This is a genomic window from Brevundimonas sp. BR2-1 (assembly GCF_037626195.1).
GTDB lineage: Bacteria > Pseudomonadota > Alphaproteobacteria > Caulobacterales > Caulobacteraceae > Brevundimonas.
Window position 1 is genome coordinate 53,396 of sequence record NZ_JARKMV010000002.1, and the last position, 55,842, is coordinate 109,237.

52 protein-coding genes and 1 tRNA gene (2 of these 53 only partly in view) are annotated in these 55,842 nt (G+C 67.5%); 30 read left to right on the forward strand and 23 right to left on the reverse strand.

Annotated elements, in window-relative coordinates:
* Positions 1-68 carry the final stretch of a hypothetical protein gene (locus tag BrevBR_RS09900; protein WP_332641533.1) on the forward strand. The gene continues 142 nt to the left of window position 1, outside the view, so the window shows 68 of its 210 coding nt (coding positions 143-210); its start codon lies off the left edge, out of view; it ends in the stop codon at positions 66-68.
* Positions 69-76: 8 nt separating this feature from the next.
* Here BrevBR_RS09900 and BrevBR_RS09905 read toward each other — a convergent pair whose 3' ends face one another.
* The gene (locus tag BrevBR_RS09905; RefSeq protein ID WP_340000821.1) at positions 77-706 is read right to left on the reverse strand and encodes a hypothetical protein; all 630 of its coding nucleotides are present in this window, start codon (positions 704-706) and stop codon (positions 77-79) included.
* Positions 707-797: 91 nt separating this feature from the next.
* Positions 798-2,207: a cysteine--tRNA ligase gene (cysS, locus tag BrevBR_RS09910; RefSeq protein WP_340000822.1), complete on the reverse strand. Its 1,410-nt coding sequence runs from the start codon at positions 2,205-2,207 to the stop codon at positions 798-800.
* A 92-nt stretch (positions 2,208-2,299) separates the two neighbouring features.
* On the opposite strand from cysS, the gene folE reads away from it, so the two are divergent.
* A complete protein-coding gene (gene folE, locus BrevBR_RS09915; protein ID WP_340000823.1) occupies positions 2,300-2,920 on the forward strand; it encodes a GTP cyclohydrolase I FolE in 621 nt (206 codons plus the stop codon).
* A gap of 170 nt (positions 2,921-3,090) precedes the next feature.
* Positions 3,091-3,531, forward strand: coding sequence for a biopolymer transporter ExbD (locus tag BrevBR_RS09920; RefSeq protein ID WP_332641529.1), 441 nt, complete (start codon positions 3,091-3,093; stop codon positions 3,529-3,531).
* Between the two features lie 78 nt (positions 3,532-3,609).
* Here the strand turns inward: BrevBR_RS09920 and BrevBR_RS09925 are convergent, their stop codons facing one another.
* From BrevBR_RS09925 to BrevBR_RS09940, 4 genes are read right to left on the reverse strand one after another with little or no spacing between them, the layout of a single operon-like run.
* On the reverse strand, positions 3,610-4,551 hold the full coding sequence (locus tag BrevBR_RS09925; RefSeq protein WP_340000824.1) for a MotE family protein: 942 nt from the start codon (positions 4,549-4,551) through the stop codon (positions 3,610-3,612).
* A 32-nt stretch (positions 4,552-4,583) separates the two neighbouring features.
* A complete protein-coding gene (locus BrevBR_RS09930; protein WP_340000825.1) occupies positions 4,584-5,126 on the reverse strand; it encodes a DUF6468 domain-containing protein in 543 nt (180 codons plus the stop codon).
* A complete protein-coding gene (gene fliM, locus BrevBR_RS09935) occupies positions 5,126-6,208 on the reverse strand; it encodes a flagellar motor switch protein FliM (protein ID WP_332641526.1) in 1,083 nt (360 codons plus the stop codon). Before fliM ends, BrevBR_RS09930 begins: the two co-directional genes overlap by 1 nt.
* A 2-nt stretch (positions 6,209-6,210) precedes the next feature.
* Positions 6,211-6,864, reverse strand: coding sequence for a flagellar basal body-associated FliL family protein (locus BrevBR_RS09940; protein WP_332641525.1), 654 nt, complete (start codon positions 6,862-6,864; stop codon positions 6,211-6,213).
* 175 nt (positions 6,865-7,039) lie between these two features.
* Here BrevBR_RS09940 and flgF point away from each other — a divergent pair, with 175 nt between their 5' ends.
* From flgF to BrevBR_RS09980, 8 genes are all read left to right on the forward strand, one after another.
* Positions 7,040-7,774: a flagellar basal-body rod protein FlgF gene (flgF, locus tag BrevBR_RS09945; protein WP_340000826.1), complete on the forward strand. Its 735-nt coding sequence runs from the start codon at positions 7,040-7,042 to the stop codon at positions 7,772-7,774.
* A 14-nt stretch (positions 7,775-7,788) separates the two neighbouring features.
* Complete coding sequence (gene flgG, locus BrevBR_RS09950; protein ID WP_332641523.1) at positions 7,789-8,577, forward strand: flagellar basal-body rod protein FlgG; 789 nt, start codon at positions 7,789-7,791, stop codon at positions 8,575-8,577.
* The gene (locus tag BrevBR_RS09955; RefSeq protein WP_340000827.1) at positions 8,574-9,179 is read left to right on the forward strand and encodes a flagella basal body P-ring formation protein FlgA; all 606 of its coding nucleotides are present in this window, start codon (positions 8,574-8,576) and stop codon (positions 9,177-9,179) included. The genes flgG and BrevBR_RS09955 overlap by 4 nt, the downstream gene beginning before the upstream one ends.
* Positions 9,180-9,194: 15 nt before the next feature.
* A complete protein-coding gene (gene flgH / locus BrevBR_RS09960) occupies positions 9,195-9,935 on the forward strand; it encodes a flagellar basal body L-ring protein FlgH (RefSeq protein ID WP_340000828.1) in 741 nt (246 codons plus the stop codon).
* Between the two features lie 165 nt (positions 9,936-10,100).
* Positions 10,101-10,571, forward strand: a complete 471-nt coding sequence (locus BrevBR_RS09965) for a hypothetical protein (protein ID WP_340000829.1) — start codon at positions 10,101-10,103, stop codon at positions 10,569-10,571.
* 35 nt (positions 10,572-10,606) lie between these two features.
* Entirely contained in the window at positions 10,607-11,032 is a 426-nt protein-coding gene (locus BrevBR_RS09970; protein WP_332641519.1) for a hypothetical protein, read from the forward strand.
* A gap of 14 nt (positions 11,033-11,046) precedes the next feature.
* Positions 11,047-11,550 carry a hypothetical protein gene (locus BrevBR_RS09975; protein ID WP_340000830.1) on the forward strand — a complete coding sequence of 168 codons (504 nt, stop codon included), beginning with the start codon at positions 11,047-11,049 and terminating at the stop codon, positions 11,548-11,550.
* A gap of 47 nt (positions 11,551-11,597) precedes the next feature.
* Positions 11,598-13,400, forward strand: a complete 1,803-nt coding sequence (locus tag BrevBR_RS09980) for a DUF885 domain-containing protein (protein WP_340000831.1) — start codon at positions 11,598-11,600, stop codon at positions 13,398-13,400.
* Here the strand turns inward: BrevBR_RS09980 and BrevBR_RS09985 are convergent.
* Complete coding sequence (locus BrevBR_RS09985; protein ID WP_340000832.1) at positions 13,397-13,741, reverse strand: MmcQ/YjbR family DNA-binding protein; 345 nt, start codon at positions 13,739-13,741, stop codon at positions 13,397-13,399. The genes BrevBR_RS09980 and BrevBR_RS09985 overlap by 4 nt on opposite strands.
* Before the next feature lie 2 nt (positions 13,742-13,743).
* On the reverse strand, positions 13,744-14,394 hold the full coding sequence (gene msrA / locus BrevBR_RS09990) for a peptide-methionine (S)-S-oxide reductase MsrA (RefSeq protein WP_332641515.1): 651 nt from the start codon (positions 14,392-14,394) through the stop codon (positions 13,744-13,746).
* 193 nt (positions 14,395-14,587) lie between these two features.
* Here msrA and BrevBR_RS09995 point away from each other — a divergent pair.
* The 8 genes from BrevBR_RS09995 to BrevBR_RS10030 all read left to right on the forward strand — a co-directional run bounded on the left by BrevBR_RS09995 (position 14,588) and on the right by BrevBR_RS10030 (position 21,660).
* A tRNA-Ser gene (locus BrevBR_RS09995) sits at positions 14,588-14,677 on the forward strand.
* Between the two features lie 358 nt (positions 14,678-15,035).
* A complete protein-coding gene (locus BrevBR_RS10000) occupies positions 15,036-15,446 on the forward strand; it encodes a response regulator transcription factor (RefSeq protein ID WP_332641514.1) in 411 nt (136 codons plus the stop codon).
* The gene (locus BrevBR_RS10005; protein WP_340000833.1) at positions 15,427-16,491 is read left to right on the forward strand and encodes a YaiO family outer membrane beta-barrel protein; all 1,065 of its coding nucleotides are present in this window, start codon (positions 15,427-15,429) and stop codon (positions 16,489-16,491) included. The genes BrevBR_RS10000 and BrevBR_RS10005 overlap by 20 nt, the downstream gene beginning before the upstream one ends.
* Positions 16,491-17,549: a HEAT repeat domain-containing protein gene (locus BrevBR_RS10010; protein ID WP_340000834.1), complete on the forward strand. Its 1,059-nt coding sequence runs from the start codon at positions 16,491-16,493 to the stop codon at positions 17,547-17,549. Before BrevBR_RS10005 ends, BrevBR_RS10010 begins: the two co-directional genes overlap by 1 nt.
* Positions 17,549-19,006: a glycosyltransferase family 2 protein gene (locus tag BrevBR_RS10015; protein WP_340000836.1), complete on the forward strand. Its 1,458-nt coding sequence runs from the start codon at positions 17,549-17,551 to the stop codon at positions 19,004-19,006. Before BrevBR_RS10010 ends, BrevBR_RS10015 begins: the two co-directional genes overlap by 1 nt.
* Positions 19,003-21,006, forward strand: coding sequence for a PAS domain S-box protein (locus tag BrevBR_RS10020; protein WP_340000837.1), 2,004 nt, complete (start codon positions 19,003-19,005; stop codon positions 21,004-21,006). The genes BrevBR_RS10015 and BrevBR_RS10020 overlap by 4 nt, the downstream gene beginning before the upstream one ends.
* A gap of 4 nt (positions 21,007-21,010) precedes the next feature.
* Entirely contained in the window at positions 21,011-21,397 is a 387-nt protein-coding gene (locus BrevBR_RS10025) for a response regulator (RefSeq protein WP_340000838.1), read from the forward strand.
* Complete coding sequence (locus tag BrevBR_RS10030) at positions 21,394-21,660, forward strand: Hpt domain-containing protein (RefSeq protein WP_340000839.1); 267 nt, start codon at positions 21,394-21,396, stop codon at positions 21,658-21,660. The genes BrevBR_RS10025 and BrevBR_RS10030 overlap by 4 nt, the downstream gene beginning before the upstream one ends.
* 162 nt (positions 21,661-21,822) lie before the next feature.
* Here BrevBR_RS10030 and BrevBR_RS10035 read toward each other — a convergent pair whose 3' ends face one another.
* The 4 genes from BrevBR_RS10035 to BrevBR_RS10050 all read right to left on the reverse strand — a co-directional run bounded on the left by BrevBR_RS10035 (position 21,823) and on the right by BrevBR_RS10050 (position 24,230).
* Positions 21,823-22,425 (reverse strand): DUF1109 domain-containing protein, encoded by a 603-nt coding sequence (locus BrevBR_RS10035; protein ID WP_340000840.1) that lies wholly within the window; start codon positions 22,423-22,425, stop codon positions 21,823-21,825.
* A gap of 106 nt (positions 22,426-22,531) precedes the next feature.
* Complete coding sequence (locus tag BrevBR_RS10040) at positions 22,532-22,999, reverse strand: YHS domain-containing (seleno)protein (protein WP_340000841.1); 468 nt, start codon at positions 22,997-22,999, stop codon at positions 22,532-22,534.
* Positions 23,000-23,095: 96 nt separating this feature from the next.
* Entirely contained in the window at positions 23,096-23,731 is a 636-nt protein-coding gene (locus BrevBR_RS10045) for a DUF1109 domain-containing protein (RefSeq protein WP_340000842.1), read from the reverse strand.
* A complete protein-coding gene (locus BrevBR_RS10050; protein WP_340000843.1) occupies positions 23,721-24,230 on the reverse strand; it encodes a sigma-70 family RNA polymerase sigma factor in 510 nt (169 codons plus the stop codon). Before BrevBR_RS10050 ends, BrevBR_RS10045 begins: the two co-directional genes overlap by 11 nt.
* 220 nt (positions 24,231-24,450) lie before the next feature.
* Here BrevBR_RS10050 and BrevBR_RS10055 point away from each other — a divergent pair, with 220 nt between their 5' ends.
* From BrevBR_RS10055 to BrevBR_RS10070, 4 genes are read left to right on the forward strand one after another with little or no spacing between them, the layout of a single operon-like run.
* Complete coding sequence (locus BrevBR_RS10055; RefSeq protein WP_340000844.1) at positions 24,451-24,735, forward strand: BufA1 family periplasmic bufferin-type metallophore; 285 nt, start codon at positions 24,451-24,453, stop codon at positions 24,733-24,735.
* Complete coding sequence (gene bufB, locus BrevBR_RS10060) at positions 24,735-25,580, forward strand: MNIO family bufferin maturase (protein ID WP_340000845.1); 846 nt, start codon at positions 24,735-24,737, stop codon at positions 25,578-25,580. The genes BrevBR_RS10055 and bufB overlap by 1 nt, the downstream gene beginning before the upstream one ends.
* Positions 25,577-26,341, forward strand: a complete 765-nt coding sequence (locus BrevBR_RS10065; protein ID WP_340000846.1) for a DNA-binding domain-containing protein — start codon at positions 25,577-25,579, stop codon at positions 26,339-26,341. Before bufB ends, BrevBR_RS10065 begins: the two co-directional genes overlap by 4 nt.
* Positions 26,338-26,820 (forward strand): DoxX family protein, encoded by a 483-nt coding sequence (locus tag BrevBR_RS10070; RefSeq protein WP_340000847.1) that lies wholly within the window; start codon positions 26,338-26,340, stop codon positions 26,818-26,820. The genes BrevBR_RS10065 and BrevBR_RS10070 overlap by 4 nt, the downstream gene beginning before the upstream one ends.
* Positions 26,821-27,332: 512 nt before the next feature.
* Here BrevBR_RS10070 and BrevBR_RS10075 read toward each other — a convergent pair.
* The 3 genes from BrevBR_RS10075 to BrevBR_RS10085 are packed head-to-tail and all read right to left on the reverse strand — an operon-like array spanning position 27,333 to position 33,166.
* Positions 27,333-28,622 (reverse strand): hypothetical protein, encoded by a 1,290-nt coding sequence (locus tag BrevBR_RS10075; RefSeq protein ID WP_340000848.1) that lies wholly within the window; start codon positions 28,620-28,622, stop codon positions 27,333-27,335.
* 53 nt (positions 28,623-28,675) lie between these two features.
* Entirely contained in the window at positions 28,676-31,765 is a 3,090-nt protein-coding gene (locus tag BrevBR_RS10080; protein ID WP_340000849.1) for a TonB-dependent receptor plug domain-containing protein, read from the reverse strand.
* Between the two features lie 30 nt (positions 31,766-31,795).
* Positions 31,796-33,166: a dicarboxylate/amino acid:cation symporter gene (locus tag BrevBR_RS10085; RefSeq protein WP_445214756.1), complete on the reverse strand. Its 1,371-nt coding sequence runs from the start codon at positions 33,164-33,166 to the stop codon at positions 31,796-31,798.
* A 215-nt stretch (positions 33,167-33,381) separates the two neighbouring features.
* Here BrevBR_RS10085 and BrevBR_RS10090 point away from each other — a divergent pair, with 215 nt between their 5' ends.
* Complete coding sequence (locus BrevBR_RS10090) at positions 33,382-35,190, forward strand: sensor histidine kinase (protein WP_340000851.1); 1,809 nt, start codon at positions 33,382-33,384, stop codon at positions 35,188-35,190.
* Entirely contained in the window at positions 35,187-36,533 is a 1,347-nt protein-coding gene (locus BrevBR_RS10095; protein ID WP_332641363.1) for a sigma-54-dependent transcriptional regulator, read from the forward strand. The genes BrevBR_RS10090 and BrevBR_RS10095 overlap by 4 nt, the downstream gene beginning before the upstream one ends.
* A gap of 315 nt (positions 36,534-36,848) precedes the next feature.
* On the opposite strand, the gene BrevBR_RS10100 is transcribed toward BrevBR_RS10095, so the two are convergent.
* The 6 genes from BrevBR_RS10100 to BrevBR_RS10125 form a co-directional block, all read right to left on the reverse strand.
* Positions 36,849-38,549, reverse strand: coding sequence for a carboxylesterase/lipase family protein (locus BrevBR_RS10100; protein ID WP_340000852.1), 1,701 nt, complete (start codon positions 38,547-38,549; stop codon positions 36,849-36,851).
* Positions 38,546-39,865, reverse strand: a complete 1,320-nt coding sequence (locus tag BrevBR_RS10105) for a spinster family MFS transporter (protein WP_340000853.1) — start codon at positions 39,863-39,865, stop codon at positions 38,546-38,548. Before BrevBR_RS10105 ends, BrevBR_RS10100 begins: the two co-directional genes overlap by 4 nt.
* Before the next feature lie 36 nt (positions 39,866-39,901).
* Positions 39,902-41,152, reverse strand: a complete 1,251-nt coding sequence (locus tag BrevBR_RS10110) for a serine hydrolase domain-containing protein (protein ID WP_340000854.1) — start codon at positions 41,150-41,152, stop codon at positions 39,902-39,904.
* On the reverse strand, positions 41,145-41,849 hold the full coding sequence (locus tag BrevBR_RS10115) for a TetR/AcrR family transcriptional regulator (RefSeq protein WP_340001189.1): 705 nt from the start codon (positions 41,847-41,849) through the stop codon (positions 41,145-41,147). The genes BrevBR_RS10110 and BrevBR_RS10115 overlap by 8 nt, the downstream gene beginning before the upstream one ends.
* Positions 41,850-41,922: 73 nt before the next feature.
* Positions 41,923-43,515, reverse strand: coding sequence for an AMP-binding protein (locus BrevBR_RS10120; protein WP_340000855.1), 1,593 nt, complete (start codon positions 43,513-43,515; stop codon positions 41,923-41,925).
* 167 nt (positions 43,516-43,682) lie between these two features.
* A complete protein-coding gene (locus BrevBR_RS10125; RefSeq protein ID WP_340000856.1) occupies positions 43,683-45,857 on the reverse strand; it encodes a TonB-dependent receptor in 2,175 nt (724 codons plus the stop codon).
* Positions 45,858-46,035: 178 nt separating this feature from the next.
* On the opposite strand from BrevBR_RS10125, the gene BrevBR_RS10130 reads away from it, so the two are divergent.
* Both BrevBR_RS10130 and BrevBR_RS10135 read left to right on the forward strand, forming a co-directional pair.
* Positions 46,036-46,932, forward strand: coding sequence for an SDR family NAD(P)-dependent oxidoreductase (locus tag BrevBR_RS10130; protein WP_340000857.1), 897 nt, complete (start codon positions 46,036-46,038; stop codon positions 46,930-46,932).
* Positions 46,933-46,941: 9 nt separating this feature from the next.
* On the forward strand, positions 46,942-47,709 hold the full coding sequence (locus tag BrevBR_RS10135) for an SDR family NAD(P)-dependent oxidoreductase (protein ID WP_332641370.1): 768 nt from the start codon (positions 46,942-46,944) through the stop codon (positions 47,707-47,709).
* 112 nt (positions 47,710-47,821) lie between these two features.
* On the opposite strand, the gene BrevBR_RS10140 is transcribed toward BrevBR_RS10135, so the two are convergent.
* Positions 47,822-50,611 carry a TonB-dependent receptor gene (locus BrevBR_RS10140; protein WP_332641371.1) on the reverse strand — a complete coding sequence of 930 codons (2,790 nt, stop codon included), beginning with the start codon at positions 50,609-50,611 and terminating at the stop codon, positions 47,822-47,824.
* Positions 50,612-50,907: 296 nt separating this feature from the next.
* On the opposite strand from BrevBR_RS10140, the gene BrevBR_RS10145 reads away from it, so the two are divergent.
* Together BrevBR_RS10145 and BrevBR_RS10150 are read left to right on the forward strand one after the other, a co-directional pair.
* Positions 50,908-52,731, forward strand: a complete 1,824-nt coding sequence (locus tag BrevBR_RS10145) for an alpha-amylase family glycosyl hydrolase (RefSeq protein WP_332641372.1) — start codon at positions 50,908-50,910, stop codon at positions 52,729-52,731.
* Positions 52,728-54,353 (forward strand): alpha-glucosidase family protein, encoded by a 1,626-nt coding sequence (locus BrevBR_RS10150; RefSeq protein ID WP_332641373.1) that lies wholly within the window; start codon positions 52,728-52,730, stop codon positions 54,351-54,353. The genes BrevBR_RS10145 and BrevBR_RS10150 overlap by 4 nt, the downstream gene beginning before the upstream one ends.
* A 2-nt stretch (positions 54,354-54,355) precedes the next feature.
* On the opposite strand, the gene BrevBR_RS10155 is transcribed toward BrevBR_RS10150, so the two are convergent.
* Entirely contained in the window at positions 54,356-55,366 is a 1,011-nt protein-coding gene (locus BrevBR_RS10155) for a LacI family DNA-binding transcriptional regulator (RefSeq protein ID WP_332641374.1), read from the reverse strand.
* Between the two features lie 107 nt (positions 55,367-55,473).
* On the opposite strand from BrevBR_RS10155, the gene BrevBR_RS10160 reads away from it, so the two are divergent.
* Positions 55,474-55,842, forward strand: partial view of a glycoside hydrolase family 97 protein gene (locus BrevBR_RS10160; RefSeq protein ID WP_340000858.1) — the beginning only. It continues 1,716 nt past the right edge of the window; only the first 369 of its 2,085 coding nucleotides appear in the window; it begins with the start codon at positions 55,474-55,476; its stop codon lies off the right edge, out of view.

Below are 55,842 nucleotides of genomic sequence, written 5' to 3' on the forward strand. Positions count from 1 at the left end.
TGCTCGACGAGGGACTGGAAGAGACCTTCCCGGCGAGCGACCCGGTGTCGGCGAAGCGGATTACCTGATCGGTGGCCTAATCCAGGCGCGTGAACGTATCCGCCCGAACGCAGTCGCGCGTCCAGCTCATGGGCGGCGGCCATTGGATACGGGCCGAGGGATCGACAATCGATACCTCTCCCCGGACATCATGGCCTCCCGTGGAGCGGGTCGCCTCAAAGAGATCCAGCACCGCCTGATCATCGACATCGGGGACGAACCCCTGCGCGAGAAAAATCCGCCAGAAGGAGTCCGCCCGGATGACGGTGATCTTTCCCGGCTGGACTGAATAGACCGGTCCGCCCTCGGATGCACAGCCGCCGAACTGGGCGCTGCCCCGCGAGGTGAACAGCCCCTGCAGCACATAGTCGCCAGGCTCCACCTCCTTGACGGCAAGGTAAAGCTCCCCTTCGGAATTGATTGCATCGCCGGACCAGTCCGCAGCATCCAGCGTCGTTACTCCGTCCATGAACCGGCTTTGGCCCAGATCGACCCTCCGAAAATCGGCGCTGTGCACATAGGCCGTTTTGGGCATGGTCACGACCAGCAGCCCTCGGGCCGAATCCGGTCCAAACCGCACGGCCCGTGGCGCGGAAGCACAAGCGGCGACCAGAAAGGTAATCAAAAGCAGAGCAGCGGTCGCGACCGCCCTAATGACGTGGTTCATTGTCCCCCCCCGGGTTCAGAAGTCGGCTTGCGCGAATTCCGGTCCAGCTAGCCCGGCCGCTTCGCGTTCGCAAACAGCCGGGGTCGGGACGTCAGGCCTTCACCCGCCAGGTCGCGCCCGCCGGACCGTCCATGACCACCACGTTCAGGGCGTTCAGCCGGTCGCGGATGCGGTCGGCCTCCGGCCAGTCCTTGCCGGCGCGGGCGGCCGCGCGTTGCTCCAGCAGGGCCTCGACCTCGGTGCGCAGGTTGTCGGAGACCTCGCCTTCCAGCCATCCGGCCGGATCGGCCTGAAGCACGCCCAGGATGGCGGCGGCGGCGATCAGTTCGCCCTTGGCGCGGGCGACGACGCCCATGTCGCCCGCCGTCATGGCGCGCTCGATCTCGCTGGACAGGGCGAACAGGGTCGCCATGGCCCCCGGGGTGTTGATGTCATCCTCGATGGCCTTGAGGAAGTCCTCGGGCGGTTCGTCGCCATTGGCAGGAACCCCCGCCGCGCGGTGCAGGGCCCCGTAAAGCCGGTCCAGCGCCTTGCGACTCTGGTCCAGCAGCGACTGGTTCCAGTCCAGCGGCTGGCGGTAGTGGGCGCTCAGCAGGGCCCAGCGGACCACCTCGCCCGGGATGTTCTGAACCAGATCGTGCAGCAGCAGAACGTTGCCGATCGACTTGGACATCTTCTCCGCGTCGACGGTCAGGAAGCCGTTGTGCATCCAGTAGCGGCTGTATTCGGCATGGGCGTTCGGCTCATGGGCATGGCCGTGGGCGCAGACGCCCTGGGCGATCTCGTTCTCATGGTGCGGAAACACCAGATCGATGCCGCCGCCGTGGATGTCGATGGGCAGACCCAGCGTCTCCTCGATCATGGCCGAGCATTCGATATGCCAGCCGGGGCGCCCCTCGCCCCACGGCGACGGCCACGACGGCTCGCCCTCCTTCGAGGGCTTCCACAACACGAAGTCGTGCGGATTCTTCTTGTAGGGCGCGACCTCGACCCGGGCCCCGGCGATCATGTCGTCCAGGTTCCGGCCGGACAGGCGGCCATAGGTCTCATAGGACGAGACGTCGAACAGCACATGGCCCTCGGCGGCGTAGGCGCAGCCCTGCTCCATGATCGCGCCGATCTGCTTCACGATCGCGTCCATATGGTCGGTGACGTGGGGGGCGATGTCCGGCGGCGAGACGTTCAGCCGGCCCATGTCGTCCAGATAGGCGGCCTCATAGCGCGCGGTGACCTCGCCGATCGGCGTGCCTTCCCTTGCCGCCTTCGCATTGATCTTGTCGTCCACGTCGGTGACGTTGCGGGCGTAGATGACCTTGTCGGCGCCATACTCGCGGCGCAGAAGCCGGACCAGCACGTCGAACACCACCGGCGGCCGGGCATTGCCGATATGGGCGTAGTCATAGACCGTGGGGCCGCAGACATAGAGGGTCACCCGGTCCGGATTTCGCGGCGTGAACACGCGCTTCTCGCGGTGCAGGGTATCGTGAAGCAGCAGCGGCATAATGAGGCGGTAGCTTTCAGTTTTCTTGCAGGACGGACCTGCGCTCCCATATAGCCGTCCTGCTGCACAAGCGAACAGCGTCGAGATCGAGAATGAGCGTCATCCCCGTCAAGCCGGTTCTGGTCGGCGACAACGACCCCGCCCCGCGCCCCTCGCGCGAAAAGGCGCTGGAGGCGGTGCGCACCCTGCTGGCCTGGGCCGGCGACAATCCCGATCGCCCCGGCCTGATCGACACGCCCCGCCGCGTGGTCGACGCCTATGGCGAATGGTTCGACGGCTATGACGCCGACGTCGAGAAGGAGCTGAGCCGCACCTTCGAGGACGTCCAGGGCTATGACGACATGGTCCTGCTGCGCGACATCGAGGTGGAGAGCCACTGCGAGCACCATATGGCCCCCTTCATCGGCAAGGCCTGTGTCGCCTACATTCCCAACGAGAAGGTGGTCGGCATTTCCAAGCTGGCCCGCGTGGTCGAGATCTTCTCGCGCCGCCTGCAGACCCAGGAAGTTCTGACCAACCAGATCGCCGCCGCCATCGAATCGCACCTCGAACCGGCCGGCGTCGCCATCCTGATCGACGCCGAACACCAGTGCATGACCACCCGCGGCGTGCACCATCGCCACGTTTCGACCATCACCACCCGGTTCACTGGCGTCTTCAAGTCCGACAGCGCGCTCAAGGATCGTTTCCTCAAGCTGGCCCAAGGACGCTGAACGACGCTGATCGGCTCGCCTCACAGGCGTATTTTGCGCAAACGCCACGCTTCGGAACCTCAAGGGGCCCGAAGCCGCTTTACAAGCGAGTTGCGGAACGCCAAGAGACGAACCGAACGTCATAGCTTGCGCTCGCCGCCATCGCGCCGGGCCTGTGGAGAAACTGAAGCATGGGCGCCAAACTTTCAGGTCCCGGTGGTCAGGGCGGCAAGACCATCGAGCAGAACGCGGACATCAACGTCACGCCGTTCGTCGACATCATGCTGGTGCTGCTGATCATCTTCATGGTCGCCGCGCCTCTGGCCACCGTTTCGATCCGCCTCGACCTGCCGCCCGCGACCCCGCCCCCTCCGGGCGAAGTCAAGGAGCCGGTCTACATCACCATCCAGGACACGGGCTCGATCTTCATCGCCGAGAAGCAGACCTCGATCGAAACCCTGGTCGCCGACGTGTGCGCGGCCCTCGGCGGCGGCAATCCGGGCTGCAAGGAAGAGCGCGTCTTCGTCCGCGCCCAGCCGGAAGTGAAGTACGACCAGTTCATGGAGGTCATGAACGCCCTCCAGGAGCAGGGCTTCTACAAGGTCGGCCTGCTGAACGAAGACATCGAATAGGCCTCACGCCTTTCCAAACGAACAAGGGCCGCATCCGGCAAGGATGCGGCCCTTTTTCATGGCTGGGGGCCAGAGCGGCTACTGGACCGACTGGCGGGGCGGGGCGCTCGTCGAGGCCGGGGCCGTCGCGGCGCCGGACGGCTGATAGGGACGCTCGCCCGCAGGTTCGGCCTGCGCCGGAGCGGGCGCCGGCGTGCGGGCGGCGGGGCGGGCCGCTGGGCGACGCGCCGGCGGACGGGCGGCCGTCCGGGTCGGAGCGGCGCGCGGAGCCGCTGCCGGCGGCGTGTCAGCGGCGGCGGTCTGGGCAGGCGGAGCGGTCGTCGCCGCAGCCGGCGTCGGCGCGGCGGGGACAGGCGTGGTCGCGGCGGGAGCCGAGGCGGCCGAGGCCGCGGCGGCGCGGGCGGCCAGCTGCTGGCGAGCCTGGAAGCGGTGGGCCAGCTTCTCGGTCAGGACGCGGGCGGCGGCGGGATCCATCTGGGCCATGATCGCGGCCAGAGAACGGGGCCGCATGGCGGCGGCGACCGGCAGGCGGACGTCGTCGTCCAGGGTGGCGAAGACGCGGGCCGCCTCCTTGGGCCGCATCGCCGAATAGACGGCGACCAGCCGGTCGTTCTCGGCCTTTTCCTGCTCGCTGACCTGACCCAGCAGCACCCGCACCTCGGCCTTCACGGCTTCGAGGGCGGCGACCTTGGCGTCGAGCTTCTGTTCCGCCGTCGCCATCAGCGGCAGCATGGCCGCCAGATCGGCGTCACGGGCGTCCAGCTCCGTGCGGCGTCCGGACAGCGATTGCAGGATCCGCAGCTCGGCGGGGGAGATGCCGGCCTGCTGGGCCAGCTGTTCCGGCGTCAGGGCGCAGACCGCGGCGGCGGCCGATACGGCTGGGGCCGCAGCGGGCACGGCTTCTTCGGCCCAGGCCTTGGCGCCCTCGAACATGCCGGGAGCCACGCCAACGGCGCGGACGACGACCACCCCGCCAATGGCGATGGCGATCAGGGGCAGCAGGCGGGGAATCTTGCTCATGATCGGTTACTCAGCGGGCGTAAAAAGGGAACTCAGGCGGCGAACAGGTCTTCGTCCAGGCTACGGCGAGCGCGGTTGAGGCTTTGCTTCGCAGACTGGTTAGCGGTCAGGGCGCCGAGGATGGCGGCCACATTGTTTCCGCCGGCGACGGGCGCCGGAGCCCGGGCGGCGGCCGGCGCCATGCCCTGGATGCGTTCGGCCAGGGCCGCCATGCGCAGCGCGCGCTCGTCCTCGACCCCAGCGACCGGGACGGGCTCCGTTTGGGGTTTGGCGCGAGCGGGCGCAGGCTCGGCCGGCGCCGCAGGGCCGCGCCCGATCAGCGCTTCCAGCTGGGCCTTGACCTCGCGGGCCTTGATGATGCGGTCGTGCAGCAGGTCCGTTTCCTGACCCGAGGCCCGCAGATTGGCCAGGGCCGCCTCGGCGCGGCCGGCGGCCGAGTTCAGTTCGGCGACAGCGGTAGCGAAGGCCTGCTGCCCGGCGCGCAGGGCCGTCAGCTTCTTCTCCAGCCGCACGCCGTAGCCGAGCGCGGCCACAAGCAGCAGCATCAGCACGCCGTCCAGAATCATGCCGGTCATCAGCGTCTTCCCTTCGTCAGACTCGTGGCTGCCTCGATGCTGATCGGGGCCTCGACGCGCACAGCGATATGCTGGCCCTTGCGGCCCATCCGGCCGGTGGTGACCGGGATCGATCCGCAGCGAACGGAGATGTCGCTGTCGGGCGTGGCGTTGAGCATCAGGGTGTCGCCGACCTTCAGCGCCAGCACCTGCGACAGCGGCAACTGCTGCTCGTCCAGCACGGCGCGAACCTCGGTCTCGGTGGTCCAGAGCTCGGTGGCCAGGTGGCCTTCCCAGATGTTGTCGCGGCCGAATTTCTCACCCATGAACTGCTGCAGCAGCATCTTCCGGATCGGCTCGAGCGTGGCGTAGGGCAGCAGCAGTTCGATCCGCCCTCCCCGGTCCTCCATGTCGATGCGCAGCTTGACCAGAATGGCGGCGTTGGCCGGTCGGGCGATGGCGGCGAAGCGGGGATTGGTCTCAAGCCGGTCGAGGGTGAAATGGACAGGGGTCAGCGGCTCGAAGGCGGCGCGGGCGTCGGCCAGCACGACCTCGACCATCCTCTGGACCAGCACACGTTCGATGGTGGTGTAGGGCCGCCCCTCGATGCGCAGCGCCGCAGTGCCCCGTCGTCCGCCCAGCAGCACGTCGACGATGGAATAGATCAGGTTGGAATCGACCGTCAGCAGGCCGTAGTTGTCCAGCTCCTCGGCGCGGAACACCGCCAGGATGGCCGGCAGCGGGATCGAGTTCAGATAGTCGCCGAAACGGATCGACGAGATGTTGTCGAGGCTGACCTCGACGTTGTCCGAGGTGAAATTGCGCAGGGACGTCGTCATCAGCCGCACCAGGCGGTCGAAGACGATCTCGAGCATCGGCAGGCGCTCGTAGGACACCAGGGCCGAGTTGATGATGGCGCGGATGCCCGAGCGCTCGGAGCCGTCGTCGTCGCCGAGATCGAAGCCCAGCAGGCTGTCGATCTCGTCCTGGTTCAGGACCCGTTCGGCCAGGGCGGCCGTGCGCTCCTCCCCGTCGCCTTCGGCCAGCGGGTCTTCCGTTTCGGCGAACGGATCGGCGTCGTCGGCGAAGGCCGCGTCGGTCATGCCTAGTTCACCAGCATTTCTTCGATCAGCACGGCGTCCACCTTGCCCGGCGCGGCGATCAGATTGACCCGGCGCAGGATTTCGGCGCGCAGCTGGAAGCTGCCGGCGGACCCGGCGAGGTCCTCGGGACGCAGTTCGCGAAGAAAGCCCTGGAACATGTCCTGCATCCGCGGCATCTCGGCCTGCAGCTGCTCGGCGACGTGGGCGTCCCGGGTTTCCAGCGTCAGCTTCAGCTTGAGGTAGGTCGGGCGGCCGTCCGGCGACTGAATGTTCACCGTCATGTCGGGCAGGGTGAAGAAGGTGACGCCGTCAGGGCCTTCCGCGATGACGCCCAGCGACGGATCGGCCGCGGCGTCGCCGCCGCCGCCATGCCCTCCGCCCTTCTTGTCGTCCTTCTTGGCGTGGCCGCCCTTCTTCTCGGCGCCGTGCCCGCCCTCCTCGGCCGCCGCGGGCTTGGGCTGCAGCAGGAAGAAGGCCGCGCCCCCTCCCCCGCCCAGCACCAGGAGGGCCGCGGGAATGATGATGAACAGCAGCGGGAGCTTTTTCTTCTTCGGCGCCTCGCCCTCTTCGCCTTCCGGCGTGGGAGCGTCGGACACGGCGGGCAGGTTGGCGTCGTCGCCCGCAGCCGCACCCTTCTTCTTGCCGAATTTGAACATGCAACGCGCCCCGAGAATCTCTCGGTCCATACGAACGTTTTTTGGTTAACGAGCCGCTAAGAACCGGCAAAACCTGCCGGGCTCCGGATCAAGCTGCACGGCTGAAATGCCCGCCATTGTTGGGTTAACCCTGTTGGCACGACCGTTGCGAGGGATGATCCGGAAGGAGCCGCCCTTGGAAAACGCCGCCTATGTCGGACTGTCACGCCAGATGACGCTGCGCCGCGAGCTCGACATCGTGGCGAACAACATCGCCAATGCGGACACGACCGGCTTCAAGGTCGAACAGCTGCTGCTCGGCTCCGAGTTGGGCGAGCGCGCCCGCAACGCCTTCATCCGTCCCGGCGTCAGCTTCGTGCTGGATAACGGGGTGGGACGCGATTTCAGCCAGGGCGAGCTGGCCCAGACGAGCCGTAATCTCGACTTCGCCATCGAGGGCGAAGGCGCCTTCTTCAAGCTGACGGACGGCCAGGGCGAAGCCTACACCCGCGACGGCGCCTTCACCGTGGACGGCGAAGGCCGGCTGGTCACCGAAGGCGGCGCGGCCGTTCAAGGCGACGGCGGCGACATCATCCTGGACCCCACGCTGGGCGAGCCCTCGGTGGCGGCGGACGGGACCGTCAGCCAGAACGGCGCCCTCGTCGGCAAGCTGTCGATCGTGCGTTTCGACACCCTCGGCGCCCTCGAGAAGGGTGGCGACGGCCTGTACCGCAACGCCTCCAACGCCGCCGCCAGCGAGGCTCCCGACGCCCGCGTGCGCCAAGGCATGCTGGAAGGCTCCAACGTCAATCCGATCCTCGAGATCACCAACCTGATCGAGATCCAGCGCGCCTACGAGAGCGTCAGCCGGATGATCGAGAACACCAACGACCTGTCACGCCGCGCCGTCGAGCGGCTGGGCCGGGCATAAGGAGAGACTGAGACATGCGCGCACTCAGAACCGCAGCCTCGGGGATGTCAGCCCAGCAGCTGAACGTCGAGGTCATCTCGAACAACATCGCCAACATGAACACTGTCGGCTTCAAGCGTCAGCGGGCCGAATTCCAGGACCTGCTGTACCAGAACGTCGAGCGGATGGGCGCGCAGTCGTCCAGCCAGGGTACGGTGGTGCCGACCGGCATCCAGATCGGCGCGGGCGTGAAGGCCGGCTCGGTCTACCGCATCACCGAACAGGGCACGCCGACCCAGACCAGCGGCCGTTACGACATGGCCGTCGACGGCCGCGGCTATTTCCAGGTCATCCTGCCCTCGGGCGAGACGGCCTATACGCGGGCCGGCAATTTCTCGGTCAACGGCGAAGGCCAGCTGGTCACCGACGACGGCTATGCGGTCGAACCCGCCATCACCATCCCGCAGGACGCGGTCGATGTGATGATCTCCAAATCGGGCCAGGTGCAGGTTATCAGCGCCGGAACCACCGAGCCCGCCACCGTCGGGCAGCTGGAACTGGCGACCTTCTTCAACGAGGCGGGGCTGGAAGCTGTCGGCGACAACCTGCTGATGGAAACCGCCGCCTCGGGTTCGGCCACGGTCGGCACGCCGGGCGACGCCGGTCTGGGCCAGATTCTTCAGGGGTACACCGAGGCGTCGAACGTCGACGCCGTGGCCGAGATCAGCGCTCTGATCGTGGCTCAGCGCGCCTATGAGATGAACTCCAAGGTCATCACCACCGCCGACCAGATGCTGTCGGTCGCCTCGCAGGTGAAGTCGTGAGGGCCCTGATCCTCGCGGCCGTCGCGGCCCTGGCGCTCGCGGGGCCCGCCCTCGCCGGACCGGTGACGCTGAAGGTCAATCCGGTGGATTCGGACGGCCGGGTGACCTTGGGCGACCTGTTCGACGGCGCCGGGGCTGCATCAAATGTCGTGGTCGGCCAGCGGGCCGGCCCCTCCATCGTCTTCGAGGCCGGACAGTTGCAGAGCCTGGCCCGTCAGTCGGGTCTGGACTGGGCAAATCCGACCGGGCTTCGCCGGGTCGTGGTGCGCAACGCCGCCATGGCGCCGGGCGCCGCCGCCGTCGCGGCTGCGGATACAGCCGTCGGAACCGCCGGGCCCGCCGTTTCGCGTTCCGCCCCGGTCCGCACGGCCCATGGCGAACGCGTCATCAGCCGCAACGACATCGTCGAGGTCGCCTATGAGGTCGGCGGCGTCCGCCTGACCATCAGCGGCCGGGCCGAGGGCGCCGCCGCCGTCGGCCAGCGTCTGGCCGTCCGCAACCTGCAGTCCAACCGGGTCATCGACGCCGTCGCGACCGCGCCCGGTCAGGCCGCCGCCGGTCCCGCCGCCCGCGCCGCCACCCAACACTTCGCCGCCCGCTGAGGGGAAAACAGTCTGATGCGTACCGCCCTGATCCTGACCGCCGCCCTGTCGTCGCTGACTCTCGGAGCCTGCTCCACCGCCGTGGAAACGGTCATGGGCCCCCAGCTGGCCCCGATCGGCTATCCCTCGGCCCTGGTGCCCACTGACCAGATCGTCATGGCGTCAGCCGCCCAGCAGCAGGCCGATCGCGCCGCCAGCGCCAACAGCCTGTGGCGCACCGGAGCCCGCACCTTCTTCGGCGACCAGCGCGCGCGCAGCATCGGCGACATCCTGACGGTCAACATCGACATCGACGACCGCGCCCAGACCCAGAACTCCACGAACCGGTCGCGCACCAACGACATCTCGGGCGGCATCTCGAACTTCTTCGGGCTGGAGAACAGCCTCGGTCGCGCCTTCCCCGGCGGCTTCGACCCCCAGAACCTGGTCGGACTGGAAGGCGAGTCCAACGCCACCGGCTCCGGGTCGGTCAACCGGTCCGAGAAGGTCAGTCTGACCATCGCCGCCGTCGTCACCGGCGTCATGGCCAACGGCAATCTGGTCATCCAGGGCCGGCAGGAGGTGCGCACCAACCGCGAGGTGCGCGAACTGACCGTCGCCGGCATCGTGCGGCCCGAGGACATCAGCTCGGGCAACACCATCGCCCACACCCAGATCGCCGAGGCCCGCATCAGCTACGGGGGCCGCGGCGACATCAGCCGGGTCCAGGCCACGCCCGCCGCCCAGTCGCTGGTGGAGCGCTTCAGCCCATTCTAGTTGGGCCGCGGTCGTCGGCCCTTCGGGACCTCCCGACCCGACGCGGCCTGGCCATCCGACACGCGCCATTTTAGTCACAAGGCGAAAACTGCCGGGCGACGGCCAAGCGGAGCCGTGAACCGTTAATGAAACACAGCGTTTGGCCATCAGACGCGAGTGTTTTTCATGCTGAAGTTCGCCATCCCCGCCGTCGCCGCCCTCGGGCTGATCGCGTTCGCCGCCCAGTCACAGGCGACGAATTCGGACGTCCAGACGAACGTCGCGCCCATGGCGTGGCATCTCAGCCATGAGGGCGATCTGGCCAAACTGGCCTATGGCGTCGCGAACTCGGACCAGCTGGCGCTGATGATGACCTGCGCGCCGGGTGAGGCCCAGGCCGTTGTGTACGGCGACGTCAAGCCGGCGGGTCCGCGCGTTCACAAGGCCTTGATGCACGCCGTCGCCATCGATCCCCTGAGTGGCGGACTGGCGGACGAGGTGCGGGTGTCGGTCGAAGATCCGTCCCTCAAACAGCTGGCGCAAAGCGGCAAGATGGCGGTCGAGGGCGACGCCGGCGCGTTCGAGCTGACGGCCACCGCGGCCGAACGCAAACTGATCGACGAATTTTTCGCCCATTGCGGACATCGCGGCGTCTGACCACATTCGGTCGAACCTTCAGCGGGGGCTGAACCATGTTTGCCTTTCTCGCCGCCATCCTGGCCCTGCAGACGCCGGCGCCTGCCGTCCCTGCCTGGACCTGGACCCTGTACGCCGACGATACCCCCGTCGTGCTGGCCAATGAAGTTCCCGACACCGCCAACCTGCGAGCCACCCTGGAATGCGATCCGGGGTCCAGCGTCGCCCGGCTCACCCTGTACGGAACCCCGTTGACCGGCATGGCCCGCATCACCGCGGGAGAAGCCGTCGCCATAGCCGAGGCCGCGCCCGCGCGGGGTGACGCCACCCGTCTGACCTTGCGGACCGATCATCCGGCCTTCGCGGCTTTCGCGGCGGACGGGAAGATGAGTGTTCTGGTCGGCGATCACAGGCGACCGGTCGAAGTTCCCGCGACCCACCTTGCCAAGCTGCGCCGTTTCTCGGAACTGTGTTCGGGTTGAACCCCGGAGTCGACATGCGCACCCGCACGATCCTCGCCCTCGCCGTGCTCGCACTGACGGCGTCGGCCTGCGCGACCGCCGGCCCTGAGGCGACCACGCCGGCGGGGTCCGGCGGACCTCCGGCTCCGGTCGAGGGCTACGACTGGTTCTTCCACGCCGACGAGGACGCCGCCCGGCTCGCCTACGGTCTGGCCGAGAGCGACGACCTGCGCCTGGGTCTGGATTGCATCCGCGCATCGGGTCGGCTGTCCCTCAGCGGCGTGGCCCAGGACGCAGCCAAGCCGGAGTTCTACATCGAATCCGGCGGTGAGACCGCGCGTTTCCCGGCCGAGGCGGAACCGTCGCAGCTCAACGACGGCGTCTTCCTGAGCGCCCAGGCGCCCGCCGACGCTCCGGTTTTCCAGCGGTTCCGCCGGCTTGGCTGGCTGGCCCTGTGGCAGGACGGGACGCGCCAGACCTTTGCGCCCCATCCGGCGTCGGCGCCCAATATCGAGCGGTTCTTCGCCTTCTGCGGTTGACGCGGGACGCCGGCTCCGGTGCAGTCCCTCTCCTTGGGAGGGACTTCATGAAAACCATCATCGCCGCCAGCGCCATCGCGCTCCTCGCCGGCTTCGCCCAGCCGGCCATGGCCCAGACAGCGGCGCCCGCCGCGGTCTCCCGCGCAACCCCCAATGCGGCGCTGGCGTCGGTGCTGGCGGACTATGAGACATACCTGCGCGCGGTTGAGCCGGTCACGGCGGGCATGGAGGGCGACCGCGCGGCCCTGTCGCGGCTGGGCGACGCGTCGCGAGAGTTCGAGGTCGCGCAGGAGCCGGTCCTCAAAGGTTTCGCGGACCGGCTGGCGGCGATAGATCCCTCCGGCCTTACCGATGACGAGCGTCTGAACCACGCCTTCATGACCTATGTCGTGAAACGGTCCCGCGACCGCATTCCGCTCGACACCGGCCGCATCGACGCCTTCAACTCCGAAGGCGGCCCGGGTCAGGGCATGAGCTATATCGCCAGCATCACGCGGATTGCCACCATCGCTGACGCCGAGGCGTGGATCGCGCGGCTGGAGGCCATGCCCAAGGTCTATGCCGACCAATTGGCCAATGCCCGGCGCGGCCTTGAGACCGGGATGGTGCAACCTCGATCCATCGTCGAGAACGCCCTGACCCTGATCGAACCCGAAGCCGCCCTGACGCCCGGGGCCGACCCCCTGCTCAAGCCCTTCGCCGCCCTGCCCGCCTCCATCCCCGTGGCCCAACAGAACGCGCTGCGCGAGCGCGCCGCCCGCGCCGTGGCCGACGGCGTCATGCCGCAACGCCGCGAGTGGGCCCGGTTCCTGCGCGAGGACTATCTGCCCCGCGCGCCCGAAACCCTGGGTCTGGTCAACCGGCCGGGCGGGCGGGAGACCTACGCCTATCTGGTGCGGGGCTTCACCACCACGGACCTGACCCCGGATCAGGTGCATCAGATTGGCCTTGAGGAGGTCGCGCGCATCCGCGCCCGCATGGATACCGAGATGCGCGCCGCCGGCTGGACCGGCGACTTCGCCGGCTTCCTCAACTTCCTGCGCACCGATCCTCAGTTCTACGCCACGACGCGCGAAGACCTGCTGGAGAAGGCGTCGGAGATGGCCAAACGGGCCGATGACGGTCTGCCGGCCCTGTTCGGAACCCTGCCCCGCCTGCCGTATGGCGTGCGCCCGGTGCCGCGCGAGATCGAGGCCAACTACACCACCGGCCGCTACAATCAGGGCTCCATCGAGAACGGGATCGCCGGCGGCTATATGGTCAACACCTCCAGCCTGGATCAGCGCGGCCTGTACGAACTGCCGGCCCTGACGCTGCATGAGGCGGTGCCCGGCCATCACCTCCAGATCGCCCTGCAGCAGGAGGCCGAGGACGGTCCCTATTTCCGCCGCAGCGTGGACGTCACCGCCTTCATCGAGGGATGGGGCCTGTACTCCGAATTCCTCGGCGAAGAGATGAATTTCTACCGGACCCCCTACGAGCGGTTCGGCCGGCTGAGCTACGAGATGTGGCGGGCGTGCCGGCTGGTGTCGGACACCGGCATCCACTGGCTGGGCTGGAACCTCGAACAGGCCCGCGCCTGTTTCCGCGACAATTCGGCCCTGGCGCCGCTGAATATCGAGACCGAGCTGCAACGCTACATCGGCTGGCCCGGTCAGGCGACGGCCTACAAGATCGGCGAAATCCGACTGCGCGGAGTGCGGTCGCGGGCGGAGCGTGAGCTTGGCGACCGGTTCGACGTCCGCCGCTTCCACGACGCCCTGCTGGTCGACGGCCCCCTGCCGATGGCCCTGCTGGACGAACGCATGGACCGCTGGATCGCCGAAGAGAAGGCGCGGCCGGCGAACTAGGTCAGCCCCAGCTCCGCCCGCACCTTCCGGGTCAGCTTCGCCGCCACGATCCCGTGGGCGATGACCATATGCTCGGCCAGTTCGTCGTCGGGCCAGTCATCGATGCTGGGCAGATTCACCCATTTGTTCCGCGCCAGATAAGGCGCGGGCCGGGCGTGGCCGGACTCGGTCAGCACTTCATAGGCGATGTCCGAGACCTTGAAGGAGACGCCGCCCCGTTCGCCGACCATGACGAACATCTTGCCGCCGACGCGGTAGGCGTCGTGGTGCTCGCCGAACGGGTGGTCGAGCGTGGCCCCCGGGAGGGCGAGGCAGACCTTGCCGACCCCCTCCCGATCCATGATCAGGCCTCCACGCCCACGCCGATCGGACAGACCACGCCGGTTCCCCCGATGCCGCAATAGCCGGCCGGATTCTTGGCCAGATAACCCTGGTGATAGTCCTCGGCGAAATAATAGGGACCGGCCGGCGCGATCTCGGTCGTGATCGTCCCCCGCCCGGCCTTCGACAGGGCCGCCTGATAGGCGTCGCGCGACGCCTCGGCCTCGGCCCGCTGTTCGTCGTTCAGATAATAGATGGCCGAGCGGTAGGTGGTGCCGATGTCATTGCCCTGGCGCATGCCTTGGGTCGGGTCATGGTTCTCCCAGAACGCCTTCAGCAGCTCGCCATAGCTGATCTCGTGCGGATTGAAGACGACCTGCACCACCTCGGCATGGCCGGTCTTGCCGGTGCAGGTCTCCTCATAGGTCGGATTGGGCGTGATCCCGCCCGAATAGCCGACCGAGGTCACCCAGACGCCCGGCAGCTTCCAGAAGATGCGCTCGACGCCCCAGAAACAGCCCATGCCGAAGATGGCGGTTTCGAACCCCTCGGGGTGCGGCCCCTTGAGAGGCCGGCCGGTGACATAATGGACCTCATCGGTGTGCAGGGGGGTGGAGCGTCCCGGCAGGGCCTCGTCGGCAGTCGGCATTTCGTGGGATTTTCTGGACAGCATGGCCGGGCTCCATTGTGGGCCGCGGTCAGAAGGTTGCGCCTTCCTGATCCGACGCGGCCGGTCGAACGATCAAACGCCTATATGGGATGTGTTCAGGCGCTTGCCGAGGGGGTCCGGGTGTTCTATCAGCCTCGCCTCGCGCCGGATCGACCTCCGGCGTGACACGAAGGCCTTCGGGCGACGTCGTGGAAACGGACAGGTGGCGGAGTGGTCGATCGCGCACGCTTGGAAAGCGTGTGTACGTGAAAGCGTACCGAGGGTTCGAATCCCTCTCTGTCCGCCACGGCCCAAGTCGCAGTTTCTCAATAAAAAACAGAATCGCCATTAACCCCGGAAACTCGACTCCGTCGGCGCAAACTGGTGCGAGCGCCAGAGGTGGCGCACATGAAGATGAGGCTTGGAAATCGCTTCTCGCGCTCAGCCAGCCGGGGTAATCCCAGGCCCACAGGCGATGGTCGAAATGCCGAGTAGGGCCATCAGCAGATAGGTGACCCGGGCCTCCATTGACGGATGTCGATCTGCTTGCCGCACCTTCGGGAGGGTGAAATGCAGGATCTGCGGGAAACCTGGACTCGCGTAGGACTTCCTTCATTGCGCCCCGTATAAGTTCGTAGGGGGGCGCGAGACGGAGGTTCGGCCCCATGCGCGCCAACAGGATTCTGATCGCTGACGACGATCCGCTGCTACGCGCCTTGCTCGTGCACCGCCTTTCCGCCGACGGATATCAGATCACAACCGCCGAGGACGGAAGCCAGGCGCTTGAGGCCATCGCGACGCACAAGCCTGATCTCATCGTTCTCGACGCCCTGATGCCGGTGATGGACGGGTTCGAGGTGCTGCGCCGCCTGAAAGCCGGAGGATTGTCGGACGCGCCGGTAATCATGCTGACGGCGCTCAAACGCGAACAGGACATCGTCGGAGCCCTTCAACTCGGCGCCGCCGACTACCTGGTCAAGCCGTTCATACCGGACGAACTCGGGCATCGGGTCCGACGTTTGCTGCAATCGGCGAATCTGGCGGAAGGATCGGGCCGTGATCGTCGCCCCGCCTGAGCCCGTCCCGTTCGTACAGGTCGATCCGCAGGGCCTGTATCAGTCGGCGGTGGCGGATCGCATCGAAGGACGTCCGGCCGAGGCCGTGCCGAAGCTCGAGCAGGTTCTCGCCGTCCAGCCGGACCATGTCGACGCGAGACTCAATCTGGGCCTGGCGCTTCTGGCGCTCGGCCGCCTCGACGAAGCGGAGGCGACCCTTCTCGGCGTGACCCGACAGAGTCCCACCTATGTGGACGCCTGGGTCGGTCTGGCGCGTATCGGGCAACGACGCGGCGATCTGGAGGCGGCCCGCCGCGCGGCCGATGAAGCGGCCCGTCTGGCCCCGGAAGACGCCGAGGTCCGCGCGCTGCGGGCTTCCCTCGCGCCGCCTCCGCCATGGCGCGTCGAGATCACCGGAGCGAGGAGCCGCCTGTCCGCTGGTCTCCCCGACTGGACAGAGGCCCGCCTTGCGGTCTCGCGCGGTCTTGCAGAGGGCTGGAGCGCGGGCGCTGCGGTGGAAGTCACGGAGCGGTTCAACAACACCGACGTCTACCTCGAAGCGCGACTGGACCGGACCTTCGACGGCGGGGAATTCCATGTGGTGCTGGGCGGCGCTCCCGACGCCGACTATCGCCCGGAGATCGCGCTCGCCGCAGGCGGGGCGGTGCGACTGGCCGACGGTATCTCCGCCACGCTCGACGCCTCGGTGGCCCGGTATCCGACGGGCACGGTAACGGGTCTGCATCCCGGCGTCCGGGTCGAGTTGCCAGGCGACCGGGTGCAGTTGGCGGCGCGCTGGATCAACGTCCGGGACGAGAACGGCGCCCATCGAAGCGGCTATACCGCCCAGGTCCGCTGGCAGGCGACGGACCGGATCGCCTTCCGCGGCGGCTATGCGGACGCCCCGGAATCCTCTGACGGCGCGACCGTCGACGTGAAGGCCTGGAACGTGGGAGCCGAGGTGGGGCTCACAGAGCGCCTCGTGCTGAGGATCGGCATGCTGTCCGAAGACCGTCAGGTCTATGACCGGGACGAACTGTCCCTGGGGCTGGGCTGGCGCTTCTGATGAGCGGGTTGCTGCTGATATGGTCGACCTCGGTCGTCCTTGCAGCCGTGGCGCTGCTATGGATGATCGGCCTGATCGTCGCGCGAATATGGCGGGAACGCGGGGAAGTTCGCCGCCGGGATGATCTTCACCTGATCCAGCAGGTCTTCCTGGATGTCATGAACGGCTCGGGCGACGCCGTCGGCCGACTTCAGCACGTCAAACACCGGGCGCGACTGATGGCCGAGTCGCTTCTCGAGGTCATCGCCCTCGTGCGCGGCGCCGAGCGGGAGCGCCTGATCTCGGCCCTGGCGGCCTTCGGGGTGGACGAAATCTTCTGTCGTCGCCTGTCCCGCGGCTCGGTCGCTGGCCGGATCGCCTCCGCCGAGGCCTTGTCCATCTTTCCGGGCGATCGCACTCGCGAGGCGTTGCGCCGGGCGGTGGCGGGCGCCCGGACAGGAGAGCTTCGCGTCAGCCTGATGCGGTCACTGATCGAGATCGACGCACCGCCCGCCCTGCGCGAGGTGCTGGCCGACCTCGGCGGCCGCAAGGCCTCTGAATCCCTGCTGTACCTGCCGCTGATCGCGCGGCTGGTCGCGGACGACACGATGACCGCCCTGAAAGCGTTCGGCGATCCCCAGGTCGCCGGCGAAGCCCGGGTCGTTCTCGCCGAGGCGCTCGGCGCCAGCGGGGACTACCGGGCGCTGAGACCCTTGTGCATCGCGGCGCGGGCGCCCGATATCGAGCTGCGCATCGCCTCCATCCGGGCCTTGGGGGCCTTGGGGCATCCCGCGGCGGAGCCGACGATCCTGACAGGGCTGCAGGACAGGATATGGATCGTGCGCTCGGCGTCGTGCGAAGCCGCCGGCCGCATCGGCCTGATTTCGGCCATGCCACGACTGGAAGAGCAGCTCGACGACCCCCAGTGGTGGGTCAGGTTCCGGGCCGGCGAGGCTCTTGCGGCTCTCGGGACGGCCGGACACCAGCGCCTGCGCGCGGTCGCCATTTCGGGCGGCGACCTGTCCCGCCGGACCGCCTCGATGGTTCTGGCCGAACGCGAACTGGCGGCGGCCGCGTGATGGCGTTTGCAGCCCCGACCCTTGAGGACTTCGCGGCGGCGCTGGCGTTGTTCGTGGTCAGCGTCGGCCTGCTGCAGAACCTGATCTACCTCATCCAGCTGGCCCTCGCCGCGGCGGCCCTGGTCGAGAGGCCGCCGACGGCCTCGAGCAGTCTCCTGTGGAGGCGGTACGCCGACGCGGCCCCGCCGATCGCCCTGCTGGCCCCCGCCTACAACGAGGCGATGACGATCGCCGAAAGCATCCAGTCGCTGCTGTCGCTGCAATATCCGAGCTTCGAAGTGATCGTCATCAACGACGGGTCGAGCGACGCGACGCTGCAGGTTCTGATCGACACCTTCGAACTCCGTCCCATCCAGCGTCACTATGAACTGGCCATCACCCACCGCCCCATCCGGGAGGTTTACGGCGCGGCCCACCAGCCCCGGCTGATCGTCGTCGACAAGGAAAACGGGGGCAAGGCCGACGCGCTCAACGCCGGCATCAACGTCTCGCGTGCGCCGATCTTCTGCTCGATGGACGCCGACTCCCTGCTGGAACCGGACGCCCTGCTGCGCGCCGTCCGTCCGTTCGTCGAGGACCCCGAACGGACGGTGGCGGTTGGCGGAACCGTTCGGGTCGCCAACGGGTGCCGGATCGCCCACGGGCGGGTGCTGGACGTGCGGCCGCCGAGGAATCTGCTGGCGCTGCTGCAGACCGTCGAATATCTGCGCGCCTTCCTGATGGCGCGTCTGGCATGGAGCCGGATCAACGCCCTGACCATCATTTCCGGCGCGTTCGGCCTGTTCCGCAGGGCGAGGGTCATCGAGGCGGGCGGTTATACCCACGGGACCGTAGGCGAGGACATGGAGTTGGTGGTCAAGCTCCACCGCCTGATGCGGGACAAGCGCCTCCCCTACCGGATCGCCTTCGTCCCGGAGCCGGTCTGCTGGACCGAAGTTCCTGAGGATCTGCGGGTGTTGGGCCGGCAGCGCGCGCGCTGGCATCGGGGAGCGCTGGAGACGTTCGAACGGCACTGGGATGTTCTGATCAAGCCGCGCTACGGCCGCGTGGCCGTTGTCGGGTTCGGCTACATACTTCTGGTCGATGTGCTCGGGCCGGTGGTGGAACTGCTCGGCTATGTGCTCATCCCGCTGTTCTGGATATCCGGCGTCCTGGCCGTCGAATACATGCTGGCCTTCGTGGCGGTCAGCTTCACCTTCGGCGTCGTCATCTCGGTGGGCGCCCTCGCGTTGGAGGAATCGGAGCTGCGGCGGTTCCCCCGGGCGCGGGACCTCGCGCTTCTGACCCTCGTGGCGGTGCTGGAGAATTTCGGATACCGCCAACTGAACAACCTGTGGCGGCTGCGCGGCATCTGGCAGTATCTGCGCCGCAGCCAGTCCTGGGGGACCATGACGCGCAAGGGGTTTGCGGCTCCAGCTTCGGTTCCGGCCCCGGTCATCGGGGAGAAGGTCCTATGACCCGCCGGAACATTTCGAGACAGGTCGAACGCGCGCGGGTCGATACGGTGCAGCACCTCCGCATCCTCGATACGCCGCCGGAACTCCGGTTCGATCGGCTGACCCGGCTGGCCGCCGATATTTTCAACGCGCCCATCGCCCTGGTGTCCCTGGTTGATGAGGACCGGCAGTGGTTCAAGTCCCGTCAGGGGATGAATCCGCCGGAGACGGGACGCGGGGACCCCTTTTTCGGCCACGCCGTCAACGAGCCGCCCGGCGGTATCCTGATCGTGCCGGACGCGACCCGCGATCCGCGCTTCGCCGACAGCGCGCTGGTGAAGGGAGCCGATGGCCTGCGCTTTTACGCGGGAGCGGTCCTGACGACGCCGTCCGGCCATAATGTGGGAACCCTCTGCATCAGGGATCGGGCGCCCCGGACCTTCAGCGACGTTGACGCCCGCCGGCTTCGCGAACTGGCCGATCTGGTCACCGAGCAGATCGAGCTGGCCCGCGAACGCAGCGTGGCCAGGGACACGCGGCGTCTGCTGGATCTGGTCGAGGCGGTGTCGCGCGTCGGACATTGGCGCCTCGAGGTTGATACCGGCGAAGTGACCTGGTCGGACGAGGTCTATCGCATCTTCGGCTTCCCGACCGATCAGCCCCTGTCGCGCGACGCCGTCGCGGCGGTTTACGCGCCCGAGGACCGGGCCCGGCGCGACGCCATGATGCGCAGGGTGATCGAGGACGGCGGCGAGGAGGCCTTCGAAGCCACCATCGTGCGTCCGGACGGAGAGCGCTGTCGGGTGGTTGCGAGCGCTCTGCGCGAGCTGGACAGCGACGGCCGCGTCGATGCGGTGTTCGGCGTGGTTCAGGATATCACCGAGCGATACACAGCCATGGAACGCATGGCGCGCAGCGAGGCGCGATATCGGCTTCTCGCCACCCATATGGACGACGTCATAACCCGGCTCCGGCCGGACGGGCGCAGCAGCTACATCTCGCCGGCGGTGAAATCGCTTCTGGGCTACCGGCCCAGCGAGATGGCCGGCCGGCCGGCGCAGGATTTCGTGCATCCCGACGACCGTCCGGAATTGCTCAAGGCCTTCCGCAAGCTTTCGGGCAGCCTGCGCCGATGCACCTTGCAGCAACGCGCGCTTCGCAAGGACGGGACCTCGGTGTGGGTGGAAACCAGCTTCCAGGCGGTGAAGGACGACGCCGGCAAGACGCTCGAAATCATAGCAGTGATCCGCGACCACTCGGTGCAACATCGCCTGGAAGAGGACCTGCGGGAGGCGCGAGACCGGGCCGAAGCGGGCTCCGAGGCCAAGTCGCGCTTCCTCTCCAACATGAGCCACGAACTGCGCACCCCACTGACCAGCGTCATCGGCTTCTCGCGGATATTACAGGCCCGGGACGGACTGGGCCCGGTCGAACGCCAGTGCGCGGACAGGATTCTTCTCTCCGGAGAGGTCCTGCTGGCGGTGATCAACGACATCCTCGACTATTCGAAGCTGGAAGCGGGCGCCGTGAGCCTGGAGCAGCGGCCCTTCGACCTGCGGACCGTGCTGCGGGAGGCGGCGGAGATCGTCCTCGGCCAGATCGAGGAGAAGGGCCTCTGGTACGCGCAGGACATCGCCGAAGCCGTACCGCAAACCCTGATCGGGGACCCGGGTCGCCTGCGGCAGGTCTTGCTGAACTTCCTCGGCAACGCCGCGAAATTCACTCAACGCGGCGGCGTGAGTGTTGCGGTCGGCGCCACGCCGCTCAGTGAAAACCGGGTTCAGATTCGCATCGCCGTCTCGGACACGGGCGTGGGCGTGGAGCCGGAGGCCGCCAAGGCGCTGTTCGAACGCTTCGTGCAGGCGGATCAGTCGACCAGCCGCCGCTTTGGCGGCACCGGCCTGGGCCTGGCGATTTCAAGGGAACTGGTCGAGCTCATGGGCGGCCGGGTCGGGATGGAAAGCATCCCCGGCCAGGGATCGACCTTCTGGTTCGAGGTCCCGCTGGGTGTTCCGGAGTAATGCGATGGATGCGTTTTGTGTTCTTCACGTTGACGATGACGAGAACATCCGGGCGCTCACCGCGCTCGCCTTCACACTGACCGGCGGCGGGGAGGTTCGCTCGGCGGCGTCCGGCTCCGAGGCGCTGGAGGTCTTGGCGACCGGATGCCGGCCGGATTTGATCCTGCTGGATGTCATGATGCCCGACATGGATGGCCCGGCCGTCCTGACCAGGGTGCGCGCGTTGCCAGCCCACCGGAACACGCCCGTCGTCTTCATGACGGCGCAGACCCAGGATCACGAAATCGCGGGGCTGATGGCTCTCGGGGCGGCGGGGGTGGTGATCAAGCCGTTCGATCCCATGACACTCGGCCAACAGGTGCGCGCGCTCCTGGATGAGCATGGCCGATGACTGATCCGCTGGAGCATTTGCGAGCCCTCTTCATCGAGCGGTGCCGGACCGATCTGGAACAGCTCGGGGCCCTCGAGCCGGATCATCCGGACATCGGGGTGATCGCCCATCGTCTGGCGGGGGCGGCCGGCTCGTTCGGCTATCCGGAGATCAGCGTAGCAGCCGCGGTGGTGGACGACCGGGTGCGGTATGGTCCCAAGCCTACGCCGGAGGAGGTCCGTGAGATGAGGCGGGCCATGGAAAAGGCCATGGCGCCAAGGTGATCGTCAGGGAGGGCCCCGCGCTCCTGTTCCATGGGAATGGCAACCTGGAAAGTTGTACGCGCGAAGGTCTCCAGCGCGCCAAGTGCGGACATTTGCGAGCGCCGGAAACACGACCTCCAGCCGGAGCGGCATCTCGTCCGATGCCGCTCACACCCCGGCCGCTCACCAACTCAACATACGGCCCGCCGAGGCGGCCCCGATCGCGGCTGCGACAACGACACCGAGTGTGTACCAGGTCACCACGAAGGCCGGCGACAGCTCGGGGCAGAACAGGAGCCCGTACGCCGAGGCGGCGACAGCGCCCGCCGAGGCGCCCACCGCGGCCCCTGTGACACGCAGATCCGTGGGAGCCATCCGGCGAAGTGTATAAACGAGGATCGGCGCCGGGAAGATCGCCAGGGTGGCGATGTTGCGCGCGCAAACCCTCCAGGTCTCGCCGAACAGGGCGGTCACCCGATCGTTCTTTGCCATTGTGGCCAGGTCGCCCACGCTCACCATGACGCCCACCGCCAGCACAGCGGCCAGCAGCGCGAGGGCGGGCTTGAGGGTCACGCCGGGCCGTCCCGATCTCAGAGCCAGCCAAATGACGGCGCACGCGAGAGCCGTGGCATAGGCCACCTTGAACAGGAATTGCAGGCGCGCGAGGTCGAAGACGAAGTTCAGGCGAAGTCCGAAAAGGAGCAGGACGCCCACCACGGCCGCAGCGCCGGACAGAAGGATCAGGGCTGTAGCAGGCGTCTCGCGACGTCTCACGCTCAGGTTCAAGACCAGATCTTCGATCAGGTTTTCAGTCGTTGCGGATCTCATAACTTCGCCCTTCGGCCAACGACAGGCCGATGTCTGGATCCAGCCATGAAGGTCATGGCGTCCATCAACCCTGGTTCACCTTGAGAACCTGTGGCCAGTTCGCGCGGCCCCGCATGATGGCCCCCTCGATGTCCTGCTCCCACAGCGCCTTCGCACGCGCGTTGAAGTTGAGGAACAGCTGGCCTTCCACGATGCGCCACTGGAGAGGATCGCCCGGGGCGATATAGCCCTGGCTAACGGCCCAGGCGCAGTACCCGCCGAACTGGGGGGCATGGCGTTCGGGGTCGGCCCTGAAGCGAGTCAGATTCTCCGCTGTGGCGAAGCGCCAGGTGGCGTTCTTCCATTCGAACTCATGAGCGCTGTTTCCCTCAGCGGGTCGGCCATCCAAATGATAGCTCACCGCGTCGTACCCGCGCAGGGCCAGTCCGGCCCCGGAGACATCGATGGGCGGCTTGTCCGCCGTTTTCGCGGAGACGACGGCAGGCGAAACGGCCGCACTGGCGAGAAGAAGGCTAAAGAGACGACGGTTCATGACGGGCTGCTTTCGGTGGGAATGCGTCCTCCATCATTCGTCACCGGGGGGTCGGCGGTTACACCGCCCCATACCGCTTTCGACTGACCGCCCCCTTCACCAGCGCAAGGCGAAATGTCCGGCTGCAGCGCCCGTCAGCCCGGCGGCGAGAACGCCCAGACTATACCAGGTGGCCACGAAGGCGACGCTCACTTCCCCGCAGTACAGCAGCCCGTAGGCCGTCGCCGCGATCCCGCCGGCGGCGACCCCCAGGGCGAAGCCGGCCATGCCCGGTCGGGTCGGCGCGAACTTCCGGGCCGACAGAAAGACCAGGGGGGCCGCGAACAGGGAGATGACGAAGATATTGCGGCCACAGACTGTCCAGCTATGACCGAGCCACGCCGCCAGCCGATCGCCTTGCGGCATGGCGGCCAATTCGATCCCGCCGCAGGCGACGGCGATGATCGCGATGGCCACAAGCGAAACCGCAGGTCGCCGCACGTCCGCGCCGGGCTTGCCGAGACGAGCGCCGAGCCACAACGCTGTCGACGCCAGAACCAGGGTGTAGGCCGCCTTCCACCAGAGCGCGGGACCCTGAAAAGCGTCAATGAAATGGGGGCGTACGCCCAGCCACAAGACCACGCCGAGAACGGCAACGGCTGCGGCCCCCGCGAGCAGCGGCGCACTGAGCCTCGCGGGGCGTGCGGGCTCAAGGCCGGCGGCCAGGGCGTCGATCAGATCATCAGTCTTCATTTGGCATCACACTGGCGCTGAGCGCCTTCATTGAGCGGTGGACGCTGACCTTGGCGGCGCCCTCTGTAAATCCGTTACGCGCGGCGGCCTCCGCCAGACTGAAGCCCCCGATCCTGACATCCTCGATCAGTCGCCGCTGCCGCAGCGGCAGAATGGCGAGAACCTTCTTCAGATCCCCGCGGATCGCGCCATTCTCCACGGTATGCTCCGCGAGCAGGACGGAGGCTTCCTCCAGCGGGACGATCGTGCGACGCCCCAGTTTCCGGAAATGGTCGATCAGCTTGTAGCGGGCGATGGCATAGACCCAAGCGGTGACCGGCAAGGATCTGTCGTAGCTCGCGCGTTTGGCGTGGATCGAGATCAGACAGTCCTGGACCAGATCTTCGGCGTCAGCCTCGCGACCGGTCAGTCGGCGTTTGAAGAAGGGCGTCAGAGCCGCCCGCAATTCCCTCAACAGGAGCCGCCACGCGTCCGGATCCCCATCGAGACCTCGGAGCATGTACGCCTTGAGCTCGGCTTCCTTTTCAACCACGCAGCGCGCTGTTCTTCGTATTGACCCACGCAGGCGTGTTCGTCGGCGCCCCCAGGGAGGTTACAGACACCCCCGCCGCCGCCGCGAATTATTTTCTCGCCGGACGGGGTAACCTTCTCCGGGGGCCGGTCGAACCCCTTCCTGTCAGGCCGTTCCATGATGGACCGGCCCCCACAGGAGACCCTCCATGAACACTCACGCCAAGATCCTCGTCGGCGCCGGCGCGCTTCTGGCCGTCAGCGCCACGGCCGCCGTCGCGCAGAACCGCCCGGCCGCCACCGAAATGGAGAAGTGCTACGGCGTGGCCCGCGCCGGCCAGAACGACTGCGCCGCCGGCCCCGGCACCACCTGCGCCGGCACCTCGACACGCGACTACCAGGGCAACGCCTGGAAGCTCGTGCCCAAGGGCACCTGCACCACGATCCGCACGCCCAAGGGCAACGGCTCGCTCAGCGTCATCCCGAACCGCTGATGTCTGCGCCGACCGCCGGGCTGAGCTTGAAGCCCCAACATTTCGCGGAAGCGGAAGCCTGTCCGGCGGTCGGGGTCCAGGACGGCCTGTGGTTCGAAGTTCATCCTGAGAACTACATGGTCGATGGGGGTCCCCGTCTGACCTGGCTGGACCGCATCCGCCAGTCCAAGCCCCTCTCGTTACATGGCGTCGGGATGTCGCTGGCTGGCGACGAGCGTCCGGACCCCGTTCATCTGGCCCGGTTCCGCGCGCTCGTCGACCGCTTCGAGCCCTTCGTCGTGTCCGAGCATCTGGCCTGGTCACGGCGGAACAATGTCTATCATCCCGACCTTCTTCCCGCGCCACGCGACAGCGAAATCCTGACCCTGGTCTGCGATCACATCGACGAAGCCCAGGCGGTGCTCGGCCGACCGCTCCTGATAGAAAACCCGACCGCCTATCTGCGCCTGACCGGCCACGTTTGGGATGAGGTCGACTTTCTGGCGGAGATCGCGCGCCGAACCGGTTGCGGCCTGCTGATCGACGTGAACAACGTCCACATCAGCTCTGTAAATCTGGGCTTTTCCGCCGAAAGCTGGATCGACGCCGTTCCGGGCGAACTCGTGGGAGAGATTCACATCGCCGGACACCGCCCGGATCCGGTCTGGGGTGAGGACCTGCTGATCGACAGCCACGACAGTCCGGTCGCGGACCCGGTCTGGCGGATCCTTGAGCGCCTCGTCGATCGCATCGGTGCGCGTCCGACCCTGCTTGAGCGGGACGGTCAGGTGCCTCGCTTTGACGACCTTCTGAGAGAGCGCGGTCGCGCCGCATCCACCCTCGCCGCTGTAAAGGCCGCCGCATGACCCGTTTCCACGCCGCTTTTGAAAACGCGCTTGAAGGTCGGTTCGATGATCTCTGGCCGCATCTTTCGGCCGACGACCGTACGCTCGGCGCCGTCGCCGTCTATCGCAACACAGCGACGAAGGGTCGTATCGACGCGCTGGAACTCAATTTTCCGACCGTCGCCCAGATGGTGGGCAGCGAATGGTTTCGCGCCGCCGCCCGCGAGTTCGTTGAAGAACGGCCGGGGAACGACCCTGTTCTCGCCGCTTTCGGTGCGGGTTTCCCGGATTGGCTGAACCGGTTCGAGCCGGCGCAGGAAATGCCCTTCCTCGCGCCCGTCGCCCGTCTGGACCGAGCGTGGACGGAAGCCCACTTGGCGCAGGAGGCGAATGTCCTCGATCTGCCGCTTGCCGCCAGGCTCGGCTATGCGTTGTTCGGCAAGCCCGCACGCCTGCATCCTTCCGTGAGCCTGTTCTGGTTCGACTGGACCGCGCCGTCGCTCTGGCTTTCCCACCGCTATCCGGCGATGGCCTCCGACCTCGAGTGGCGGCCCGAGCCCGAAGGCCTGCTCATCCACCGGCGAGGCGCGGAGGTGCAGGCGCGCCGTCTTGATCGGGTCGAGTGGACCTATCTCGATGCCTGCCGGCAGGGCCGACCCTTCGGGGCCGCCGCTCTCGCCGCCAAGGGGGCGGCGCCAGGTCGGGACCTCACCGCAACCTTGGCCGAGCTGATCAATCTCGGTGTTTTCGAAACCCCTGAAATGGCGAGACCAGCTGCATGACGCGAATAGCGCAACTTCATCAAACCCTGTCTTCGGCGATCCCCGAATGGGCTGTCGGCCTGATCCTCCGCCTTGGGATTGCCGCGCCCTTCTTCCTGTCTGGCCGGACCAAGGTCGAGGGTCTGCTGACGATCTCGCCCTCGACCATTTTCCTCTTCGCCGAGGAGTACCGCGTCCCCCTGGTGCCGCCGGAGATTGCCGCCCATCTCGCGACATACGCGGAGCACGCCCTTCCCATCCTGCTTGTCCTCGGGCTCGCCACCCGCCCGGCCGCCCTGGGCCTTCTCGGGATGACCCTCGTGATTCAGCTGTTCGTCTACCCGTCGGGCTGGCCGACCCACCTGCTCTGGGCCGGACCTCTCTTCTATCTGATCGCTCGCGGCCCTGGCGCCGTCAGTCTCGATCGCGTCCTGAAGCTCGACCAGGGCCTCGACGGGCGACACCCGTCAACTCCGTCCGACCAGGTCGGGCGGAGATGATCCGTGCCTGGACCACCGATCAGGATCGCGAGGCCCCGAACTCCAACCAGGCGTCTCGTCCGCAGCCAGCCCGCCGCGCTGCGGACCCCGCGGGCGGTTCTGCGGCGGAATAGCCCTTACGCGGCGCGTCACTTCGTCCCCGCGGTCGCGGCGTCTCATTCCATGACGTCGACCCCATCCGGGTCAACGTTAGCTTCGCGCCAGGTGCGGACATTGGGCCACGGCCCGAGAAACGACTTCGGCCTGCACGCTGCAGGTGCGCTTCCCCCCCGCAGGCTAAGGTCAACAGGAGCCTCTGGACAGCGGCCTGGCGCCGCCGGCGGCCAATCAGCGAGCGGCTCGCAGCCGCATTGCCGGGACCGCGTATCTCGCAAACTCAAAGCGCCTACCCCCGTCCACGGCGAGCGAGAGTTGCCCCGCCAAAAACGATCGCACGGACCAGGGCCTTCGCCGGTTACTCCCAGGCGCCAGATGCGGACATCGAGGTCGGCGCGACAAGCGGAGATTTGGCGCTAGGGTGTGTCCGTCTTCTCAAAACGGCATTCAATCCGAGGCGCCAGCGCAAGGCAATCCGGCTGGAAATCGGCGGTATCCGGACGCCGTCCATCTCCGATCCATTGTTCCAGAACCGCCAGTCCGGTCAGGTAACCTCCGTCGGCCAGCTTGCTGTGCTGGTCTTCGTCCGTCGCCGCCTGCACCAGCAGATGGGACCGCCCCGCGGCCCGCACGATCGCGGCGTAAATGGCCTCGGAGCGGTAGCTTACGGTTGGATCGTGCAGGGCGTGCAGGGTCAGGGTCGGCAGCACGATCAGTCCGGACAGATCCGAGTCATAGGCCAGCTGCGCCACCGCGCCGGGATCGGCGCTGAACCGCTCCACCCCCGCGTTCAGCGCCTCGTCGTCGGATGAGCCGCGATAGACGACCATGCTGTTGTCGAACGGGTTCCGCCCGCCGAGACGCAGATGGACCAGGTCCTGGAAGGTGAAGGTGGCCCAGGCCAGATGACTGACCAGCTGTTCTTCCTTGACGCCCGTGACGGCGAGGATGTCGCCCAGCCGCCGTGACTCGGCCGGGGTCCGGTCGCGGGCCGCCTTGTCGATCCCGGTGCACGCCTCGACCCGGCGCCGAAGGTCAGCGCGGGTCATGTCCGCCTCAGCCGGCAGGCCCTGCCACACTGGATAGGCCGGCTCGTCAGGGGCCGGATGGTTGCGGCAGTAGAATTGGTACACCGCCCTCAGACCGGCGCGAAATTGGTAGGCGCGGGTGCCGCCCGAGACGACGCCGTTGGTAATCAGCACGCCATCGTAGTTGCGGCCTCCCTCGATATCGAGGGCGTAGAGTTCAGAGACCTTGGCCGCGATGTTGCCCCCCCAGGACTGGCCATGCAGCAGGGTGCGATCCGGGCGACCGAACCGGCTCCAGAAGATCTCGCGGCTGTTGTCGGTGTCCTCGGCGGCCATGCGCACGCCATAGCCGCCGCGTCGGTAGGTCGAGCCGATCCAGGCGTAACCTTCGCGAACCATGACGGAGAACCGGTCCAAGTCCTCAAGCGGATCGGCCGCCTCCGGGGCCCCCATGCGCGGCCCGCCATGGGCGTGGACAATCAGCCGGCGATTCCAGTCGGCCGGCATGGCGATGACGTACCAGGCCCCGTTGGCGTCGCGGCCGGACAGGCAGCTGACGCCCGCACCCACCGTCTCCGGGCAGTCGATCGGCGTCGTAACAGGGGTCGGATCGTCCGCCCCTGCCGGACCGGCTCCCGTCAACAGCAGGGCGGCGATCAGGGCCAGCGGACGGATCATGGAGCTTTCCCTTTAAACCGGCGGCGCGGACCGTGGCCCGCACCGCCGTCGTCTCAGAACGACTTGGCGATATTGACGTACCATGACCGGCCATAGGGCCGCTGGATCGAACCGAGATAGCCGTTCTCGGCCAGGGACGGACCCTCGTCCGTCAGGTCACGGACCCCGATCCGCAGCTTCGTGCCGGAGGCGGGCCCGGCGTTCTCGAACTCGTACTGGCCGTACAGATTGGCCACCATCTGACTGCCCACCACCCAGGGCTCGCCGGTGTCGCTCAGCAGGCCGGTCTGTTCGACCTCGCTGACATACTGGGTCGACAGACCCGCGCGCCAAGGGCCGCTGCGCCAGATGAGGGTGGTCGACACCTTCCACTCGGGCCGGCCGTTCCGGGCGATCAGTTGGCTGGAGTCGGGCAGCGGCGTCAGCGGATCGATCACCCCGGCCTCGCGGGCGGCGTACAGGGTGTCGATGATGTCGCCGGGCTCCCGCGCGAACTCGAGCAGTTGCGAGGCGTTGGCGCGGAAGATGAAGGTTCCCCAGTCGGTACGGCGCTTGGCCCAGGAGAAGCCGAAGTCCAGTCCCTCGACCGTCTGCGGCAGCAGATTGATGAAGCGGTCATTGATCGAGACGACCTCGCCCACCGGCGCCAAACCCGAGCCGTCGAACAGCAACACGTCGTCGGCGTCCGGCGCGTCGCGCACCACGTTCGGGTTCGACCCGCCCTCGATGCGGTTCAGATAGTCGAGCGCCAGCGCCGCTTGGGCGCCCAGCAGGCCGACGATCTTCTCCTGCTCGATCTTCCAGTGGTCGATGGTGAAGGTGAAGTCGCCCCAGCCCTCCGGCGTGAACCGGGGCTGGAACACCACCCCCCAGGACTGGTTGGTGCTTTCCTCGGGCTCAAGGTCCGGATTGCCGGCCACCAGCAGGGAGGCGCTGGCGCTCTGCGAACATTCGTTCATCGAGGCGATCGATCCGTCGCGCAGGGCCGGTTCGCAGCGATAGTAGTCGGTGCCGCCGGCGAGACGGGCGTACTGGGTGGCGTTGACCTGCTCCAGATTGGGCGCCCTGAAGCCCTCCGAATAGGAGCCGCGCAGGCGCAGGCCGTCGATCACGTCCCACGCCACGGCGACCTTCGGCTTGGCCACCGAGCCGAAGTCCGAATACTCCTCGTAGCGGCCAGCGACCTGCATATCCAGGCTGTAGACCAGCGGGATGTTCATCTCCGGCGAGACCAGCGGAACCGCGAACTCGACGAAGGCGCCGGCGACGGTGCGGTGACCGCGGGTGTCGGGGTTGGGGCTGACCGCCGAGACATTGGACAGATTGGTCTGGCCGCTGACCATGTCCGTGAAGGTGAAGGTGCCGTCGAGGTTCGCGTCGCGATCGTCGAACTGGGTCTCGCGCCGGAACTCGGCCCCGAAGGCCACGCCCACGGGCCCGCCCGGCAGCGCGAACAGGTCGTGACGCGACATCTTGAAGTCGGCCTGCGTCAGGGTCGTGCGCGAGAAGCGGCGCATCTCGAAGACGATGGCGTCGATGGCGGCCTGGGACGACGGCGAGCAGTCGCCGTAGCTGGTGGTGTCGACGCAGCCGCCCCCAAATGGGTTGTAGGCGTCCGGCGTCGACAGGCTGAGCTGTTGCTGCAGGGCGGTCATGTTGATGTTGGGCGACAGGTCCTCGGCCTCGGCGACCGAATAGAGCAGCGCGGATTCCCAGTCATAGCCCCGCCACTCGCCGCGCAGCCCGCCGAGGAAGCGCGACTGGAAATTCTTGACCGTGACCTCCTGGAAGCCCGTGTCGACGTAGCGATAGTTCTCCAGCAGGATCGGCAGGCCGGCCGCCGGCACATTGGTCAGGTTCGGCAGGCGGTTGGGATTGGCCGACCCGTCCGCGAAGGTCACCGGGCCGAACGGGTTGTAGTAGTTGCTGGCCGGAATCCAGATGTCGTTCAGATTGACCACCGGCGGCTGGATCGCCCGGCTCTCGGCCCCGTAGAAGCCGATCTCGCCGAAGGCGGTGATCGTCGAGGTCAGGTCATAGTGGCCGGTCAGGAAGACATTGGTCCGCTCGATCGCCGAACGCACCGTGGTGCCGTAACGGGTGTCGTACCGGAGCTCCCGCAGGTCGCCGTTGTAGGAACCGTTGCCCTGCACGAGGCAGACGCCGTTGTTGAAGTTCACCCCCGTGCAGCCGATGCTCTCCGGCTGGTAATGGAAGGCCCCCGCCGAGGTGGCGACGATCACGCCATTGGAGCGCGGCCGCTGCGCCGCCGAGCTGCCGGGGGTGCTCAGCCGCGCCCACGGCGTATGCGACGAGCGCCCGTCGGGAACGGTCGAGGTCTCGAAGCCCGGCTGGTTGGCGAAGAAGGGCCTCATGTCGTCGCTGAAGGTAAAGTCCTGGTCCTCGGCCATCAGCGCCGTACGGTCGCTGTAGTTGGCGAACAGCGAGACATTGCCGCGATCGAAATCCTTGCCGGCGAAGATGTTGGCCTCGAACTCGCGCAGGCCGGCGCCTTCGGCGCCGCCATATTCGGCCTCCATGGTCAGGCCGTCGAAGTCGTCCTGCAACACGGTGTTGACCACCCCGGCCACCGCGTCGGCGCCGTAGATGGCCGCCGCGCCGTCCAGCAGCACCTCCAGCCGCTCCAGACCCGAGACCGGGATGGCGTTGGAGTTGTAGCTCAGTACGGGCACCGTGCCGGTGTCCGAAGTGCCCTGGCTGGTCGGGTGCTGGACCAGTCGCCGGCCGTTCAGCAGCACCAGGGTGTTGCCTACCCCCAGCGAGCGAAGGTTGACTGAATTGACGTCGCCGCGCGCCGAGTTGCTGGTCTGCGGGTTGTTAGCCGAGTCGAACAGCACGTCGCCCATCTGCGGAATGGACCGCATCAGGTCGTCCCCCGAGGCCGCGCCGATGGCGTCGATCTGCTCCTGGTCGAAGACGACCACCGGCAGGGCGGCGGTGGTGCTTGCGCCCCGAATTTGCGAGCCGACGACGATCACGTCCTCGACCAGGGCGGCCTCCTCCGTCGGATCAACCGGCGGTGTCTGCGGCGTCGTCGACTGGGCCGAAGCCAGGCCGGCGGACGCCAGCAGCGCAATCCCGGCGGCGCCCCCCAGAAGCGCGGTGCGGTGAACGGTCCTCATGGTCTTTCCTCCCTCTTTGTATTCGGCCGTTCAGTCGGCCGTTATGACGTTCTTGTCCCCTGGACCCGCGGCGGGGTCAGGCGGCGCGGCGAGCTTGCCGGGTGGCGAACCGAGCGCGGCGTTTAGCGCCTCGCGATCCAGCTCGCCCTCCCAGCGGGCGACCACCAGGGTTGCCACGGCGTTGCCGACGAAATTGGTCAGGGCCCGGCACTCGCTCATGAAGCGATCGATGCCGAGGATCAGCGCCATGCCGGCGATCGGTACGCTGGGCACCACCGCGAGCGTCGCGGCCAGGGTGATGAAGCCCGCGCCGGTGATGCCGGCGGCCCCCTTGGAGCTGAGCATGGCCACCAGCAGCAGCAGGATCTGGTCCTGCAGGCTGAGGTCGATGTTCATGGCCTGGGCGATGAACAGCGCCGCCATGGTCATATAGATGTTGGTGCCGTCCAGATTGAACGAATAGCCGGTCGGCACGACCAGGCCGACGACCGAGCGGGGCGCGCCGGCGCGCTCCAGCTTCTGCATCAGGCTCGGCAGGGCCGCCTCGGACGAAGAGGTGCCGAGCACCAGCAGCAGCTCTTCCTTCAGGTAGGCGATCAACCGGAAGATCGAAAAGCCGTTGATCCAGCAGACCGCGCCCAGCACCCCCAGCACGAAGATCAGCGAGGTCAGGTAGAAGGTGGCGATCAGGGCGGCCAGATTGGCGATCGCCCCCAGGCCATAGGCCCCGATGGTGAAGGCGAAGGCCCCGAAGGCCCCGATCGGCGCCGCCTTCATCAGGATGGCGACCAGTTTGAACATGATCTGGCTGAGCGAATCGAGCGCCCGGTGAACCGGCGCAGCCGCGTCGCCGACGATGGCCATGGCGATGCCGAACAGGATGGCGACGAACAGGACCTGCAGGATGTTGCCCTCGACGAAGGCGCTGATGAGCGTCGTCGGAATGATGCTGGTCAGGAAGCCGACGATGGTCGTCTCATGGGCGGCCGACGCATATTGCGCCACGGCGCCGGCGTTGAGCGTGGCCGGATCGATGTTCAGCCCCCGGCCCGGCTGGACCACATTGGCGATGACCAGGCCGATGATCAGGGCCAGGGTCGAGAAGAAGAAGAAATAGCCGAAGGCCTTGGCCGCGACCCGCCCGACCTTGCCCAGGTCGCGCATGCCGGCGATGCCGGTGGCGATGGTCAGGAAGATCACCGGGGCGATGATCATCTTCACCAGCTTGATGAAGGCGTCGCCGAGAGGTTTGAGGTCCTTGCCCAGCTCGGGCCAGAAATGGCCGACGGCCCCGCCCGCCAGAATGGCGAGCAGAACCATGAAATACAGGCTGCGATAAAACGGACGGCGAACGACAGGCGCGCCCGCGGTCGGCACTGGTTGTAGCAAGCGACCTCCCATGAGCCCGAAGGCTCCGATCTTCCGTTCGCTGTCTGATGCAGCGACTGCGGCCAGTATCGGAACGGGGCGATACACCTCTCAAGGGGTCGCGTACCCGCCGCCTGATCACTGAAATGATTGGGATTTATCCAGAAGGCGCAGGCTTTGTCAGCCTGGATGTGCGGATATCCGCACATACGCCATGGACATCTGTGCGAAATATCGCATGGTCGCCCATGCGCAGGATTTTCTCGGGCGACGCGGGACAGTGGCGGATTTTCGCTATCGTCTGGCTCGGACTGGCCGTCGCGGTCGTGCTCGTCGCCGGCGAGGCGGCCCGCCGCGACGCCGAAGCCGCCGCCCTGCGTCAGGCCTCGACCGCCGGCGCGCTGCACGCCGCCGTACTGCGCAGCGAACTGGAGCGGCACCGGTCCCTGCCCCTCGTCCTCGCCCAAGACCCGGACCTGCTGGCCCTGCTCGAAAGCCCGGAGCGGGGCGACGTCGACCGGCTGAACCGCAAGTTCGAACGCCTCGCCCGCGAAGTTCGCGCTGCGGCCATCTATGTGCTCGACGCCGACGGCGTGGCGCTGGCGGCCAGCAACTGGCGCGAGCCGACCAGCTTCGTCGGGTCGGACTATCGCTTCCGGCCCTACCATTTCGACGCCCTGCGGGCGGGCCAGGCCGCCTTCTTCGCCTTGGGGACCGTCAGCGGCCGACCCGGCCTGTATCTGTCGCGCCGGGTAGACGACGCCGCCGGCCGCCCGCTCGGCGTCATCGTGGCCAAGGTCGAGTTCGACGCACTTGAGGCCGACTGGCGCAAGTCCGGCGAGCCCACATGGGTCGCCGACCGCAACGGCGTGGTCCTGATCACCACCGTCCCCGAATGGCGCTTCCGCACCACCAAGCCGCTCAGTTCCGACGAACGCCGGCGGCTCGCCGCCGAACAGACCTCCGGCGCGGCCGTCCTCGCCGACCTGCCGCTGAAGGACCGTCCGTCGGGGTTGGTCCGGGTCGAGAGCAACATCCCCCCCGGCCTTTACGCCAGCGCCACCGACGCCCTGCCGAACATCGGCTGGACCGTGCATCTGCTCGCCCCGGCCGGCGAGGCCATCGCCCGCGCAGTCGCCGCCTCGCGCCTGCTGGCCGTGCTCAGCGTGGCCCTCCTCGCCGGCCTGACCGGCATCCTGCTGCGGCGACGCCAGCGGGCGGCGATTCGCGCCGTCGAGGCCGAGTCGGCCCGCATCGAACTGGAACGGCGCATCGACGCCCGCACGACGGAGCTTCGCGCCGCCAACACCCGCCTCAACCATGAGATCGATGAACGCCGGCGGGCCGAGAAGAGCCGCCAGGCCCTGCAGGACGACCTGATCCAGGCCAACAAGCTCGCCACCCTCGGCCAGATCGCCGCCGGGGTGGCGCATGAGATCAACCAGCCGATCGCCGCCATCCGCACCCACGCCGACACCGCCGCCCTCTACATCGAGGCGGAGGACCGTCCCGCCGCCCGCCGTTCGCTGGCGAGCATCGCAGGCCTGACCGAACGGGTCGGCGCCATCACCGATGAGCTCAGGGCCTTCTCGCGCAAGACCCGCTCGGAGACGGTCGCCGTCGGCGTCGAGGCCGCCATCAGGGGCGCGCTGCTGCTGGTCGGCGCGCGGATGCGCGAGACCGGCGTCACCCTCGTCCACCCGCCGGCGCCGCCCGACCTCGCGGTGATGGCCGAGCGCAACCGGCTGGAGCAGGTCGTGCTCAACCTGCTGCAGAACGCCATCGAAGCCCTGCGCGACACCGCGGATCCGATGATCTCGCTGGAGGTGGCGACGAAAGGGCGGCGGGTGACGATCCGGATCGCCGACAACGGTCCCGGAGTCGCCCCCGAGGTGCGCGACCGGCTGTTCACCCCCTTCACCACCGACAAGCGCGACGGCGTCGGCCTCGGTCTCGTCATCAGCCGCGACATCGTCGCCGGCTTCGGCGGCGAACTGACCCTCGAACCGACGACCCGCGGCGCGGCCTTCGTCATCCGCCTGATGAGGGCCAAATGAGCTTCAGAACCCTGAACCGCATCGTGCTGGTCGAGGACGACGACGCCTTCCGCGAGGCCCTGACGGAACGGCTCGGCCTCGCCGGCCTGGAGGTCTCCGCCTTCGCCTCGGCGGAGGCGGCGCTGAAGACGCTGGGCCCCGCCTTCGAGGGGGTGGTGGTGACCGACCTGCGCATGCCCGGCATGGATGGCCGCGCCCTGGTCGAACGCCTGACCGCCCTCGACCCCGACCTGCCGGTGGTGATGATGACCGGCCACGGCGACATCGCCGAGGCGGTCGAGGCCATGAAGCGCGGGGCCTACGACTTCCTCGCCAAGCCGTTCGCGCCGGAGCGGCTGATCGAGAGCCTGCGCCGTGCCCTCGACAAGCGCGCCCTGGTTCTCGACAACCGCCGCCTCGCCGCCCTGTCGACCGACGGCGAATGGTCGATCCCGCTCAGCGGCGACAGCCGCTCCGTCGAGGCCCTGCGCGCCGCCATCCAGCGTCTGGCCGACGCCCGCGTCGATGTGCTGATCGAGGGCGAGACCGGGGCCGGCAAGGAGGCCGTGGCCCGCGCCATCCACAACGCCGGGCCGCGCCGGCCGCGCCCGTTCGTCGCCGTCTCCTGCGCCGCCCTGCCCGAGACCGGTCTCGAATCCCTGCTGATGGGCCACGCCGCCGGGGCCTTTCCGGGCGCTCTGCACCGGCGCGAGGGCCAGATCGAACAGTCGCACCAGGGCACCCTGTTCCTCGACGAGATCGACCTCGCCCCCCGCGCCGCCCAGTTGCTGCTTCTCCGTGTGCTGGAAGAGCGCGAGGTCCTGCCCCTCGGGGCCATGGAGCCGCACGCCCTCGACCTGCGCATCCTCGCCGCGACCAAGGACGATCCGGTCGAAGCTGTGGCCCGCGGCGACCTGCGCGAGGATCTCTACTACCGGCTCAATGTCGTGCGCCTGCGCACCCCGCCGCTGCGCGAGCGGCGCGAGGACGTCCCGATGCTGTTCGCCCGCTTCCTCGGCCGGGCTTCCGACCGGCTCGGGCGGGACATCCCGCCGATCAACGACGCCATTCGCCGCCGCCTGCTGGAGCACGACTGGCCCGGCAATCTGCGCGAACTGGCCAACTACGCGAGCGAGGTTGCGGTCGGCCTGTCCTCCGCTGAACCGGAGCTATCACCTGAGATCGGGTTGGCTCATCAGGTCCGAACCTACGAAGCCCAGCTGATCCGTGAGACCCTGAGCCGCCATCGAGGCGACATCCGCCGCGTCACCGCATCCCTGCGCATTCCCCGCAAGACGCTATACGACAAGATGAACCGCCATGGCATCGTGCCGGCGCACCATCGCTCGGAAGAGCCCATCTAACCGCGTAGGCCTGCCAGCCTTCCGTTCGAGATAAAGGCCGCAAGGGACGTCTTGAGCCGCCGCCCGGATTCAGGTGGAACCGCTTTACGACGTCGCTGATGCGCCAGAAGCGGTAATTCCCTGAGCGCCCGAAAGAAGACCTTTCGGCGCGCTCCTCCGCTGCTGGAAGGTCACAGCGGTGGAGCTGACGGGAGTCTTGGGCGGCCCGCTGCGGGTGTGAGCCTGGCCTGGTAGAGGGCTGCCGGTTCAATTCCTAGGGCTTGTCCTGAGTTACGCCTTTTACAGGCGTAGCGGCGCCTGGGGACGGGTCCCCGGTCACGGTTCGCCAGGTCCCGCTGGTCCCTGCCGGCAGCCCGTCACAGGTCCGGTGAGTTTCGGCGACGCCAGGCCTGCGTTCCAGTTCCATGCGAGCTCGCCGCTGGCCCGGCGCCGGCACATCGCCTCCTCGTGCAGGGAGAACATCCCGGGGAACAGGCTTTCGCCCGGAACAGGCGTTTCCCGGAACGCGATATAGCCGCCCGTCGAGCCGTACGCCGCCCATGCACGTCCGTCGGCGGCTTGCGGCGTCCCTGTTCGGGCGAAGCTGATCCAGTAGTCGATCATGGCCGCTGACAGCCCGGCTTCTTCGGCGGTGTCGGGAATCTTCGGCCACAGCGGCGGCGTCCGGTCCATCATGCCGAACATGTAGGGCAGTTCGCTGGCGTGGAAGCCATGCAGACCGGCGGCCTCCATGGCCGGATAGCCATGGTCGAACAGATAGAGGAACGAGGGCTGACCCAGGGCGGTCTGGGATCGGACGAGACGCTCGGCCGTCCAGCCGTAGAGGGCGTCCCGACTGGCCGCGAGAATGCTTTCGCCCATGGCGGACGCCGGATAGAGCCGCAGGAACTCGTCGGCCAGATCGCCGTAGCGGTCGCGGATGATGCGTTCGTACTCAGCCGCGCTGGCCGGCGAGGGCGGCGCCAGGAACCGCAACGAGCGGATCTCGCCGCTGTTGAAGCCCGCCAGAACGGGCACGGGCGCCTGCTCCCCCCGATCGAACACATTCACCAGCTGGTCGGGAAGGATCTGCCCGTCGACCACTCCGAACGGGGCGAAGCCGGCGCGGGCCGCGGTGTCGGTCAGGGTCTGCGGGTCCATACCCCGCAGCACCCTCAGGCTCGGAGCCTGGAGAACCCGGGCCAGATTGGTCCCGGCGGCTTCCGCCGCGGGCGCGCCGAACCGGGCCTGTTTCAGTTCGGGGGTCGAGATCATGTAGGCGCTCTGTGCGATCGCCCGGTGGAACAGGCCGCGGGCGAGCGGCGAGGCCATCAGATACATCACGCTGAGACCGCCGGCTGACTCGCCGGCGATGGTCACATTGGCCGGGTCCCCGCCGAAGGCGCTGATGTTCCGTTGAACCCACCCCAAGGCCGCGATCTGGTCCATCAGACCATAGTTGCCGGAAATCCCGACAGGGGACTCCGCGCTGAGGTCGGGATGCGCCAGATAGCCCAGAACCCCGAGGCGATAGTTGATCGAGACCACGACCGCGCCCTCGGCGGCGAGCACGGAACCGTCGTACAGCCGCTCCTTGCTGGACCCCGCGATCAGCGAACCGCCGTGGATCCAGACGATGACCGGGGCCTCGCCCGCCGTAGACGGAGTCCAGACGTTCAGCGACAGGCAATCCTCGCTCGTCGCGCCGAGCGTATCCGAATAGATGTGCGGAGCGCCCGGGGTCGGCTGGATGCAGGCCGGACCGAATGCACCCGCGTCCCGGACGCCGGACCATCGTGGCGCAGCGACCGGCGGCCGCCAGCGGTTCTGCCCCACGGGCGGCGCGGCGTAGGGGATGCCCTTGAAGGCGAGGATATCGCCCACGGCCCGGCCTCGCACGGCCCCGGCCGGCGCAGTGACTTGGGGCGACCTGTCGTCGGACCGGAACGGGTTCGCGGCGGCGCCCGTGGTGAGCGCACCCACAAGGAAGACGCCGAGCGCGATCCTGGCGGCGCCACGGGTGAACGACTGGATCATTGAACGCCTCCCGCGCGCGAGGTGTCGCGTCCCAGCACCTTCGCCAGCCACAGGAACAGCCCGATGGCGGCCAGATAGAACGGCGTCAGCGCATAGAGGGCGATCTGCAGCGAGTTGTCCGGATGGGCGGCGCGGAAGAAGTCGCTGGCGAAACCGACAATGGTCGGACCCAGTCCCATGCCCACGAAATTCATCACCAGCAGGAGCAGGGCGCCCGACATGACGCGCTGGTCGGGGCGGACCTCGGCCTGAACCAGAGCCACCGATGACGACAGATAGAAATAGTTCAGGAAGGTCGGGCCGATCAGGAAGGCCAGCGCCAGCGGCCAGGTCGGAGCCCAGACGAACGCCAGATAGAAGGGGATGGCCAGCGCCAGTGAGGTGGCGGGCAGGAAGGCGTAGGCCTGCCTTGACCGTCGCGTGAACCGGTCGATCAGCCAGCCTGACACGAAGATGCCGCCGCTCATCCCGATGCCGACGACGAGGGCGTACCACAGGGCGACGTCCTGCAGCGTCATCCCCTTCTCGCGCATCAGGAACAGGGTGGCGAAATTGCCCAGGCCATAGGTGATGATCTGGGTCACGCCGCTGCCGGCGGAAGCGAGGACCAGCACGGGCCGCGAGAAGAACATGCGGAACGTGCCCCAGAAGCTGGCCTTTTCCGCGCCGATGGCGTTCGCCGGATCGAGGCCGCCCCGCTTCGGCTCCTTGACGACGAACATCACCGCCGCCGCTGCGACAAGGCCGATCGCGCCGATCACGATGAAGGCCGCTCGCCAGCTGAACGCCGCGGCGACCGAGGCGCCGAAGGCGATACCCAGGGCCGCGCCGATGGGGGGGCCCAGGTTGTAGATTCCCAGGGCCATGCCGCGCCGGCCGGGCGGGAAATAGTCGGTGATGATGGCGTAGGACGGCGGCACGCCCCCGGCCTCGCCGAAGCCGACGGTCATGCGGGAAACGGCCAACTGGCCGAAATTGCGCGACAGCCCGCAGGCCATGGTCGCCGCGCTCCAGACGGCGCAGGCGATGGCCAGCACCGCCACCCGGTTGGTCCGGTCCGCCAGCCAGCCGACGGGGATGGCGATGAAGCAGTAGAAGAATGCGAAATACAGCCCGCCCAGCAGACCCAGCTGGCTGTCGGTAATGTGCAGGGCGTCCTGGATCGGCTTGGCCAGAATCGAAAGCAGCTGCCGGTCCAGGAAGTTCAGGACATAGACGAACCACAGGGCGCCGAGCGCGATCCAGGCTCTGGAACCGACGCCTCCGGTCCCTGCAGGCGACGGCGGGACGGGCGCGATCGCATCGGTCTGGCTCATGATCGTTTCCTCGGTGAAGCGAGCCTTGGGGCTCGTCTATTTTTCGGGATGGGTCAGGGCGGCGTAGACAAGGGCGCGGGCCTGGGCCCGGAAGGCGTCGCCGACGGGATCGGCCAGCCGCTGGATCAGGCCGATGAAGATCAGGTCGTTCTCGGGGTCGATCCAGAACCAGGTTCCCCCGCCGCCGCCCCAGCTCATCGTGCCGCGGCCTTCGAGGAGGCCGAGCGCGGGCGGATCGATAACGACGGCGAAGTCGAGGCCGAAGCCGAAGGCCGGATTGAACGGCAGCAGCCGCAGCGGATTGGACCTCGCCAGCACCGCATCGGGGATGACGTTTCGGCCCATCAGATCGACGGAGCCGGGGGCCAGAATCCGCACGCCGTTCAGTTCGCCCCGGTTCAGGATCATCTGGCAGAAGCGAGCGTAGTCCGTCGCGGTCGAGACCAGCCCCCCGCCCCCGCCTTCAAACCTTGGGGGGCGCGTGAAGTCGTTGACTGGCATGTCGAAGGCAGCCGTCGCCGGCCTCAGACCGCCGGAGCCGTCGCCAGCGTAGAGGTCCGTCAGCCGGTGAACATTGTCCGGGCGAGTCTGGAAATCCGTGTCGACCATGCCGAGCGGACCGAATAACCGTTCCTGGAGGAAGGCCCCGAAGGTCATGCCGGAAAGCCGTTCGACGATCAGGCCCTGGAGGTCCGTGGCGATCGAATAGAACCACTCGGTCCCCGGCTGGAACATCAGGGGGATGCGCGCCGCCCTCCCGACCAGTTCGTCGAGGCTCCCGGCCCTCAGCACGCCCTGTTCGCGATAGGCTCGTTCCACCGGATGGATGTCGAACAGGCCGTAGCCGAAGCCGGCCGTGTGACTCATCAGCTCGCGCATCGTCGGCGGCCGGACCATGTCCTCGACAATCATCCCGCCGCCGTCGTCGACGCCGGCGTAGACCTTGAGGTCCGCGAACTCGGGGATGAAATCCGTGATCGGATCGTCGAGACGCCAGCGCCCTTCCTCGAACAGGATCATCAAGGCGACGCCGGTCACGGGCTTGGTCATGGAATAGATGCGGAAGATCGCATCGCGGCCCATCGGCGCCTCATCGTTGAGCCGCGCCCTGCCGCGTGTTCTGAAGTCGACGACCTGTCCGTGCCGCATCAGCAGGGTCGAAACTCCGGCCACCTGCCCTGCCCCGACCATGTCCGCCATCCAGGCGTCCAGGCGTTCGAGGCCCGCCCTGTCGAAGCCCAGGGCTTCGGGATCGGGCGCGACCGGAAGGCCGCCGACTTCAGTCATCGACCGACGTCTTTCGTCGTTCAGCGGCCCGGCCTTCGCAGATGCCGATAAAACCATGCGCCATGAAGGCGGCCATGCGGGTCTTGATGGCGTCGAAATCGTCGGACCGGCAGAGGCCGCCGGACAGGTGATCGATCCGGCCCGTACGCGCGAGCGTCAGGGTCAGGGCCCCGGTGACGAAGTGGTAGCCCCAGAAGATGTCTTCCTCGGCGCAGTTGGGCATCGCCTTTTTCAGCAGCCCGATCAGCCGCAGGACGACCGGGTCGTAAAGGCGATCCATCACCTCGGCGCCCCAGGCCGGCGTGTTGTTGATCTGGGCGCTCAGGGCGCCGAAATGCCGCCAGCCCTCGCCGCCGGTCGAATAGGTGTCCAGATCGGTATCCAGGAAGGCGCGCAGGGCGCCCTCGACCGTCGGCTTGCCGCCGACCGAGGCCTCATAGGCGTCCAGCGCCTCCATCCGCCGGCCGACCGTGATCGGCGCGCGGCGCGCCATGACCTTGTCGAACACCTCCTGCTTGTCGGTGAAATAGTAGTGCACCAACGACTTGTGGACGCCGACCTTGTCGGCGATGTCCTTGACCGTCACCCCGTGCAGGCCGTGCTGCGAGAACAGTTCCTCGGCCGCGTCCAGGATCTGCTCGAGGCTTTCGGCGCGTTGCTCGGCCTTGCGGCGCGGGGTGCGGACGGGTGTGGACATGACCTGAACCTCAAGGCGGTCCGGCGCGTCCTGATGCCGACGCGCCGACTCGATGACGGAGACATCGGTCATCCTAAGCGCCCCCATAGGTGGCGCGAAGCTGCGTCTTGTCGATCTTGCCTGTGGCGGCCAGGGGCATGGCCGCGACCCGGACGATCCTGTCGGGAATCCACCAGTCGGCGACACGGCCCTTCAGGCTCGCCCTCAAGGCCCTGTCCTCGATCTCCTGCCCCTGGGCGGGCTCGATGACCATCAGCGGGCGTTCGCCCCATTTGGCGTCGGCGCTGCCGATCACCGCGACGAGGCCGACGGACGGAAGGGCGCCGACGATCTCCTCGATCTCGACCGGATTGATCCATTCGCCGCCCGACTTGATCAGGTCCTTGGATCGGCCCGCGAGGGTCAGATTGCCGGCGTCGTCGATGACCGCCAGATCGCCGGTGTCGAACCAGCCATCGGCGTCCAGCGCGGATTCCGCCGATCCGAAATAGCTCTGTACCACGCTCTGGCCGCGCACCTTCAGATAGCCGGGGGTGTTGCGCTGGTCCGGCAGCGGGGCGCCGCGAGAGTCGGTGAGGAGCAGGTCCAGCCCCATGGGCGGCCGCCCCGCCCCACGCGCCGCGTCGGGCTTGTTGCTGCGGGGCGAGATCGTGCCGAGCGGCGACAGTTCGGTCATCCCCCAGCTGGTCTGGACCGTGACGCCGAGGCGGCTCTCCATCCTTTTCAGCAGGGTGTCGGGGCAGCTCGATCCGCCGATGATGATGCGTTCCAGACCGGGCGTTTCTCCGCCGGTGGCGTCGAGGTGATCCAGCAGACCCAGCCACACCGTCGGGACGCCAACGGCGACGGTGACGCCATGACGATGGATGAGGTCCGCGAGGCTACGGCCGTCGGCGGCCCGGCCCGGCAGCACCATGCTGGCGCCCACGGCCGGCGCCGCGAATGGCAGACCCCAGGCGTTGGCGTGAAACATCGGCACCGCGACCAGAACGACGTCCTCGGCCGTCAGGGCCATGGCGTCGGCCTGGAGCGACCGGATGGTGTGCAGGTAGTTCGACCGGTGCGTATAGGCCACGCCCTTCGGCGCGCCGGTGGTGCCGGACGTGAAGCACAAACCCGCCAGCGACTGCTCGTCGAACCGCCCCCACGCCGTCGGCGCGCCATGCTCCGAGAGCAGCGTTTCCAGATTCGTCAGCGGAGCCCGTCCGCGAACCGCCATTGGCCGGTCGCCGTCCAGCAAGATCAACCGCTCAAGGCAGGGACAGGACGCCACCAGCGCTTCCGCCATGACCGCGAGCCCGGCGCCGACGGCCAGAACCCGGTCTCCGGCCGCGGTGATCATCGCCGCCAGATGCGCGACGGTCAGCCGGGGATTCAGTGTGTGACAGACCAGGCCGGCGCCCATGGCGGCGTACCATATCTCGACGTGGTGCTGGCTGTTCCAGGCCAGGGTGGCGATCCGGTCGCCGGGCGCCAGGCCCAGCGACATGAGCGCGCCGGACAGACGGTTGGCCCGATCGCGCAGGGCGGGGTAGCCGATGGCTTCGTCGCCTCCCTCCGCAGCCGTGATCACCCGCGCCTGACCATGCCATCTGGCGCCGTGATCGAGGAAGCGATCCACGGTCAGGGCGTAGTCCTGCATCGGGCTGAGGTCGGGCGTGATCATGCCCGGGCGGCCAGGTCCTGGACCCGGCTGGAGAACCGGGTCGGCGTCGATCTGGAGAGAATGGCAGGGGCCATGGGAGGGGGATTCCACGCGTTACAGGACTCCGGTCTGGCCGGCGATCGCCGCGGAGACGACGGCGGGGGACGCCGCCGCCTCCACGGGCCGGATCAGAAGGTCTTCATCAGGTTCAGACCGAACTGCCGTGGCGGCCCGGCGTAACGCAGGCCCGCATTGATCGCGGCGATATAGGTCTGGTCCGTGGCGTTCAGCGCGTAGGCGGACAGCGTCCAGTCGTTGCGCTGATACGTCAGCTTCAGATTGACGATGTCGCGCGCCTCCAGCCGATCGCCCAGCGCCTCGTTGTTGAAGATCGAAGTGAAAGCCTCGCCGATGTGCGAGTAGTCGATGCGCGGCGTCAGGGTGGCGCCGCCGCTGAGCGCGATTTCGTACTGGGCCCCGAAGTTGAAGGTCGCTTCCGGCGCATAGCTCTGGCTGTTGCCGCTCAGGTTCTGGCAATTGCCGGCGGCGGGCCCGGTCTGGGGGTTGCAGGGAATACGCGCCAGGCGCGGATCGACGGCGAAGAACTCCCCCAGTTCGGAGCTCGAGATGGAGCCGCCGACATCAATGGACCATTGGCCGAACCGCATCTGGGCGGACCCTTCGATGCCCTTCAGCACGGTTTCGCCCGCCACGTTCACGATGGAGTTGAACAGGGGCACCGTCGGGTCGCCGACGACGACCTGGAAGCCTTCGTAGGCCATGTAATAGGCGCCCAACTGAGTGCGGACGCGGCCGTCGAACATGGTCGACTTCCAGCCCAGTTCGTAGTCGATGACGTCTTCTGGCCCGAACGAACTCGCCGGCACATAGAAGTTCGGCGCGTTCAGCCCGCCCATCTTGAAGCCTGTCGCGACGAAGCCGTAGACGAAGTTGTTGTCGTCGACCTTGTAGTTGAGACTCAGCTTGCCTGTGGTCTTCTCGGCGGTGACCTCGTCGTTCTGAAGCAGGGCCAGGCCGAACGCCGGATAGGTCGTATAGACGTTGTCGTTGGTCGAGGTGGATTCCGACCAGCGGGCGCCCAGCTGGACCTGCAGGCGATCCGACACGTCGTAGCTGATCTGGCCGAAGACCGCCCTGGTCTCCTTCGGGGTCTCGCCGAAGATGTAGTAGTCGATCACACCTTCGGGGAAGCCGACGTGATAGGCGCCGCGCGGGAAGGTCGTGACCGGGAAGACCACGTCGTCATACTGCCAGAAAGCACCCAGGATCCAGGTCAGGCGCTGGTCGTCAGGCGAGACGATGTTGAACTCCTGCGACCAGACCTCTTCCTCGACGCGGTCGTAGAAGGTGTTGTTCAGCGCGCTGGAGCCGTCCAGGTCGGTCGAGAACTCGCTGATCCCGTCCTGATAGCCGGTGATCGAACGGATGGTGATGCCGTTGTCGAACATATAGCTGACATTCAGCGAAACCCGCGCGGTCTCGTCCACGCCCGAGTGCGGGCCATTGGCGGTGATCTCGAACGGATCGTTGGCAGACAGCGCGCGGTCGGCCGGATAACCGCCGAAATCGAGGTTGTTGTAGTCGCCTTTCAACAGGACCCGGAGGGCCGGCGTCGGCATCCACAACAGGCTGGTGCGGACACTGTGCGAGGTGATGTCGCCCGGGTGCCCCGAATAGGGTCCGGTGATCTCGTGGAAGCTGTCCCGCACCTCGGAATTCATGGCGAATCGCGCCGCCAGGGTGTCGGTGAGCGGCAGGTTGACCGCACCCTGCAGCTTGATGTTCCCGTAGTTTCCGACTTGCGCCATGGCATAGCCGTTCACCCCGGTGAAGTCGGGGTTGCGGGCGTTGATGAAGACTGCCCCCCCGGTCGCATTGGTGCCCGCGAAGGTGCCCTGCGGGCCGCGCAGCAACTCGACGCTGGCGATGTCGTAATAGGGCTCGGTCTGGAAATAGCCCGGGAAGACGGGCACGCCGTCACGATAGGTCGTCACGCCGACGCCGATGGCCGTGGTCGGCTCGGATTTGCCGATGCCCCGCACGTTGAAGAAATTGCCCTGACCGAAATTCTGCACCGTGGTCGAGGGGGCCACGAACTGAAGTTGCTCCAGCGAGGTCACACCCTTGTTTTCCAGATCCGCGCCGCTCAGCACCGTCGCGGCGACCGCGGTCTCCTGCAGATTGGTCGTGCGGCGTTCGGCCGTGACGACCACGTCGTCGAGGGTCGCTACCTGCTGTTCAGACGCCGTGTCGTTCGCGGCCGGCGTCGCTTGCTGGGCCTGTGCGGCTCCGGCCCACAGCAGCACGGCGGCAGATGTCGTGATCCAGAGCTTGCGGCCCATGGTGGTTCCTCCCTCGGATGTTCCCTCGGCGCTCTTGCGACGCCATGACGGGACGGTCTCATCGAAGCGGCGCCGTGTCAATCTTCACTAGCCGACTGGTGAATATTGACCTTCTGGCCAATGTCAGGGCAGGCTCCCGTCCCGCTCGCGACGATGACGAGCGCTTGTGGAGCACCCCATGACCATCGATCTGAGCCGCCGCGCGGCGATCGTGACCGGCGCCGGGGGCGGCCTCGGCCGCAGCCACGCGCTTGCCCTGGCGCGATATGGAGCACGCGTCGTCGTCAACGACATGTCGCCGGACGGCGCCGAAGCGGTGGCGCAGGAGATTCGGGAAGCGGGCGGCGAGGCCATGGTGCGGGTTTGCAGCGTCACCGATCGCGATGCCGTCGAGGCCATGGTTGCGAGCGCTGTCGAGCGCTGGGGATCGATCGATATCCTGGTCAACAACGCAGGCATCCTGCGCGACCGCACCTTCGCCAGGATGGATATCGAGGACTTCGCGACCGTGATCGACGTGCACCTGATGGGGTCGGTGAACGTGACCAAGGCCGCCTGGCCCCATATGCGCGAGAAGGGCTATGGTCGGATAATCTTCACGACCTCGTCTTCGGGTCTCTACGGCAATTTCGGCCAGTCCAACTATTCCGCGGCGAAGATGGCCTTGGTGGGCCTGATGCAGACCCTGGCGCTGGAAGGCGGGAAATCCGGCATCCGCGTCAACTGCCTGGCACCCAGCGCCGCCACACAGATGACCGCCGGCCTCTATTCCGAGGATGACCTGAAAGGTCTGTCCGCGGACCTGGTCAGTTCCGGCGTGGTCGCGCTGGCCGCTGAAGATGCGCCGACCCGGGTCATCCTGCTGGCTGGCGCGGGGGCTTTCGAACAGGCTCACGTGACCATGACCCGTGGCATATACGTCGGAGACGCGCCCGACGCGGCCGAACAGATTCAGGCGCAATGGGCCGCCATTTCAGACCGCTCGGATGAAGCCGTCCCCGCCTCCGGCGCGGCTCAGTACCACCACGAAGTCCGCCATCCGGACCGGTTCGCATCCCGGTCGCGGGTCGCCTGAGGTGAAGCCGTGACGCTCGCACCACCCCTGCCCTCGTTCCGGCTCGACGGCAAGAAAGCCCTCGTCACAGGTGCGGGACGGGGGATCGGCGCCGCGGCGGCCGCCGTCTTCGCCCAGGCGGGCGCGGCGGTCACCCTGTGCGCGCGAACGGGTTCCGAACTGGACGCCAGGGTCGAGGAAATCCGCGGGGCGGGTTTCGAAGCGGACGCCTTCGTTCTCGACGTCAACGACATCGCCGCCGTTCGCCGCGAGATCGGGGCGCGAGGCCCCTTCGACATTCTGCTCAACAATGCCGGCGTCAACCGCATCCGACCCGTCACGGAGGTGACCGAAGAGGACTATGACGCCGTCCTGAACGTCAACCTCAAGGCCGCGCTGTTTGTCGCGCAGACCGTGGCCCAAGGACTTATTAAAGCGGAACGGCCCGGTTCGATCATCAATGTCTCGTCGCAGATGGGCCATGTGGGCGGCGGCGGCCGGTCGCTCTACAGCGCCTCCAAATGGGGACTTGAAGGCCTGACGCGGTGCATGGCGATAGACCTCGCCCCCTGCGGCATCCGGGTGAACACCATCTGCCCCACCTTCATAGACACCGCCCTGACGCGTCCGATCCTCGACACCCCGGGCACGCGCGACCATGTGCTCAGCCGGATCAAGTTCGGGCGGCTCGGGCGCATGGAGGAACTGGCTGGACCGCTCCTGTTGCTGGCGTCCGACGCCTCGACCCTGATGACCGGAAGTTCGCTGATCGTGGACGGCGGCTGGACGGCGGGCTGAGGGACGGCGGCCGGCACTGGACTGCATTCCCCCGGGCGTGCCGGCGTCCGGGCAGACAGCGAAAGGGCCGCCCCGGTTTCCCGGGGCGGCCCTTCCCGACCGGTTGGGACGGTCAGTAGCGGTAGTTGATCCCGACCAGGAAGGTCCGGCCGTACTGCTGGTAGTCGATGACCCGGCGCGGATCATCGTTCTCGAAGGTCTTGAACTGCTCGTCGGTCAGGTTGTTGACCTGCGCCAGGAGCGAGAGACCCTCCAGCCGGCCCGACTGGAACTCATAGCCGATCTGGGCGTCGACGACCGATTCCGCATCCACCATCCGCTGGATGCGGTCGGTGCCCACGCCGGACAGTTCGCCCAGGAATTCGGAGCGGTAGCGATCGCTGATCCGGGCCTGGAAGCCGTTACGCTCATAGTAGAGGGTCAGGTTGCCGACCTTCTCGGACAGCCCCGGCAACGGGGTCGACGGACTGCCCGGGTTCGGGACGATGTCGCTGTCCGTCCAGGAGGCGCTGAACGTCGCGCCGAAGCCTTCCAGCGGCTCCCAGAACAGGTCGAACGGCACCGAGACCGCGAACTCCGCCCCCGAGATCGTTCCGCCCTCGCCGTTCTGCGGCTTGGACAGGAAACCCTGGCGCAGGGTCGGCGCCGTGGGGCCGGTGTAGGCGTAGCCCGTAAAGTCGGTCAGCGTCTGCTGATCGTAGATGTAGCTCTCGAGGTCCTTGTAGAAGAGGGCCAGCGAGACATAGCCGCGGCGGCCGAAATACTTCTCGATCGAGATGTCGGCGGCGTTGGCGATCCACGGCCGCAGCTCGGGATTGCCGCCGCTGCCGCCCCAGGGCGACTGGTTGACGTCGGTGCTGGTGGCCCGGCCTTCGTTGAAGTCGACATTCACCGAGGCGCGCATCTGATCCATCCGCGGACGGGCCATTTCGCGGGCCAGGCCGAGGCGGACGTACAGGTCATCGCGCACCTGGAAGTTCAGGTTCAGACTGGGCAGGATCTCGTTGTAGCTGTCGCCGCCCGAAACCGGGACGGGCGTCGCCGGATTGCCCGTAGCCGCTCGACCGTCCGAGCTCTGCTCCGTATGGACGAACTGCAGGCCGACGTTGCCGGTGACCGGCATGCCGCCCAGTTCGGCGTCCACGTCAGCCATGGCGTAGGAGGTGATCACCTGCTCCTCGACGCCCCAGCCGAAGGCCAGCAGGTTGTCGTCCTGCGGCGCCAGCAGGGTGTAGATGCCGCTCTCCACTAGGGCGAACGGGTCGTAGCTGATCACCGGGCCGATGCCGAGGAAGTCCAGTTGTGTCGGCGCCAGCAGGAACTGGCTCGGCACGGGCACGCTGGTGTTGTGCAGCGGGTCGTTGCGATTGGCCGTCAGCGACAGATAGTAGCGTTCGAGCGTCAGCTCCTTCTCGCGGTCCGTGACGTTGATGCCCAACGTGACGTGGCTGAACAGCCCGCCGTCGATGTCGCCGCTCACCTCGCCGCGGATCGAGTTCAGTTCATCGACGATCGACGGGCTGTTGATGAAGCCGTCCTGGCCGCCCTCGATGCCGGCCGGATAGACGCCGCCACCCCAGCCCTGGGCGCTGGTCAGCAGGATCAGGGTCGGATCGGCGTAGTTGAGCAGCGAGCTGAAGGTCGTGCCCTCAGGCGTCGTGCTGAAGGTCAGGGTGTCCAGGGCGCCGGTGACGTTGCGGCCGGTGCCGGCGTTGGTCTCCAGCACCGTGTCGGTGCGGTCGGCCTTCGAATAGCTGACGTCCAGGGTCGCCGACCAGTTGTCGTCGATCATGAATTCGTTGTTCCAGCCCAGCGAGGTCAGCTCGGCGGTCCGACGGTTGCCGTCGTTGCGAACAACGCCCTTCACATTGTCGAAGGTGCCGGCCACGACCATTCCGTCCTCGACGGTGGCGCCGGCACGCAGGGCGGGAGCCGGACGGCAGGTCGCCGCCGGTCCGGGGCAGGTCCCGGCGCTGCCGCCCCAGGCCAGCGGGAATTCGACGCCCCGGAGGATCTGGGTGTTGTCGAACTCCGAATAGAAGGCGTCGAAGGTCGAGTGCCAGCGGTCGTTCGGGCGGAACTCGACGGTCGCCATATAACCGTCGCGCACCAGTTCGCTGGACTGGACATAGGGCTTGGCGCCGCCGATCAGCAGCGCGCCGCCCGGACCGGAGTTCGGATAGCCCCAGGCGTTGAAACGCTCGGCCTGATAGGGCGTCGACATGTGGGCGTAGCCCAGCACCAGGCCCAGCCTGCCGTCCATGAACTGGTCGATGTAGCTGACGCTGAGGCGCTGGCCCGTGTCTTCGGTGCCCGAGTTCAGCGCGCCGTAGTCGTTCCACTCATAGCGGGCGTTCAGCGCGATCGTCTGGCGGCCGTACTCCAGCGGCCGGATCGTGCGCAGGTCGGCGGTGCCGGCCAGACCCTGGCCGATCAGGGCGGCGTCGGGGGTCTTGTAGACCATCACGCTGCCCAGCAGTTCCGACGGATACTGGTCGAACTCGACGCCGCGGTTGTCGCCGGCCGAGACCTGTTCGCGGCCGTTCAGCAGGGCGGTGGTGAAGTCGGGCGCAAGGCCGCGGATCGAGATGACCTGACCGCGTCCATCCAGCCGCTGCGCCGTCAGGCCCGGCAAGCGGGCCAGCGACTCGGCGATCGAGACGTCAGGCAGCTTGCCGATGTCCTCGGCGGTCACGACCTCGACGATCGAGCTTTCGGTGCGCTTCGAGGCGATCGAGCTTTCGATCGACGAGCGGATGCCGGTGACGACGACCTCGTCGATCTCGGTCGGCTCCTGCGGCGTGCTCTGGGCCGAGGCGGCCCCGGCGAAAGCCACGAGGCCGATGGCGCCGATAGCGCCGCCTGCGAGCAAGCGAGCACGGCGCGTGATTGGAGTTCTCATCGTCATTCCTCTCCCTGGAGCCGGCGCATTTCTGTCGAAGCGTCCGGCCTGTCATCGCAAAGTTATGCAAACTTATGGGAACCTTGCAAGCCGGTAATCATGCGGCGACGATGACGGCGTGGCGAAAATGTGACGCGTCGCAAGGCCATACTGCACTGCACAAGGCGATTCAGCCCTGTGCCGCCGCATTTCAGACATGTGATGCGGTGGATTGACAGACGGTCCCGGCACTGCAAAATCTTGCAAACTGATCCAGCGAGCCACGTCGTTCGCGGACACGGAGAGGACGTCAGGCCATGAGGAAACGCCTCAAAGGGTGGAATCGAGTCTGTGTCGCCGCCCTGCTGGGCGGCGCGCTCGCAGGCGCCGCCTCGTCCGTCGGGGCCCAGTCGGCGACTCCTGGCCTGGAGGCGCTGCGTCAGCGCCCGGCCGAGGATGAGGTCGTCTACTTCCTCATGCCCGACCGGTTCGAGAACGGCGACACGGCCAATGACCGGGGCGGCGCGCGCGGCGACCGGCTGGCCACAGGCTACGACCCGACCGACACCGGCTTCTACCACGGCGGCGACCTGAAGGGCCTGACCGCGCGGCTCGACTATATTCAGGGCATGGGCGCCACCGCCCTGTGGATCGCGCCCGTGTTCCGGAACAAATGGGTGCAGGGCCCGCCGGGTCAGGAGAGCGCCGCCTACCACGGCTACTGGATCACCGACTTCACGCAGATCGATCCGCATCTGGGGACCAACGAGGACTTCCGCACCCTGGTCGAGGCCGCCCATGCGCGCGGGATGAAGGTCTATCTGGACATCGTCATCAACCACACCGCCGACGTGATCCGGTACCGCGAATGCCCGCAGAACGACTGCGGCTACCGCTGGAAGGGCGACTATCCGTACAGCCGCCGCGGCGGCCTGCAGGGCGAGCCAATCAACCCGGGCTTCACAGGCGCGCCTGCCGGCGACTTCTCGACCCTGACCAGTCCCGACTATGCATACACGCCGTACGTCCCCGCCGGAGAGGAAAGCGCCAAGGTCCCGGCATGGCTCAACGACGTCGGTCTCTATCACAACCGGGGCAACAGCGCCTGGTACAGCGAAGCCCGCATGGACGGGGACTTCTCCGGGCTCGACGACCTGTTCACCGAACACCCGCGCGTCGTTCAGGGCTTCGTCGATCTCTATGGAAGCTGGATCGACGACTACGGGATCGACGGCTACCGGATCGACACCGCACGCCATGTAAACCCCGAGTTCTGGCAGGCTTTCGTACCCGCCATCCTTGAGCGGGCGCGCGCGAAGGGCATTCCGAACTTCCACATCTTCGGCGAGACCTACGACTTCCAGTCCGGCACGGCGGCCATGCACACCGTGGTCGACGGCCTGCCGACGGTGCTGGACTTCGCCTATCAGCGCGTCGTCCAGAACATGGTCACGGGCGTCCAGAACCCCGACGCCATGGGCTATCTGCTGATGGAGGACGCCATCTACGCCGGCGGCGCCCCGACCGCTCTGAAGCTGCCGACCTTCACCGGCAACCACGACATGGGCCGGATCGGCCATCTGATTCTGCACGCCAGGCCCGACATCTCCGACGCCGAACTCCTGGACCGTTCGGCCCTCGCCCATGCGCTGGTTCTGCTCGGGCGGGGCGTGCCGGTCATCTACTATGGCGACGAACAGGGTTTCACCGGCGACGGCGACGACCGCCGCGCACGGCAGGACATGTTCGAGACCCGCGTCCCCTCCTACGCCGACGACCGCCGCATCGGGACCGCCTCAGGCCCGTTCGACGCCGACGCCGACATGTACCGCCGCATCGCCGAAATGAGCCGCGTCCGCGCCGCCGACCGGCGTCTGCGCCATGGCCGGGTCGCCGTGCGCACCGCCGACCAGACGCCGGGGATTCTCGCCATCTCGCGCCTTGATGATGACGGCGAGACCCTGGTGGTGTTCAACACCTCGACCGAGGCGCGCGACGTCAATGTCGCGGTCGAGTCAGGGTCCGCCGAATGGCGCGCCCTGATCGGATCGTGCCCCGCCCGCAGCGCCGCTCCGGGCTCAGTTTCCGTGTCCCTGCCCGCCCTGGGCTATCTTGTCTGCGTATCCGAAAGACCAGCGTGACCGCCCAGATTCTCGAACAGCCCGCCGCCCTGACCGACGCCGCCGAATGGTGGCGCGGCGCCGTCATCTATCAGGTCTATCCGCGCAGCTTCGCCGACACCAACGGCGACGGCGTCGGCGATCTGGCAGGCGTCACCGCCCATCTGGAACATATCGCCTCGCTGGGCGTGGACGGGGTCTGGCTCAGCCCCTTTTTCACCTCGCCGATGAAGGATTTCGGCTACGACGTCGCCGACTATTGCGACGTCGATCCGATCTTTGGAACCCTGGCCGACTTCGACCGGCTGATCGAAAAGGCGCATCGCCTCGGCCTGAAGATCATCACCGATCTGGTCTTCGCCCACACCTCGGACCAGCACGCCTGGTTCGAGGAAAGCCGCCAGTCGCGCATCAATCCGAAGGCGGACTGGTTCGTCTGGGCCGACGCCAAGTCCGACGGTTCGCCGCCGTCCAACTGGCAGTCCGTGTTCGGCGGCCCGGCCTGGACCTGGGACGCTCGCCGTGGCCAGTACTACATGCACAATTTCCTGCCGGAGCAGCCGCAGCTGAACCTGCACAATCCGGATGTGCAGGACGCCCTGCTGGACGCCGCCCGCTTCTGGCTGGACCGGGGCGTCGACGGCTTCCGCTTCGACGCCATCAATTTCTCGATGCACGATCCGAAGCTGACGGACAATCCGCCCCTGCCGCCCGGCGGCAAGCGGACCCGGCCGTTCGATTTCCAGGACAAGGTGCATAACCAGTCCCAGCCCGGCATCGTCGACTTCCTGGCCCGCATCCGGGCTTTGACAGACAGCTACGGCGGCCGCTTCAGCGTGGCCGAGGTCGGCGGCGACCACGCCGAGCGCGAGATGCAGGCCTTCACCCAGGGCGACGACCATCTGAACAGCGCCTATGGCTTCCTCTATCTCTACGCCCCGGCGCTGGAGCGCCAGCTGGTGCGAGAAGGCGCCGAGGCCTGGCACGGCCGCGACGGTCAGGGCTGGCCGTCATGGACCTTCTCGAACCATGACGCCCCGCGCGCCATCTCCCGCTGGGCCGGTGGCCGCGATCTGCGCGCCTTCGCCGAGATGGCCATGCTGCTGCTCATGACCCTGCGCGGCAACGTCTTCATCTATCAGGGCGAGGAATTGGCCCTGCCCCAGGCCGACGTTCCGTTCGACCGGCTGGTCGATCCCGAGGCCATCGCCAACTGGCCCCAGACTCTCGGCCGCGACGGCGCCCGGACACCCATTCCGTGGACGGAGCACCTGCCGCAGGCCGGCTTCTCCACCGTGGAGCCGTGGCTCCCGCTCGACCCGCGCCACGTTCCCCTGTCGGTCGACCGGCAGGAGACCGACCCCTCATCCATGCTCAACGCCACGCGCCGTCTGGTCGCCTTCCGCAAGGCGCACCCGGCCCTGATGCTGGGCGAGATGACCCTGCTGGACCGCAACGACGATCTGCTGGCCTTTGAACGGGTTCACGAGGGCGAACGGCTGGTCTGCGTCTTCAACCTCGGCTTCGAACCCGTGGTCTGGACCCTGCCCGAAGGCCATCAGGTTCTCGAGGCGGTCAATGTCGGCGCGGCGCCGGAAAGTCTGCTGCCGCCGATGGCCGGGCTGGTTCTGGCGGCCGGATGACCTCAGCCCCCGCAGCTCTCGCGCACGATCAGGTCGGTGGGGATCCGTTCCGACCGGCCGACCGAGTCGCCGGGGTTGTCGAGCAGCTTGGACACCAGCAGACGGCCCGCCTTCATCGTGTCCTGCGCGATCGTCGACAGGGCGGGGCGGCTGTAGCGGCTGAACGGCACATTGTCGAAACCGATGACGGAGACATCCTCGGGCACCCGCATACCGGCGTGCAACAGGGCCCGCACGGCGCCCAGGGCGATCTGATCCGAGGCGCAGACCACGCCGTCGAACTGCACCCCGCGTCGGATCAGGCTGTCGACCGAGGCCTCGGCCGACTCGACCTCGAAATGGGCTTCCATGATCAGGTCGGGATCGACCTCGATCCCGGATTTGGCGAGCGCTTCCAGATATCCGCGATGCCGCTGCATGGCCTCGGGCGGATCGAGGTCGCCCAGGAAGACGATGCGTTTGCGCCCCAGCCGCGCCAGATGCAGCGTCGCGCGCCGGCCGCCGGCGAGGTTGTCCGACCCGACCGAACAATAGGCCTGATCCGGCATCTGGGCGCCCCAGACCACGAACCGGCCCTCGGTCTCGGCGAGCCGGTTCAGGCTCTGATGCAGGGTGCTCTGACCGAGGAAGATCACGCCGTCGGCGCGGCTGGTGTTCATCGCCGCAGACAGGTCGTCGTAACTGGTCGGCGAGAAATGGCTCATGATCACGTCGCAGCCGCGCTCACGCGCCGCCTCGCCGACGCCGGCCAGAAGCTCGAGAAAGAAGGGATCGCTCAGCCGGCCCTCGCGGCCCTGCGGCCGCGGCGTCACCAGGGCGATCACCCCGTCGGCGCCGATCGGTCCGGCGGGCATGTAGCGGCGGAACGGATAGTCGTGCTCGCGCGCCAGCTTCCAGATCAGCTGTTTGGTCCGGGCGTTGACCGCCGGACTGTCGTTCAGCGCCCGCGACGCCGTCGATATCGACACGCCCGCCAGCTTGGCCAGGTCTTCCAGTCGGGTGTTGCGGCTCAAACGGGCGCTCCGGTTGGTTTTCTGTCTGCAAAATTTGCTGCAAACCTTGCTTGTTCTGCGCCGCCGCGGCCGCGCTTGGCAAGTGCCGTTCCGTGGAGTGCGTCCTGATGTTGACCCGCCGTTTCCTGATCTCGACCACCGCCCTGCTGGCGACACTGCCTGCCGCCGCCAAGGCGCAGGACGTGGCGCAGGCGCCCGCCGCCGGCGGAACCGCCGCCGCCCGCGCCTCCTCGCCCGACGGCGTCCTGTCGGTAGAGGTCTCGGTCACCGGCGAGGGCCGCGCCGACTACACCGTCACCCGCCTCGGCCGTACCGTCGTCGCTCCCTCGCGCCTGGGCTTCCTGCTCACCGACGCGCCCAAACTGGAGCGCAATTTCACCGTCACCGCCGACGCCCCGACAAGCCACGACGACACCTGGGAGCAGCCGTGGGGCGAGCGGCGCTTCATCCGCAACCGCTACACTCAGTTGCGCGTC

Excerpts from the sequence above, each read along its gene's own strand:
- BrevBR_RS09905 (WP_340000821.1), bottom strand. The coding sequence starts at position 706 with ATGAACCACGTCATTAGGGCGGTCGCGACCGCTGCTCTGCTTTTGATT.
- cysS (WP_340000822.1), bottom strand. The coding sequence starts at position 2,207 with ATGCCGCTGCTGCTTCACGATACCCTGCACCGCGAGAAGCGCGTGTTC.
- folE (WP_340000823.1), top strand. The coding sequence starts at position 2,300 with ATGAGCGTCATCCCCGTCAAGCCGGTTCTGGTCGGCGACAACGACCCC.
- BrevBR_RS09920 (WP_332641529.1), top strand. The coding sequence starts at position 3,091 with ATGGGCGCCAAACTTTCAGGTCCCGGTGGTCAGGGCGGCAAGACCATC.
- BrevBR_RS09925 (WP_340000824.1), bottom strand. The coding sequence starts at position 4,551 with ATGAGCAAGATTCCCCGCCTGCTGCCCCTGATCGCCATCGCCATTGGC.
- BrevBR_RS09930 (WP_340000825.1), bottom strand. The coding sequence starts at position 5,126 with ATGACCGGCATGATTCTGGACGGCGTGCTGATGCTGCTGCTTGTGGCC.
- fliM (WP_332641526.1), bottom strand. The coding sequence starts at position 6,208 with ATGACCGACGCGGCCTTCGCCGACGACGCCGATCCGTTCGCCGAAACG.
- BrevBR_RS09940 (WP_332641525.1), bottom strand. The coding sequence starts at position 6,864 with ATGTTCAAATTCGGCAAGAAGAAGGGTGCGGCTGCGGGCGACGACGCC.
- flgG (WP_332641523.1), top strand. The coding sequence starts at position 7,789 with ATGCGCGCACTCAGAACCGCAGCCTCGGGGATGTCAGCCCAGCAGCTG.
- flgH (WP_340000828.1), top strand. The coding sequence starts at position 9,195 with ATGCGTACCGCCCTGATCCTGACCGCCGCCCTGTCGTCGCTGACTCTC.
- BrevBR_RS09965 (WP_340000829.1), top strand. The coding sequence starts at position 10,101 with ATGCTGAAGTTCGCCATCCCCGCCGTCGCCGCCCTCGGGCTGATCGCG.
- BrevBR_RS09970 (WP_332641519.1), top strand. The coding sequence starts at position 10,607 with ATGTTTGCCTTTCTCGCCGCCATCCTGGCCCTGCAGACGCCGGCGCCT.
- BrevBR_RS09975 (WP_340000830.1), top strand. The coding sequence starts at position 11,047 with ATGCGCACCCGCACGATCCTCGCCCTCGCCGTGCTCGCACTGACGGCG.
- BrevBR_RS09980 (WP_340000831.1), top strand. The coding sequence starts at position 11,598 with ATGAAAACCATCATCGCCGCCAGCGCCATCGCGCTCCTCGCCGGCTTC.
- BrevBR_RS09985 (WP_340000832.1), bottom strand. The coding sequence starts at position 13,741 with ATGGATCGGGAGGGGGTCGGCAAGGTCTGCCTCGCCCTCCCGGGGGCC.
- msrA (WP_332641515.1), bottom strand. The coding sequence starts at position 14,394 with ATGCTGTCCAGAAAATCCCACGAAATGCCGACTGCCGACGAGGCCCTG.
- BrevBR_RS10000 (WP_332641514.1), top strand. The coding sequence starts at position 15,036 with ATGCGCGCCAACAGGATTCTGATCGCTGACGACGATCCGCTGCTACGC.
- BrevBR_RS10010 (WP_340000834.1), top strand. The coding sequence starts at position 16,491 with ATGAGCGGGTTGCTGCTGATATGGTCGACCTCGGTCGTCCTTGCAGCC.
- BrevBR_RS10015 (WP_340000836.1), top strand. The coding sequence starts at position 17,549 with ATGGCGTTTGCAGCCCCGACCCTTGAGGACTTCGCGGCGGCGCTGGCG.
- BrevBR_RS10020 (WP_340000837.1), top strand. The coding sequence starts at position 19,003 with ATGACCCGCCGGAACATTTCGAGACAGGTCGAACGCGCGCGGGTCGAT.
- BrevBR_RS10025 (WP_340000838.1), top strand. The coding sequence starts at position 21,011 with ATGGATGCGTTTTGTGTTCTTCACGTTGACGATGACGAGAACATCCGG.
- BrevBR_RS10030 (WP_340000839.1), top strand. The coding sequence starts at position 21,394 with ATGACTGATCCGCTGGAGCATTTGCGAGCCCTCTTCATCGAGCGGTGC.
- BrevBR_RS10040 (WP_340000841.1), bottom strand. The coding sequence starts at position 22,999 with ATGAACCGTCGTCTCTTTAGCCTTCTTCTCGCCAGTGCGGCCGTTTCG.
- BrevBR_RS10045 (WP_340000842.1), bottom strand. The coding sequence starts at position 23,731 with ATGAAGACTGATGATCTGATCGACGCCCTGGCCGCCGGCCTTGAGCCC.
- BrevBR_RS10050 (WP_340000843.1), bottom strand. The coding sequence starts at position 24,230 with ATGCTCCGAGGTCTCGATGGGGATCCGGACGCGTGGCGGCTCCTGTTG.
- BrevBR_RS10055 (WP_340000844.1), top strand. The coding sequence starts at position 24,451 with ATGAACACTCACGCCAAGATCCTCGTCGGCGCCGGCGCGCTTCTGGCC.
- bufB (WP_340000845.1), top strand. The coding sequence starts at position 24,735 with ATGTCTGCGCCGACCGCCGGGCTGAGCTTGAAGCCCCAACATTTCGCG.
- BrevBR_RS10065 (WP_340000846.1), top strand. The coding sequence starts at position 25,577 with ATGACCCGTTTCCACGCCGCTTTTGAAAACGCGCTTGAAGGTCGGTTC.
- BrevBR_RS10070 (WP_340000847.1), top strand. The coding sequence starts at position 26,338 with ATGACGCGAATAGCGCAACTTCATCAAACCCTGTCTTCGGCGATCCCC.
- BrevBR_RS10075 (WP_340000848.1), bottom strand. The coding sequence starts at position 28,622 with ATGATCCGTCCGCTGGCCCTGATCGCCGCCCTGCTGTTGACGGGAGCC.
- BrevBR_RS10080 (WP_340000849.1), bottom strand. The coding sequence starts at position 31,765 with ATGAGGACCGTTCACCGCACCGCGCTTCTGGGGGGCGCCGCCGGGATT.
- BrevBR_RS10085 (WP_445214756.1), bottom strand. The coding sequence starts at position 33,166 with ATGGGAGGTCGCTTGCTACAACCAGTGCCGACCGCGGGCGCGCCTGTC.
- BrevBR_RS10090 (WP_340000851.1), top strand. The coding sequence starts at position 33,382 with ATGCGCAGGATTTTCTCGGGCGACGCGGGACAGTGGCGGATTTTCGCT.
- BrevBR_RS10095 (WP_332641363.1), top strand. The coding sequence starts at position 35,187 with ATGAGCTTCAGAACCCTGAACCGCATCGTGCTGGTCGAGGACGACGAC.
- BrevBR_RS10100 (WP_340000852.1), bottom strand. The coding sequence starts at position 38,549 with ATGATCCAGTCGTTCACCCGTGGCGCCGCCAGGATCGCGCTCGGCGTC.
- BrevBR_RS10105 (WP_340000853.1), bottom strand. The coding sequence starts at position 39,865 with ATGAGCCAGACCGATGCGATCGCGCCCGTCCCGCCGTCGCCTGCAGGG.
- BrevBR_RS10110 (WP_340000854.1), bottom strand. The coding sequence starts at position 41,152 with ATGACTGAAGTCGGCGGCCTTCCGGTCGCGCCCGATCCCGAAGCCCTG.
- BrevBR_RS10115 (WP_340001189.1), bottom strand. The coding sequence starts at position 41,849 with ATGTCCACACCCGTCCGCACCCCGCGCCGCAAGGCCGAGCAACGCGCC.
- BrevBR_RS10120 (WP_340000855.1), bottom strand. The coding sequence starts at position 43,515 with ATGATCACGCCCGACCTCAGCCCGATGCAGGACTACGCCCTGACCGTG.
- BrevBR_RS10125 (WP_340000856.1), bottom strand. The coding sequence starts at position 45,857 with ATGGGCCGCAAGCTCTGGATCACGACATCTGCCGCCGTGCTGCTGTGG.
- BrevBR_RS10130 (WP_340000857.1), top strand. The coding sequence starts at position 46,036 with ATGACCATCGATCTGAGCCGCCGCGCGGCGATCGTGACCGGCGCCGGG.
- BrevBR_RS10140 (WP_332641371.1), bottom strand. The coding sequence starts at position 50,611 with ATGAGAACTCCAATCACGCGCCGTGCTCGCTTGCTCGCAGGCGGCGCT.
- BrevBR_RS10145 (WP_332641372.1), top strand. The coding sequence starts at position 50,908 with ATGAGGAAACGCCTCAAAGGGTGGAATCGAGTCTGTGTCGCCGCCCTG.